Origin of the sequence: Olleya aquimaris (assembly GCF_003259525.1) — a bacterium.
Classification (GTDB): Bacteria; Bacteroidota; Bacteroidia; order Flavobacteriales; family Flavobacteriaceae; genus Olleya; species Olleya aquimaris.
Genome location: NZ_QLLO01000006.1, coordinates 57,672 through 114,532, shown reverse-complemented (window position 1 = coordinate 114,532; position 56,861 = coordinate 57,672). Strand labels below are relative to the sequence as shown.

Genomic DNA, 56,861 nt, shown 5'->3' with positions numbered 1-56,861 from the left:
TTGCACCTGTAGCAACACCTGCAATAACATCTGGTTTTCCGTAATGTTCTTCAATAAACTTGCTAATTTCCTCTCTAATGTAATTTCTTACAGTAGGGTAGGATAGTACAATGCGATTATCACAATAAATTGGAGATTTCCAACCAGAAGCCCAAGTAAACGGATCATTAGGTTGAAGTTTAATAGCATTAATCTGTAATAAAACTTTGGCGGTTTGCCTTGCGGTTTGGTCGTTAATAATCATGTGGCAAAAATACAGATAAATTTAATTTGTCTTAAATTAAATTTCAAAATAAAAAAAGAGATTACAACTATCTGATTAATTTTAATATTTTTACCTAAAATAAAAAAGCACAGAAAAATTTGATGCAGCCCATTTTTGTTAATGACAAACCTATATACTTAACTACAAAAGTAGAAAAGGAAACCGACTTTAAAAACTTCTTACTTAAGGATGCTGATATTGAGTTAATTATTAAAACATTATCAAAAAAATCAATCAATTCTATAAGATTAATAGGTCCCAAAGAAGATAAATTACTTAAATCCTTTAAAAAGAAATTACCCAATGTAATTGCTGGTGGTGGAAAAGTCTTTAATGATAAAGATGAAATTTTATTTATCTATAGAAATGATAAATGGGACTTACCTAAAGGAAAAACAGAAGGTAAAGAGTCTATTGAAGAAACAGCAATTAGAGAAGTTAAAGAAGAAACCGGAATTGGTAAGCTAAAGATTATTAAACCATTACCTAATACCTATCATATTTTTAAGCGAAACGGAAAGGCAAAACTAAAAATCACCTATTGGTATGAGATGTATTCGTCGTTTTCTGGTAAGTTTTACCCTCAATTAAACGAAGGAATCACTGAAGTAAAATGGTTAAATGCTAAAGAAGTAAACCAAGCATTAGAAAATTCTTATTCTAATATTAAACTTCTGTTTTAGTTTTATTAAATCCTTAAAAAAGGTCTTTTAACTATAAAAAAACAACTGTTTTTTACCTTTAATCCGCTAAAAGTGTATGTTTTATCCATTTAAAGACAAATATTGCATTTAGGCTATTTTTTTTCTGTAAGGTATTTCTGTTAGGTAAATTTGTTAGGTAAATGTTAATAATATTAAAACCAAATTTATGTATAAATTATTACTCAACCTAACTATAAAAGTTAGAGTACTACTAACTGTAGTGACTTTAATTTTTTCATTTCAAGCTAATGCTTTTGATGATACCAATTGCGGAAATATTTCTGGATTCCAGTTTTCTAATGGTTCTGAAATAGTCACTATTAGCAACGATCAGGCTTACTATTTTGGAGATTTACCAACTAACTTCTATGTAGATTTATTAGTAGTTGGATTTTCTGAAAGTGCTAAATTTGAAGTAAAAAATAAAACTACAGGGCAGACTTATAATATTACAGAAAATCATTTGCCTTATACTTTTCCTGGTGGAAATGCAGCTTGGAATTTTGGATATGGAGAATTTGAAGTCAAAGCCAAAATTTATAAATATAATAGTTGTCAAGGATCTTACTGTGATAGTGAGACCATTAAATTTGAGATTTTGTCAACTCCACCTTGTGGTAGTATAGCAGGATTTCAATTTTCTAATGGTACTAGTACTGTTGCAATTGTTGATAATGCAGAATATAGTTTAGATCAGTTACCAACAGGTTTTTATGTTGATTTATTAGTTAACGGATTTTCTGAAAGCGCTAGTTTTAGACTTAAAAATTTAGATTCTGGTCAAGAATATACAATCGGAGAAAATCATCTTCCTTACACAACACCTGGTGGAAATGCTGCTTGGAGTTATGGTACAGGAGAATTTGAATTAAAAGCCAAAATTTTTGAGTTTAATAATTGTCAAGGAAGTTATTGTGATAGCGAAACAATTAAATTTAAAATTATAGATGTTATTGTGCCTGATTGTGATTGTCAAGGTGGAATGGTAGAGCTTACTTTTGCTTATTCTGGTGGTGGTTCTATAACTACTAACTCTGGAACTATAACAGATAATGGAGATGGTACATATACAGTCTCTAATAATGGTTTAAAACTAGAGAAAAATTTACAAATAGTGACTAGCGGTTGTTACACAGCAGCAATACATACTTCATGTTCTCAAGATGTTTTAGGAGTTACTTTTACAGGAGGAGTTCAAGTTGTTGGTTATGTAGATTCAGAAGGTAATAGTGCTAGTTTAACAGATGGTTGTACTCAAGCACCAGTTTGTGGTGATGTATTAGGATTTGTTTTAACAGACGGTGTTACAAGTATCCCAATTGTAGATGGTGATAGTTATGATATTAATGCTTTACCAGCTAATTTTTATGTTGGCGTATTGTTATCTGGATTTCCAGAAAGTGTAAGATTTGAAGTAAAAAATGAAGACACAGGTGACGAATTTGTTTCTATAGACAATGATGAAGCTTTTACTTACCCAAGTGATGGTACACCATGGAGTTTAGGGATTTCTGAATTTAAAGTTAAAGCAGAAATTTATGATATGGATAATGCAATGGGTGATAAGTGTGATTATGATTATCTTAAATTTACTTTATATGATGGATCTATACCAGATTGCCCATGCGAAGGAGGATTAGTAGAATTAACTTTTGCTTATTCTGGTACAGGAACAGTTACTACTAATTCAGGAACTGTAGTTAATAATGGAGATGGAACTTACACAGCTACTGCAACAGATGATAAATTAGAAAAAGATTTTGAAGTGTATATTAATGGTGCAACTGCACAAATACATACATCATGTTCTCAAGATTTATTAGGTATTACATTTGATGGACTAGTTCAAGTTATTGGATATGTAGATACAAACGGTAATACTGCTAGTATTAATGATGGATGTGGTCAAATCTCAGATTGTGGATCTATAACAGGATTTGAATTCTCAAATTTCTCTGATCCAACAGTAGCATTAGTTGATGGAGGAACTTACAATATTAATGACTTACCAACTAATTTTAATATCAATGTTTTAACCACTGGAAATATTGAAAGTGCATTTAATACATTAACAAACCTTGATACTGGTGAAGTATATACTAAGTTAGAAAATGTATTACCTTATACATTCCCTGGAGCAACAAACCAAGTTTGGAACTTAGGTTGTGGTACATTTAGTTTCTGCTCTACTGTTTACAAACAAAATCAAGCAAGTGGTGAAGAATGTGATACACAATGTTTAACCTTTACAATAACTAATTGTTGTGGTAGTATAGATGATTTTGTGTTAACAGATGGAACCGAAAGTGTTTCTTTAGTTGATGGTGGTGTGTATAATCTAATGGATTTACCAACCAATCCATACTTTGAAAGTGTGGTTAGCGGAAATACAAATACAATTATCTATACAGTGCTTAATACAGATACAAATACAACAACAATTATTACTGAAAATGATTTTCCTTATACTTACCCTGCAAATGGAGCAGCATGGGATTTAGGGTTAGGTAATTTTCAAGTAACAGCAAGATTGTATACTATTTCTTCTGGTGATGATTGTGATAATTCTACAGATAAAATAGCAAACGTTACTAATACTAAGAGTATTGGTGGTGTTGAATCTTCAGTATCTTTTTCTTCAACAGGTGGTTCTACATGTTTAAGTCTATGTGAAGTTAAAACAATTAGTTTTACTTTAGAAGATGGTTTACAATGTGACGATACAGTATTTGCAGGTACAGGAACTTTAAGTGCTAATGTAGTTTTAGTCAATCCAGCTGTAAATTCCTTTGTTACAATAACTCCAAATGGAAACGCAGTTTTACCTCAAGGGTATCAATTGGGTACAGTTTTAACAAGTGGAAATTCGTTAACAATTCAAAGAGTTAGTAATTCTACAACAATTCAATTGCCTGCTGTAGGAGGTAATTATAAAGTACATATGTTAGCTTATGATCCATTAACTTTAGATCTAGATAATGATATTATCATAGGTGTTACTACTGCTTCTGATGTGTTAAATTTAATTAACGATAGCTTAATTTGTGCAAATTTAGATGTAAATGGAAGCCCGATATTAGTAATTCTTGCTGGATCTACAGATCGAGTTGCATCTTCAAAAACTAATAACTCAACAAATGATATGGAAGAACCTACAGAATTTAAATCTGAAGAAACTTCTTTAGTATCGGATCTTAAACTGTATCCAAACCCAGTTATTAATGAGTTAAATGTAAATATTACTTTATTAGAAGGAGAAGTATTTAATTACTCTATGATAGATTTAAATGGTAAGCAAGTACTTTCCGGAACACTATCTAATAATTCAAATGTTATTAGAACTAAAGCATTAGCTGCAGGTCTTTACATTTTAAAATTAGAGTCTGAAAGAAGAACTTTCACCAAAAAGATTTTAGTAAATAAATAATCTTACTATCAATCAAATACAAAAAAAACCGCTACAAATTGTAGCGGTTTTTTTTATGGGTTATCTCAAATAAAGCTTGTTTAATTACTTTTTTTAAACTGTTATTTACTGCGTTGTTTTCAGAAAATCTTTGGTTAACTTCTATTTCTATACCTATGTAATTTTTTGAGAATTGTTGCCTTAAATAGGTTGTAAAACCATCTGATTTTCCTAAATAAGGATAATTAAATCTAATATTTAACTCAGGATTAATAGCTTTAATTTCTTTTTTTAATAGAATAGCAAACTCTTTTTCTTCAAGTTTTCTAGAATCATAAAGTATGCCTATATCACATTGACGTTTAATACCATTTAATATTGGTGTAAACGAATGTATTGATAAATGAAGGACGGTTTCTTTTTTTAAAATGAAAGTATTAATCTTAGCTTCAACTTCATCTCTATACACAGAGTAATAATCTGTAATAATTTTTGCTTTGTCTAACTGCGGTAAATTAGTAGTAAACTCTGAAAATAATTGATTGTGATGTAAAGAACGATTCAACTCTATTAATAGTCTGCTTGTTGTACTATATTTAGAAAAGTCCGCAATTGGTTTTAGATGGTTAAAAATTGCTAATGCGCCTATATCAAACCCTCTATGAGAATTTAAAACCTCTTGGTTTGTAAATAAGTGTTTATATAATCTTGGGATGTCATTTCCACCATGTTCACACGTTAAAACTAGTTTCATTTTAAGTGTTGGGTATAAAAAGCGAATTGTTTTCTAAGCAATTTGCCAGTTGAAAATAGATTTTTTCAATGTTATTTATAGAAGGGTCTGTTTCAATAGCGCCTGTAATTCTGGTTGACAAGGTGCCATGCTTAAAAATGACTTCTAAAGTATTTTGATAGTCTTCCGGAATATTATGTTTTACTTTTTCATACAAATTATACCACAGTTTTTTTACAGTAATAGTGTCTTCTATATTAAAAAGATACAAGTAGTCTGTATTGTGTATGGTGTAATTTTCGCCATCTTTTATTGTGGCATTTAAAATAGCAAATAGGTCTTGTTTTAGCCAAGAAGTTTGAGTTTTTAGCTTGGATAATTTTCCTTCAACTAAAAGCTTTAAAACCTCAATAATTAAAGTGCAAATAGCAATATCTGCTTTAGGACATTCTTGTATATCTACCAATCGTATTTCAATAGCATTTCTGTCAAAACGAGCAATTGCACCACGACTATTTAAAAAATGATGGTCTAAAATGTTATTGACATCATACTTTTTAATGGCTTTTTTTATGGGTTCAAAAATAGTAGAGTAGTAGTCGGTTTTACTAAATACGCGTTCTGGAATTACGGAGCCTGTCATTTCCGGAATTTCCTTTTGATTGGTTTTGTAATACTCTAACCTAGTGTCTTTAAATCCAGTTACCTTACCTTCTAATATTGGAGAACTTGCACACAAACCAGGAATAAGCGGTAGAATTATACGGATTGCTGCATGTAGTTTTTCAAATTCTTTATCGTCGTAAAAAGGCAGATTAATGTGTGTACTTTGCACATTACTCCAACCATGACCTTTACAATTAAAGATACGATTGTACAACTCGTAAACCTCACTATAACTATGTTTCCAAAGTTGAGTGTCCTTTAAAGGGTTCATTGTTGGGTGACAAGCTGTAGGTAGTAATTGAGTGTTTAATGGTTTTAATAAGCTATTAATTTCGACTACATTTTTGTGAAACGCATCAGCTAATCCTTCTAAATTAGTTGTTGGTCCATTGGTTTTAAGTTCTATAACATGTGCCACTAGCTCGTTACTCCATGCAATCTCACCATTATCAACATCAGAGGTCAAAACACCATTTTTTTTAGTTAATAAGGTGTCAACTATTGGTGCTACTTTAAAACTATTACTGTTTATTAGCATGTATTCTAACTCTATGCCATACACTTCAAATAAGTGATATTTTGTTGCCATAATTATTCTAAGCGTTGTTTTAAAGCATTCAAAATTTTAGTGTAAACCAAATCGCCATAATAAGCATCTTCAACACCAAAATCTATATTAGGGTTGTCATTAATTTCTATAACCATAGGTCTGTTATTCACAACTTTTATGTCAATTCCGTACAATCCTTTACCCATTAATTTTGCAGATTTTAATGCCATTTGTAGTACATCTTTAGGTACGTCATCAATGGGTAAACAATCTGCATCTCCATCCTGCTCGGTTTTTTTGGAAGCTTCCCAATTATAGATTTGCCAATGCCCTTTTGCCATATAATATTTACAAGCAAAAAGGGGTTCGTCATCCAAAATTCCTATGCGCCAATCATAGTCAGAAGGACAAAACTCTTGCGCAATAATTAAATCAGACTCTTTAAGCATATCTGTAACTAAGGTATTGTATTGCTCTGCGTTTTTTGCTTTTTTAACTCCAAATGAAAATGTACTATCCGGAGCTTTTAAAACACAGGGTAAGCCTACTTTTTCTAAAACTTCGTCTCTATTATTACTATGTACAATAATGGTTTTTGGTGTAGCTATATTGGCATTTTCTAATGCTTCAGCCATATACACTTTATTGCAACATTTTAAAATAGCATCTGGATAATCTACAATTGCAATACCTTCTTGTTGGGCTGTTCTAGCAAACATGTAAGCTTCGTTGTTAACTTCTGTACTTTGTCTAATAAACAAGGCATCAAAAGAGGATAACCTACTTAAATCCTTAGGCTCAATTATTTCGACATATATATTTTGTTTTTCTGCTAGCTCAACAAATTTTTTCAATGCTTTTACATTACTTGGTGGCGCAGGATCTTTCGGATTTACTAAAATGGCTAAGTCAAAATCAGAAGGTGTTAGTTTTGCAGTGTCATAACGTTTTTTTGCAAAGTATTGATTGGCAAAATCGTGTACACAATCCATATGGTCTTTTGGTATTTCAGACTCAGATATGGCTTTAATACTTTGCACATTCCATTTGGTGTTAAAATTAAATTTAACTCTCAAAAACGGAATCTGAAAATGCTTATAAAACAAACTACTAAGTTCTTTATATTTTTGAGCTACATTTTGCCCAAAATAAATGCTTAAAGTAAATTCTTGAGATTTAATGTTTTTTAAACTTTGTTGGATAACATCATCAAACTCGTCAGAAACTATTCTAACTAATTTTAATGTTTTAAGATCTACTAAATTTTTAACTGTTGGAGTAACCAAATGTCCACGTGCTTCTGCTAAAAGCGATACATAATACCCTTTAGATTGGTAACTGTAGTCTTTACAAAGATTAAAAATTCTTACTTTTTTAAGAAGTGAATATTGTGGGTTTGTTAAATACTCTTGCGAGGAAATTACTGTAATATTATCTACCGAAAAATTCCATTTTTCAGGCTGATTTACAACAATGTATTTATTCATTTTTGGCGATAAACGCGAAATATATTTTTAACAAAATTATATTATTTTTCGATAGGTTTTACATTACATAAAATCTATTTAGTTAAATTTTTAATAAATAATGTAATGGCTATATTTTAGTTTTTTTAATGAAAATAACAACTCTAGGTTTTGCAAATTTGAGTTACTTAATTCTATAAATTGGATATTGTAAATGTGCTTTTTCGTAATTATTACTTTGTTTGTGTATCCAATCTAATTGAGCAAACCAGTTGTTTTTAAAATGGTTGTCAGTTTCTTTTTTCTTATTGAATGTGTTTCTGATTTCTGGATTTTCCTTAAGGATTATTTTGGCTTTATCTTCCCACACATATGGAGAAAACCCTTCTTTTTGCTGGAGAATAGTATCAAAAAAATTCCAATTAAAAAACGAATCTGGTGCTTCTGGTTCTAAAGTCTCAAGTAAATATCTAAAGGCTTGTTGATTGGTGTCGATTATATAATCGCCTTTTTTAAAAGTAATTAACTCCTCAGTAACTGCCACTTTGGTATTGTAATGTTGGTAATGCCCTTCGTAAGCACGAGGTCTAGTTTCAAATGTATCAATTTTATAGGATTGAACTCTAATTGTCGAATCTTTTTCAAGTGAAGTCATCTCAACTTGATTTAGCTGTAATAACTCGATAACAGACCACCAACCTTGAGGGATAATATAAGCTTTAGGTATAGTTACTTCTGTTTTTGGCTTAAAGTAATTTTGATACACTACAGGTTTTGTAAATGGTTTTGTAGTATCAAATTGTAAACGTTTTGCTCCTGTAATATCACTATCAATCATTTGTCCTTCAAACCCTTTAAATTGCAAAGTCGTTGTCTGTGTAGTGTCTATTTGCCAAGCTAGAGGATAGGTGTTTTTGTTTTTTAACTCTGCATTGGCAGTTTGACGAAGTGTTTTTATGGTTTCATGGTCTTCCTCAATAATATCAATCATGGATATCATTAGCTCATAGGTGCCCTCAACGCGTTGTTTGTAAGGTTTTAGCATATGCGTTTCTACCATCATGCCCAATGTATTAAACAATGTAGTATAGCCTGTAGAATACCTTGGACCATCCATAAATTGAGAAAACCCAGCTTCAGGTACTTGATTAAATACATTAACATAAGGTGTAATGTCCCAGCTTTTATTAGCAAGTTTTTGCTCTAAATGGGGCTGCATTTTGGTGTGTAAGTAATTACCTAATGGTCCACCTAATTTATTATGTTGAGTGAATAAATGGGTTAACGTATATTGGTAGTCTGCACCATTACTAACATGATTATCAATAAACACGTCTGGTTGCACTAAATGAAATAGTTTAGCAAAAGTTCTGGCATTTTTGGTGTCTGATTTAATGAAGTCTCGGTTTAAATCATAATTTCTAGCATTACCCCTAAACCCATAGGCTTTAGGACCATTCTGATTGGTTCTTGTTCCAGAATTTCTGTTTAAACTTCCTCCAACATTATAAATAGGAATAGTTACTAATACAGTATGCTTAGGCATTATTATAGTACCATTTACTATATCTCTAAATAACATCATGGTTGCATCTATACCATCAGACTCTCCGGGATGTATTCCGTTATTAATTAATAAAATGCGTTTGTCTTCTTTAAATGAATCAAAATTAAAGTTCTTATCAGGATTTAAAGTCACAAGATGTAAAGGTTTACCAGAATCGGTTTCACCAATACTATCTATTGAAATTTCTAAATAGGCTTCAGCTAGATTTTTATAAAATTGAATGGTTTCGGTATAAGTAGCAGTTTCTAAGCCTTTTGAGGATTCAAAAATTGTGGTGAAATTCACTTCTTTTTTTGTTGAAGAAACACAAGAAGTAATCAAAATAAAAAGTACTAAAATTTTTTTCATTGCCTATATAATCATTAGAATGCGAAACAAATATAGCAATATTGACTTGTGTTTATTGTAATTAAATGTACTTTTGCAGCTTGAAAATTAGACTATGACAGCATTTTTTAGAAGACAAACCGCAAACGCAAAAAACGATATTTTATCAGGTTTAACAGTAGCTTTAGCTTTAGTACCTGAAGCTGTAGCATTTGCTTTTGTAGCAGGAGTTGACCCATTGGTTGGACTTTATGCTGCGTTTATGATTGGCTTAATTACCTCAATTTTTGGTGGTCGTCCAGGAATGATTAGTGGTGCTACAGGTGCTTTAGCAGTAGTAATGGTAAGCTTGGTAGCAGAAGGTAATGCTATGGGAGAAGCTAGCGAAAACCTAGGATTATACTACCTTTTTGCAACAGTAATTTTAATGGGAATCATCCAAATGCTGGCTGGTGTTTTTAAATTAGGAAAGTTTGTTAGGCTAATCCCACACCCAGTAATGATGGGATTTGTTAATGGTTTGGCAATAGTTATTTTCTTATCTCAATTAGGGATGTTTAAAGAAACCGTAGGAACTGAAAAAGTATGGATGCAAGGTCCGCAATTATGGATAATGATTGGACTAGTAGTGTTAACTATGGCTATTATGTTTGGACTTCCTAAATTAACTAAAAAATTACCAGAAGCTTTAATAGCCATTTTAGTGGTATCTGCAATTGTAATATTAGGTAATTTGGATGTTGCAACTGTTGGGAGTTTTATAAGAGATGGTGGTGGTACAGGTCTAAAAGGTGGACTACCAGAGTTTCAATGGGATATTTTTAATAAAGTACCTTTTAATTTTGAAACTCTAAAATTCATTTTTCCATATGCATTAATATTAGCAGCTATTGGATTAATCGAGTCATTAATGACTCTAAATTTAGTGGATGAAATCACTGAAACCAGAGGAAATTCTAATAGAGAATGTTTAGCACAAGGTGGTGCAAATATTGTAACTGGACTGTTTGGCGGAATGGGTGGATGTGCTATGATTGGTCAATCTTTAATTAATATTAAAGGTGGTGGACGTGGACGTTTGTCTGGTTTAGTTGCAGCATTGGCTTTATTAGCATTTATATTATTTGCATCTGGATTAATAGAGCAAGTACCTATTGCAGCTTTAGTAGGAGTAATGTTTATGGTTGTTATTGGTACCTTTGCATGGTCTAGTTTTAGAATCATGAACAAAATACCAAGAGCTGATTTATTTGTCTTAATTCTAGTATCTGGTTTAACCGTTGTTTTTGACTTAGCAATAGCAGTTATAGCTGGTGTAATAGTTAGTGCATTGGTGTTTTCTTGGGAAAACGCAAAGCGAATTAGAGCAAGAAAACGAGTTAAAGAGGATGGTACAAAAGTGTACGAAATTTGGGGACCTTTATTTTTTGGAAGTATTCAAGCGTTTAACGATAAGTTTGATGCTAAAAACGATCCTGATAAAGTAGAAATTGATTTTGTAGAATCTAGAGTGAGTGATCATTCTGCTTTAGAAGCTATTTTTAATCTAGTCGAAAAATATGAAGCTGAAGGCAAGCAAATTAGACTAAAACATCTAAGTGAAGATTGTAAAATCTTATTATATAAAGCCAGTCCTAAATTTAGAGAAGTGGTTATTGAAGCTATTGACGACCCAAGGTATCACTTAGCTGAAGACCCTGAAAAATTTCCAAAACCTATCTCTGAGTATAAGTTTTAAGTTAGTAGTATTTAAAGTTAGGAGTATTTAAAGTTATAAGTATTTAAAGTTTAGTTTTAACTACTAACTACTAACTACTAACTACTAACTACTAACTACTAACTACTAACTACTAACTACTAACTACTACTTCACTCTAACACTATCTGGTACTAAAACAGTATAGTCTCCATTATTTCTAATAACATCTCTAACAATGGATGAAGAAATAAAACTGGTTTTTGCAGCTGTTAATAAAAACACAGTTTCAATTTTGGATAGTTTTCTATTGGTATGTGCTATAGCTTTTTCAAATTCAAAATCTGCTGGATTACGTAAACCACGTAAAATAAATTCAGCATTTACTTCCTTGCAAAAGTCAATAGTTAATCCTTGATATGTTACAACTTTTACTTTAGGTTCGTCTTTAAAAGCGTCCTCTAAAAAACGTTGTCTTTCTTCAAGAGAAAACATATACTTTTTTTCAGAATTAATACCAATAGCTACAATAACTTCGTCAAAAAGTTTAACTCCTCGTTGAATAATATCATAATGTCCTAAAGTAATAGGGTCAAAAGATCCAGGAAAAAGTGCACGTCTCATAGTTTAAAAGTAGTTATTTTATTTTAAAGCTTCTTCAATAGCATTACTAAATAATTCAGCCATACTAATTCCAGCAATTTGCGCTTGTTGTGGTAATATGCTTGCATCTGTTAAACCAGGTACAGTATTGACTTCTAATAAATGAGGTTCGCCATTTTTAAAAATATATTCACTTCGCGAAAACCCTTTCATTTTCAAGACTTCATATACTTTTTTGGCTATGGTATTCACCTTTTGTTCTTGCTCAACTGTTAAACGTGCAGGTGTTATCTCTTGAGATTTCCCTAAGTATTTAGCTTCATAATCAAAAAAGTCATTCTCACTTACTATTTCTGTAATAGGTAATACTTTAGTAATTCCTTTATAGGTAATAACACCAACAGATACTTCTGTACCGTCTAAAAAAGACTCGATAATTATCTCGTCATCTTCTTTAAAAGCATGGGTAATAGCTTGTTGTAAATCTTCTTTTTTATGGACTTTACTTATCCCAAAACTACTTCCAGCTTTATTAGCTTTTACAAAGCATGGTAACCCAACTTTTTCTATTATATCATCTTCTTTAACTGTATCACCTAGGTTAAGGTAATAGCTTTCTGCAGTTAAAATGCCATAAGGTTTTAAAATGCTTAAGCAGTCACGTTTGTTAAAGGTAATACTTGCTTGATACATATCACAACTAGTATGAGGCAAGTTTAATAGTTTAAAATACCCTTGCATAAATCCATCCTCTCCTGGACTACCATGTATGGCATTAAATATACAGTCAAAAGTAATTTTATTACTAGCAATGGTTACAGAAAAATCGTTTTTATCAATAGCAAATTCTGTATCATTATCATCAACATACACCCATTTGTTTTTAAATATATGTATGCGGTAAGCATTATATTTATTAGCATCTAGATGTTGATAAACAACGTTTCCGCTTTTTAAAGAGATTTCATATTCGCTAGAATAACCTCCCATGATTATGGCAATGTTTTTTTTCATGCTTACAGTTCCGCAACAGCGGTAATCTTTATATTTTTTAAGTTTATGCTAAAGCAAAAACCTTAATAATTCAATAAATGTAAATATTAATCGTTTTGTAAAAATATCATTTATTTTAATCCGAAGATAAAACCTTTTTGTTTTTATATATTTGTCTACTTAAAATTTATTAAATGAGCATAATTAGTTTTCTTAAAAGTAAAGTGTTTTTTAAGCAATTAGCAATAGCTATAGTAGCTTCTGTTGTTTTAGTGTTTTTAATGCTAAAATGGTTAGATGTCACTACCAATAATGGCGATTTTGAAACCGTTCCTGATCTAAAAGGAAAGTCTATTGAGGTGGCTAAAATGGAGTTAGAACAAAATAATTTAGAGTTAAAGATTCAGGATTCTGCTAACTTTAATCCTAATTATCCTAAATATTCTGTAATAGATCAAGATCCAAAAGCCAATGCTCAGGTTAAAGAAAATAGAAAAATTTATATTACACTAAACCCTTCAGGTTATCGTAAAATAGCTGTTCCGGATTTACGTCAACGTAGTTTTAGACAAGCAAAACCAACCCTAGAAGCATTAGGATTTAAAGTAGGTAAAACCACATATATAGATAATATAGGAAAAGACATGGTGTTAGGACTACGTTATAAAGGGAAGGTCTTAGAACCAGACACTAAACTCCCAAAAACTGCAGTAATTGATGTGGTTTTAGGTAACGGAAACCGTCCAACAGCCAACTAATTATGGACGATTATACACCAGAATTACCCGAAGATGATGCAGACCAGTTATTCGAGCATCATAGTTTTGTAGCCGATAAAGGTCAAAAACCATTGCGCATTGACAAATGGTTAATGAACAAAATTGAAAACGCTACGCGCAACAAAATACAAGAAGCAGCAAAAAACGGAAGTATTTTTGTAAACGAAGTCCCTGTAAAATCTAATTATAAGGTTAAACCAGACGATCAGATTGCAGTACGTTTTGAGCATCCACCACACGAAAACTTACTAATAGGCGAAGATTTACCTTTAGACATCGTGTATGAAGACGACCAATTATTAGTGGTCAATAAACCAGCAGGAATGGTGGTGCATCCAGGACATGGTAATTATTCTGGGACGTTAATAAATGCGTTAATATTCCATTTTGATAATTTACCTAACAATTCAAGCGATCGCCCAGGTTTAGTCCACAGGATAGATAAAGACACCTCAGGTTTACTTGTTGTTGCTAAAACAGAAATGGCTATGGCACATCTATCTGCACAGTTTAAAGCCAAAACAAGCGAGCGAGAGTACCTAGCAATTGTTTGGGGAAATATGGACGAAGAAGAAGGTACAATAGAAGGTAACATAGGAAGACATCCTAAAAACAGGTTGCAAAACACGGTCTATCTAGATGACGATGCAGACAAAGGTAAACCAGCCATCACGCACTATAAAGTATTAGAACGTTTAGGCTATGTCACCTTAGTTAGTTGTAAGCTAGAAACAGGACGCACACACCAAATCCGTGTCCACATGAAACATATTGGACATACCTTATTTAATGACGAACGATATGGCGGAAACCTGATCCTAAAAGGTACCACCTTTACCAAATACAAACAATTTGTAGATAATTGCTTTAAAGTATTACCACGTCAAGCACTGCATGCTAAAACCTTAGGATTTATGCATCCAACAAAAAAGGAGTTTATGAGTTTTGAAGCACCAATACCACAAGACATGCAGGATTGTATAGAGAAGTGGAGAGGTTACTCAAAACACATGGAATAATTCTGTTAAAATAACTTGGGCGTTACCACAAGGGTCGGGCTTTCAGCAGTCGCTCTCTGCGAGGAGCTCCAACAAATGCTTCAATCCCTAACGCGCATTAAACTGTTATAGTCAATCCAAATTTTAATATTTAAAATTACTATTGTATCAGCTTTTTTTAGCGTATTACAATTTGTAAATTCGTAATCGGTATTAAAAGTATTAAAACATAACAGTAAGCGCTAAAAGCAAATAGCTAAAAGCTAAAAATTTAAACAATGAAGTTAGTTATATCTCCAGCAAAATCTTTAGATTTTGAAACCAAATTACCAACTACTAAAGCAACAGAAGCTCAGTTTTTAGATCAGTCTAAACGATTAAATACGCTATTAAAAAAGAAGTCACCAAAGTTACTATCTAAATTAATGAGTATTAGCGATAATTTAGCACAACTTAATTACGATCGTAATCAAGAGTGGTCGCTTCCGTTTACAAAAGACAATGCAAGACCAGCAATGTATGCATTTAATGGTGATGTTTACAGAGGTCTAGACGCGTATACTATTCCAAAAGATAAGTTAGAAGTAACCCAAAATACAGTTAGAATTTTATCAGGATTATATGGTGTATTAAGACCCTTAGATTTAATACAACCTTATAGATTAGAAATGGGAACCCAACTAAAAATTGGAACTAAAAAAAACTTGTATGAATTCTGGAAAAAAGACATCGTTAAAGCGTTGAATGAAGAGCTTGAAGACGACGAGTTGTTTTTAAATTTAGCCAGTAACGAGTATTTTAAAGCAATAGATAAAAAAGCATTAAAAGTACCAGTAATAGATGTGACTTTTAAAGAATTAAAAAACGGAAAGCTTAAAATAATCTCCTTTTTTGCTAAAGAAGCACGAGGCTTAATGGCTAGGTATATTGTAGATACTAATGCCAAAACATTAGACGATGTAAAGCAATTTAACTACGATAATTACCAATTTGATGCCAACCTCTCAACAGAAAAAAACTTGGTCTTTACAAGATAACAAACGCACAGAAGCAGAGCGTAATTTATTTAAAGCTACCGGAAAACCTAAAAAAAGCAAGAACGTAGTGTACTTGCTTTCTGTTATTAGTGGCTTGCTTGTGTTAAGTTTTTTACTGCCAAAATTTTATGATAAAGCAGTAACTGTATGTATTACAGATGCCTTTTGTCTAAATTCAACAGATGATGTTTGCTTATTTACGCTTTATGTGTTTTTTACCATCGTTATTTTAATTTTGGCTGTCTACGGAGCCTATGTTGTTGGTAAAAAACTAGGTAGCTTAATTAAGCTTTAGTTTTTGCTTTTTTATCTACACTAATTTTAGCTTCAGGACGCACGCGTTTTTTAATACGTGGACGTCTTACTCCAAAAGTTCCGCTATTAATTTTTCCTCGTCTAGATTTTTTATCGCCTTTTCCCATAATTTTATTTGTAATTTGTCGTCTTAAAATACAAAAAAATAAAACCATAACAAAGCTAATTCGTGTTTAAACACCAGCATCCATATCCACCATTCATAAATAAAAACACCAAAAAACTAATTGTTGGGACTTTACCACCTCCTCGTTTTAGCACAGGAGATTTATTAGATAAAGATGTGGACTTTTGTTACGGAAGTTATTACAACAGTTTGTGGTTGTATATTGATAAAATTCATAATTTAAAGCTGCGCTATGATAACTCTAAAGAAGCCATCCAGCAACGTAAAACCTTTTTAATACAACATAATATTGGTGTGTGTGATATTGTAGAAAGCTGCCAAAGAACAAAAATTGATGCTTCAGATTTAGGGATGACCAATATAAAACTGCGAGACGTTATTGGTTATTTAAAGCAATATCCAACTATAGATACGTTATTATTTACAGGTGGAAATAGCAAAAACGGACCAGAATATTTTTTTAGAAAACACATCAAAGAGTACAATATAAAAATGGAGTTAGTGTCAAAAGAAACACCAAAAATTCATCAATTTAAATTACCTGTCATTACGCATAACACGAAGGAGTCTGTACATAGAATAATCAAAACCGTTTCCTTAACCTCTTCCTCTGGTGCTGCAAATATTTCTATAGGTAGTAATCCGCTATACAAACAACTAAAAGCAAAAAATCCAGATTTTAATACTTTTGATTTTAGAGTGATGCAGTATAGCGAGTTTTTTTAACGATTATATAAATGCAGAAGAAAAACAAAACCCCTTGGCCAACTAAACAAGCCATGCAACAAGTGTATGCAAAACAACTTTGGGGAAGTAGTGGTGCTGAGTTTTTTTCTGGAGAAGGATCACATCATCCAGAATTAGTAATTCCTTATATCGAGGTTTTAAAAACATTTTTAACCTCGTTTAAGCAACCCTTAGTTGTTGCCGATTTAGGTTGCGGTGACTTTAATATTGGTAAACAATTAGTACAACACACTAAACAATATATTGGTGTAGATATAGTCCCAGAATTGATTGCTCATAATATAAAAACGTTTAAAGCAGACAACTTGCAATTCCAGTGTTTAGATATTGCTCAAGACCAATTACCAAAAGCAGATTGTGTGATAGTAAGACAAGTATTACAGCATCTATCCAATGCTGAGGTACAAAGTGTATTAAACAAATTATCTAATTATAAATACATTGTCCTAACTGAGCATGTACCTCAAGGCGACTTTGTGCCTAATAAAGACATAATTTCTGGACAAGGTATAAGATTAAAAAAACAAAGCGGATTAGATATTATACAACCACCTTTTAATTTTAAGGTTAAGACTACAACCGAATTATTGACTATAGAATTAAATCAGAATAAAGGAATAATAAAAACCACACTATATCAAAGTATAGCTACTACTTAATTTACAATTATCCTTTTTTATTTACACAAAACTAATTCCGTGCTTTGTGCATATTTCTGTTACTTTTTCAAAATCTGGAGGACCCGCTGGAAGCTTTGCAAGTTATTGAAACATAATTTCAATTCCTGCTGGAAATGCAGATGTAATCATTTTAGCTTTTTCGGTACCAATTACTTTCCAAGAGTGAGGAATATTTTTTGGAGCAAAAGCGACATCTCCTTCATTTAAAACAGTTACTTTTCCATCCACCATAATTTCAATTTGTCCTTTAATAACTCTAAATATTTCATCTTCTTTAGTATGTATATGAGGTGGAATACCAACACCTGGCTCAACATTATCGACCCACTCAACAATTTGGTTTCCGGTGTCACTTCCAATTAATTTGTGCGTCTGTATATCACCTATTACATTCAAAATTTCGCCTTCAGAATCCTTAATAATTTTTGGTTTAACACTATTAGTGTTGTACGTTTCAGGTTTAAGATTTTGACCTGAAAGTAGTCCTGGAGTTAAAACAATTCCTAAACCAATTCCCGATGTTTTTATAAATTTTTTTCTGTCCATGATTATGTTTTATTGCAAATTACTTTGGAAATAGCAATGATACAATGCGAAAATCACAGTAAAGTCTTAGAATTTAGGATGTTCTAATTTATTCTAAGTGCAGAAGGAGTAATCCCTGTATGGTTTTTAAAAAAATAACTGAAATAATCAGGAGATGAAAAGCCTAATTCATAACTAATTTCCTTAATTGATTTAGTAGAAAATTTTAATTGATGTCTAGACCTCATAAGAAGTTGTTCAGTAATAATGTGTTTTGAGCTAACGTTTAATACCTCTTGTACACATTCGTTAAGATATTTTGAGGACACATTAAGTTGCTTAGCATAGTAAGTCACTTCATGGTTATTTAAAACATGTTGATCTACCAATTTTTTAAATTTATAGACAATATTGGTTTTAGCGTTATTATTAGCTATTGCAGATTTAATATTACATTGTCCATCGCAATAAACAAAAAAGGTGTTTAAAAGAGAAAGTATGGCTTGATCCTTATGATTAAGATTAGATCCCAATAACTCATCTATCATTTCTAAAATTGCTTGTGTTCTTTTTTCTATTCCAGGACTTAATTTTAGTAAAGGAATCTCATTAGAACTAAATAACCTTACTTCATTAATATGAAGATTACTTAACATTGGGTTGTTTAATACTTCATCTGCTATGTATAATATGTATCCTGATGATTTAGTACTGTTATTTTTAAAAATTTTCCATTGGTATTTTGGGTCAAGAAAAAAAATGGAATTTGATATGTTTTTATGTAAAACATCATTAATTTCAATACCATCCACTTCATTTTTTATCCAACAAACTGCAAAATTTTTATTGTTTTGCTTTAATGTTGTTTCATTAATTATTGGCGATATGCTAACAGAATTTTCTTTCATTAATAATAATTACAAATCATATAAATAGTATAATTTCTAATACATTTATTAGTACTAAGTTAGCTAAAAATCTGATAAAGTCAAATCTTCAAAACTTAAACAAAACCCAATTAAAATTTTAAACCCATTAATTAGCTGTACCTTTGCACTAAATTAAAAGAGGTAGCCTAACTAAATAGTGTTTATCTCAATAAACATTATTTATGTCATTTCAATCTTTAGGCTTATCCGAAGCCTTGCTAAAAGCTATTAGCAAAAAAGGATACACTACCCCAAGTCCAATTCAAGCAAAAGCCATTCCGCCAGTATTACAAGGTCACGATGTGTTAGCATCTGCACAAACAGGAACTGGTAAAACTGCAGGTTTTACATTACCATTATTACATTTACTATCCGAAAATCCAAAAGAAAAATATAGACCAATTCGTGCATTAATCTTAACTCCAACGCGTGAGTTGGCAGCACAAGTCTATGCAAACGTCAAAGAGTATAGCGAGTTTTTAAACTTGCGTAGTGCTGTTATTTTTGGTGGAGTTAATCAAAAACCACAAGCTGCAACCATACGTCAAGGTATTGATATATTGGTAGCTACTCCTGGACGATTACTAGATTTAGAAAGTCAAGGTTTACTATCTTTAAAACGTGTCGAGATTTTTGTGCTAGATGAAGCCGACCGTATGTTAGATATGGGTTTTTTACGTGATATAGAACGTGTCATGAAATTAATGCCAGACAAACGTCAAAACTTAATGTTTTCGGCAACTTTTTCTAAAGACATTAGAAAATTAGCTAACGGAATTTTAAAGCGTCCAATACAAGTAGAAGCAACACCAGAAAACACTACGGTTGATGCTATTACACAAAAAATATATCGTGTTGCTAAAGCTAAAAAAACCGATTTAGTTATTAAATTAATTACAGAGGGTAACTGGAAACAGGTTTTAGTATTTACACGTACAAAACATGGTGCTAATAAGTTGGTTCAAAAAATGATGAAAGCCAATATTAAAGCTGCTGCCATCCATGGTAATAAAAGTCAAGGTGCACGTACCAAAGCTTTAGCTGGATTTAAAAGTGGTAGTGTAAGTGTTTTAGTGGCTACAGATATTGCTGCACGTGGTTTGGATATTCCGTTATTACCGCATGTTATTAATTTTGAAATCCCAAATATTTCTGAAGATTACGTTCATAGAATTGGTCGTACAGGTCGTGCAGGAGCCAATGGTGAAGCTATTAGTTTAGTAAGTGCAGACGAAACCTCTTTTTTAAGAGATATCGAAAAGTTAATTGGTATGAAGCTACCAGTAACTATAATGGAAGGGTTTGAACCTGATCCAAATGCGTCAACCGTTCCTATTAAACCAGGACAGAATAGAAGACAACAACCCAGAAATAGTAAGCCTAAAGGTGGTGGAAACAAATCTAAAGGGAATACATCTTCTAATGCTGGAGGACGAAACAGAAACCGAAATAAAAGTAGAAACCGAAGTAACGATAGACGATCTAATAGTTAATTGTTACTTTTAAGAAGTTTTTTTAGTCACGCATGGAAACTCAAAAAAATAATCCGTTACACGGAATAAAACTAGAACAGATTATTACCGATTTACAAGCCCATTATGGATGGGAGTATATGGGTTACACTATTAATATTAGATGCTTTACAGATAACCCGTCGATAAAATCTAGTTTAACATTTTTACGACGTACACCTTGGGCTAGAACCAAAGTAGAGCAGATGTATTTGGAGTATTTGAAGAAAAATAAATTATAATTATTTTACTCTTTCAAAATATATAGAGTTTTCTTCATCAAAATCTAAAGGTCTGTCACCACCATCAAAACCTACACCCAAGCGGAGTTTGTCTTTGTTTTCAAATTGTATAATACCCAACAAGCTTTGTGTTTCACCAGATTCTAGTAAAGTAATTACAAAATCAATTTCCATGGGTTGCGTCTCTTTATTTAAAATGAAAGTCATTTGTGCTTTTTCATCATTCATCATAAATTCTTTTCCACCCATGCTTTCTCCATTAGACTCAAAGGTTGCATAACCTTCTTTATCAAAAATGGCATAACCAATGTCTCCATTATCGTAACCTTTCCATGTTCCAACAATATTAAAGTCAGTGTTTAATAGGTTAAAAGACATTAAAGGGAGTATAAAAACCAGTAGCAGTAATTTTTTCATTTTAAATAGATTTTATAAAGTCTCTAAATATAGAAAATTTTTTAAAGACCATTGGTTAATTTAAAGTTTAACCTGTTGGTTTTCAGCTAAAAAATTAGCTAGCTTTTTACCTTTTTTTCTATCTAAATAACGACGTAATACACCGCCTTTAACGTTGTTAACATCAAATTCTACTATAAAAGCTTCGTCATCAATATTAGAAACAATACGATACATTTTTTTAATATCTATACGATTGATGATGGTGTGAATAATATCAAAATCTTCAACTTCTCCTTTACTACCAAACCCTTTTCGACCTTTATAAATAGTCATGCCAGCTCCAAGCTCTTTAATAATATCGACTTTAATTTTATCGTAGTGTCTAGAAACAATGGTTATACCTATAAAATCTTCAAACCCTTCAATGGTTAAATCGGTAACTTTTGCAGTAACAATGTAGGTAAGGATAGAATACATGGCTACTTCTTTAGAAACTACAAATGCTGTAATAGTAAATAAAATGATGTTAAATATTAAAATAACTCTGCCAATACTGATGCCAAATCTATCATTAATAAACACGCCTAAAATCTCTGAGCCATCTAAAACAGATCCATTTTTTATAGCAATACCAATTCCTGCGCCAAGAAATAATCCTCCAAAAATGGAGATTAAAAATTTATCTTCGGTTATAACTCCGAAATTTTCAAAATGAATAAACAACGCTAAACCTAAAATGCTAACTATAGATTTTAAAATTATGCGTCTTGACACTGTAAAATAGCCCATTATTAAAAACGGAATACTAAATAACACAAGAAGTAAAGAGATATTAATATTTACCAATCTATTAACTAATAAAGCAATACCTGTAACACCTCCATCTAAAAATCCGTTAGGTAACAAAAACGCTTTTAAACCAATACTTGCTAATATTATACCAATAGCAATTTGTACATATTCTGATATTGTTTTTATTGTTTTTGTTTTTTTTGATTCCATAGTGTAGTTATTTTAATTGTCTTAATCCTTCATAAACCACTATACTTACAGCATTGGCTAAATTTAAGCTTCTAATATGTTTGCTGTATAGCGGAATTTTATAAAGTGAATTGGTATGCGTTTCAATTAAAGTGTTATCTAGTCCAACAGACTCTTTACCGAAAATCAAAAATAGATTGTCAGTAAACGGAATGTCCCAATGGTATTTGGAACCATGACTGGAAAAGAACGCAAAATTTTCATTTTCATTTTTATTAAAAAAATCTATTACCGAATCATACATGACAACATCAAGATGCTGCCAATAATCTAGTCCAGCTCGTTTTAAGCGTTTATCGCTTAGCTCAAATCCAAACGGTTTAACCAAATGTAGTTTGCTGCCAGTAGCTAATACTAGTCTGCCAATATTACCTGTGTTATTAGGTATTTCGGGTTCTATTAAAACAATGTTAAGCATTTTGTTTAGGTAAAAGTTTTAGTATGATTAATCTAATTAATAGCACCCAAGAAAACCCATGTAATACCACATCAAACCAATCCATAAATTGCATACCATGAGCACCTCCTGCAATCCATTTTAATTTTCCCCAAAGATGAGGTTCTGGATAAAAAGGAGCCAAGCCCAAGGTTAAACACATTAATAATATCAGTCTAAAGTCGTTAAGTAGTTTCATAATAAAAAATGCCTATTCAAATATACTGAATAGGCATTTAAAAACGATGCTAAATTGGGTTAGCTAATCGTTTTATTTTGTTGTTTTTTGATAGTCTTTTTATCGATATCAAAATCGTTAGTTTTAATGTTGACATTTCCAGTTGGATTTGTCGGATTAGTTTGTTCTACTGATGTTTTAAATTTCTTTTTATCTTTTATAATTCCCATTTTTTATTGTTTTATTGATTCATCATCAATATAAAAATAAAATACAGAAAAGACTCACAAGACTTCGTTAAAACCCTTGATATAAGTGTTAAACTTAGTTAATTAAAGGATGTTAATTAATGGTTTTTGCTTTTTCAATCTCATCCCAAGTACTCCAAATTTTATTTAAATACTTTTTAAATTCTGTAGAGTCTTTTGAAGTTTCAAGATCATCAAATAAGTCATGCATTTCGCCTCTAAGAGTTGGGTGTTTAGTGGTGACAAGCATGATGTTATTCCATGCTCTAATATGTTTTTTAAAGGCAGATGAAAATGGTTGTGGACAGTTAGAAAAATCTAATGCGTTTAACGCATCGGTATAACTTAAAATTGAGTTGCTTAACGAGTTGATTTTTGAGGCATTATTCCGAATTTGACCTAAAGAATCATCTTGTATTAAAATAGTATTAATACAATCTTTTTGTTTTGATGCATCATTAGTTTTACAAGACATTAAAATAAAACCAATGCACAGTAGATAAATGTATTTTAGCATATGTTTTAAGTTTTTAATTAATGAAAGCAAACAAAATTAATTAAATTTTAAGCTTATTTCAAGTTAAGTTTCATCTCAATCATATGTTTTTTAAACCCATGATTTTCATAAGCTTTTAACGCGGAAGCATTTTTGTTGTAGACTTCCAAACGGATTTCGAACAGGTTTTTTGTAACAGACCAATCTTTAAGTTTTGATATTATATCCTGTACTATACCTTGACCTCTATATTCTGGTTTAACATACATAAAACCCATATATACATATTGAGTGTTTTTATGATAGGGTTTAGCATTTACTATTTTACCATAACCACATCCTAAAATTTCTTTATCATTAAAAGCAACAATTAATTCTGCATTGTCAGAGGTTATTAAATAATTCAAATCATAGTAAGTACAATCATCTTTTAAATTAGAATCAAAAGGACGCTCGTAACTTATTAATTCTTGTTCAAAGTTTAATAAAGTAGGTAGGTCTTTTAATGTTGCTGTTCTGTATTGAATATTAGACATTTTACGTATTTAAACTTCTAATTTAAGATATTATCAACAAACCCAGTAATACTATCACTACCGTTTGAAGTTAGATGTTTTATAAATGCACTACCAATAATAGCGCCTTTTGCATATTGGGTAGCTTGTGTAAACGATTTATTATCTGAAATACCAAAACCTACAATCTGCGGATTGTCAAGATTCATGTCTGCAATACGCTTAAAATAGTTGGTTTGCTCATCTCCAAAACCAGAACTGCTACCTGTAACACTTGCACTACTTACCATGTAAATAAATCCGTTAGAGATAGAGTCGATAAATTGTATACGCTCTTCTGAAGTTTGAGGTGTTATTAAAAACACGTTGATTAACCCATATTTTTCAAAGGTAGCTTTGTATTGGTCATTGTAGACATCCACAGGTAAATCTGGAATAATAAGTCCATCAATACCAATAGCTTGACATTTTTTACAAAACGCATCCACACCATATTGCAACATAGGATTAAAATAACCCATAATAATTAACGGAATAGATACCGTTTGTCTAATATCTTTTAGCTGATTAAATAGCACTTCTGTGGTCATTCCATTCTTTAATGCTTGTGTTGAGCTGGCTTGAATGGTTGGTCCATCTGCTAGTGGATCACTAAAGGGTAAACCAATCTCTATCATGTCAACTCCGCTTTTTTCAAGGTTTTGAATGATTGAAACGGTATCGTTTAAATTAGGGTATCCTGCTGTAAAGTAGATGGATAGAAGTTTTTTGTCTTCTTGTAGTTTTGATTGTATGCGATTCATTTTTTTTATGGGTATGTCATTGCGAGGAACAAAGTGACGTGGCAATCTTTTTAAGAGATTCCTTCACTACGTTCGGAATGACTTTATAATTTAAAATAATCAATATAATTCTGTAAATCTTTATCACCACGACCCGACAAATTAATCACAACAACATCTTCTTTTTTAAAGGTTTTTTTGTCAAAAATCGCTAACGAATGTGATGTTTCAATTGCAGGAATTATACCTTCAAGTTTGCTTAATTCTAAACCTGCAATCATGGCATCGTCATCTGTAATAGAAATAAATTCTGCACGACCAGATGTGTACAAATGCGCATGCATAGGTCCAACACCTGGATAATCTAATCCTGCAGAGATCGAATATGGCTCTGTAATTTGACCATCTTTAGTTTGCATTAACAAAGTTTTACTACCATGAATAATCCCTTCACGACCTAAAACAGAGGTTGCAGCACTCTCTCCGGAATGTATCCCTTTTCCTGCAGCTTCTACTGCAATTAACTTAACATCTGTGTCTTCTAAATAATGATAAAAAGCACCTGCTGCATTACTACCTCCACCAACACAGGCAACCACATAATCTGGTTTTTCTGTGCCTTCTTTTTCTAGTAGTTGCCATTTAATTTCTTCGCTAACTATAGCCTGAAAACGTGCCACCATATCTGGATAAGGGTGTGGTCCTACAACACTACCAATAATATAATGTGTGTCAATAGGATTGTTAATCCAATCTCTTATGGCTTCGTTTGTGGCATCTTTTAACGTACGACTTCCAGATAAAGCAGGTCTTACTTCTGCGCCTAACATTTTCATTCTAGCAACGTTTGGTGCTTGACGTGCAATGTCAATTTCGCCCATGTAAACAATACATTCCATACCCATTAAAGCACAAACAGTAGCTGTAGCAACACCATGTTGTCCAGCGCCAGTTTCGGCAATAATACGTGTTTTACCTAATCGCTGAGCCATTAAAATCTGGCCAATAGTATTATTTACTTTATGTGCGCCAGTGTGATTTAAATCCTCTCTCTTTAAATACACTTTAGTATTGTATTTTTCGCTTAATCGTTTTGCGAAATAGAGTGGAGAAGGACGACCTACATAATCTTTTAATAATTGATCAAACTCTTTTTTAAAGGAAGGTTCTGCCATTATTTTTAAATAGTTTTGACGTAACTCTTCTACATTTGGATAGAGCATTTCTGGGATGTAAGCCCCTCCAAATTTTCCGTAATATCCTTTACTATCTATATTATGCTTCATAATTATTTGCTAACAATTGTTGTTTGAATGCTTTTAGTTTGGATACATCTTTTAGTCCTGCAGCAGTTTCGAATTTGCTATTTAAATCTAATCCAAAACACAAATGAGATTCTGGTCTTTTTAAAAATAATAGAATCGCGTCAATCTCTTTTGGACCTAAACCACCACTTAAAAAGTAGGGTTTTGCAGATGGATATTTTTTTAGGACATTCCAATTAAAAACATAGCCATTTCCTCCTGGTTCTTTTCCTTTGGTGTCAAATAAATACAAATCGCAAACCTCTTCATAAGGTTCTAAAACTTTAAAATCGAATTGATTTTTTATAGAAAACACCTTAATAACAATAATGTCAAGATCTTTTAGTCGTTGACATAATTCGGGAGATTCATTACCATGAAGCTGAACTCCTTGCAAGTCATGTTTTTCGACTTTACCACGAATAAAGTCAAATGTTGCATTAACAAAAACGCCGATTTTTTTAATATTTTCTGAGATTTCAGGAATATTTCCATTAAAATATCGTGATGACTTTTCGTAAAAAATAAAACCCATATAGCTTGGTTGTAATACAGCCACATCTTGGATATTATGTTCTAATTTCATTCCGCAAACTTTTAGTTTCATTGTGTTGTCGCGACAGTGGGAGTCTCACCACACGTCCTATTTTTTTATTATAAATTCTCTATAAATTGCTTGGCACTTTCACCAGCATTGTTAGTTTTCATGAAGTTTTCACCAATTAAAAACCCTTTGTAACCAAAAGGTTGTAATTGTTTAATTGCTTCAACACTACTTATTCCACTTTCAGAGACTTTTACAAAATCTTCAGGAATTAAGTTACTGAGTTTTTTGCTAGTTTCTAAACTAACTTCAAAGGTTTTTAGATTTCTGTTGTTAACACCTAGCATGTCTAAACTTGGCATAATAGATTTATGTAATTCTTCCACGTTATGCACTTCTAAAAGTACCTCAAGATTTAGTTGTTTTGCTAATTCTGAAAATTGTTTGATTTCTGCATTAGTTAGTATGGCTGCAATCAATAAAATTATATCTGCTCCGTAGGCTTTGGCTTCAATTATTTGATAAGGGTCAATTATAAATTCTTTGCGCAATAATGGTAAATGACAACTTGCTCTAGCGGTTAGTAAATCGTCTAAACTACCTCCAAAATACTTTCCGTCTGTTAATACAGACATTCCGCAAACTCCAGCGCTTTCATAACCTTTAGCGACATCAAACACATTTAGATTATGATTAATCACTTGTTTTGAGGGCGAACGACGTTTGTGCTCTGCAATAATCCCTGTGTTACTTGCTTTTAATTTTTTTGAAAGTGAAATGGTATTGCGTTCAAACAATATAGATTGCTCTAGTTGTTTAATGGGTATAAGTTGTTTGCGAAGGTTTACTTCTGTGCGTTTATCGTTTGTTATTTTTTCTAGTATGTTCATTTTTTTAATTCAACTTTATAGATTTTCTTTCTCTTATTCATTTTTTGCTTGTCCAAAAAACGAATCAAAAAAAGACAACCAAGCCAAGGAATTTTTCAGTTTTAAAAACTGAAAACCAATTTGAAAACTCCGCGTCGAACTACGTTCTCCTGTTCTCGGAGCTTTTCTTCATTTATTCTTCGCCTTGATACTCAATTCTGCGAATTGATTTGGGACTTTTAATTTCTCTATATTTTCTTTAATTCCTAGTTTATTTCAATTTATGCCAACAGCCAACAGCCAACTATTTACTTAACTCAATTAATCGTTTTAAACTGGCTTTTGCTTTTCCGCTTTCTAAACTCTCTTTTGCTAATTCAAATCCGTCTTGATGCGAGATTTGATTAACTGTTGCAATTGCTAATCCAGCATTGGCACAAACCACATTGTTTTGCGCTTCGGTTCCTTTTCCATTAATTATATTTTTGAAAATTTTTGCAGCATCTTTTACCGAGTTTCCTCCAAAAATATCAGACTGTTCTATTTGTTCTACACCCAAATCTGCTGGACTTAGCATCGTTTCAGTAGTATTAGATATAATTTTAGTATTCCCTGTCAATGAAATTTCGTCATAACCATCAAGTGCGTGAACAATACTATAATTTTTATCGGTATTTTGATAAAGATACCCATAGATACGTTGTAATTCTAAATTAAAAACACCAACCATTTGGTTTTGTGGGAACGCAGGATTTACCATTGGTCCAAGCATATTAAAAAAGGTTTTTACGCCTAATTCTTTTCGTATTGGAGCCACATTTTTCATCGCTGGATGAAATAAAGGAGCGTGTAACACACAAATGCCAGCTTGATCAATAGCATATTTTAAATAATCTGATTTGTTAGAAAAATGAATCCCTAACGCTTCCATTACATTAGAAGATCCTGATGCAGAAGAGACTCCGTAATTACCATGTTTTGCTACTTTTACTCCTGCACCAGCAGTTACAAAAGAAGCTAATGTAGAAATATTAAAAGTGTCTTTTCCGTCTCCACCAGTTCCGCATAAATCAATAGCATTAAAATCTGATAAATTTATAGGAATACACAATTCTAAAAGTGCATCTCTAAATCCTTGAAGTTCCTCCAAAGTGATGCTTCGCATCATGTAAACAGTTAAGAATGAGGCGATTTGTGATTGGTTATAATGTCCTGCGGAAATATTAACTAACACGTTTTTAGCCTCTTCACTCGTGATGCTTTCTTGGTTTATTAATCGGTTTAGTATGTGTTTCATATTAATTTCTAATAATTTTCATTTTTGCTAGCTGTTAGCAGCTAACAGCTAACTGTTCACCCAATTCTCTAATATTTGTTTACCATGAGGAGTTAACACACTTTCTGGGTGGTATTGTACTCCTTTAACGTCATATAATTTGTGTCTTAACGACATGACTTGACCATTTTCATCAAACGATGTGGCTTCTAAAACGTCTGGTAAGTTTGAATGGACAACCCACGAATGGTAACGACCAACTTCAAAAGTTTTATCTAATCCTTTAAATAAAATTTCATCATCAACACAAGTGGTTACTTTGGTGGCAACACCATGATAGACCTCGTCTAAATTGATTAATGAGCCTCCAAAAACTTCGCCAATGGCTTGCTGACCTAAACACACTCCCAAAATACTTTTAGTGGATGCGTATTCTTTTATAATTGCTTTTAGTAATCCTGCTTCATCAGGTATTCCTGGTCCTGGTGATAACACTATTTTATCAAAAGCCTCAACATCGTCTAAAGTGAGTTTGTCGTTTCGTTTTACTGTTACTTCGCAATCTAAGTCTTCTAAATAATGGACTAGGTTGTAGGTAAAACTGTCGTAATTGTCTATTACTAATACTTTCATATGTATTTCCCATGAAAATGGGAATCTTTTTGATTAAACTTCTATTTATCTTATTGTTCATTTTGCCTTGATGCAAAACGAACCAAAAAATCACATTGAAATGAGGAAATTGCTAAAGCACCATTCGCTTTCGGAATCTCGTGCTAGAAGCTACGCTTCGTATCTACATTCCTTCACTCATTATTTCTGTATTTCAATGTTCAATTCTACGAATTGATTTGGGACTTTTCTTTTTCTTTATATTATTTTTAATTCTAAGTTTTTCATATTTGTTTACTGCTTACTGCTTACTGCTTACTATTCACTTAAATATCCTTTGCTAATTCAATAGCTTTTGTTAGTGCTCCTAGTTTGTTATATACTTCTTGTAATTCGTTTTCTGGGTCAGATTTTGATACCAATCCAGCTCCTGCTTGCCAATGTAGTTTGTGGTTTTTACTCATAAAAGTCCTAATCATAATGGCATGGTTATAATTACCGTTAAAATCCATAAAACCAATTGCGCCACCATAAAAAGCACGACTTGTTTTTTCGTACTTTTCTATAAGTTGCATGGCTTTGTGCTTTGGTGCACCACTTAATGTTCCAGCTGGAAAGGTGTCTGCTACTACTTGCATGGTTGGTACATCTTTATGCACTTTACCTGTTACTTTACTTACTAAATGGATAACGTGAGAAAAAAACTGTGCTTCTCTATACGTTTCTACTTTAACTTCGCTACCGTGTCTACTTAAGTCGTTTCTAGCTAAATCAACTAACATCACATGTTCTGCATTTTCTTTTTCGTCTGCAGCTAATTGTTTTGCTAATTCTGTATCCTTTTCATCGTTACCTGTACGTTTAAAAGTTCCTGCAATTGGATGGATTTCTGCACGACCTTTATTAACTACTAATTGTGCTTCGGGAGAGCTTCCAAATATTTTAAAATTTCCATAATCAAAATAAAACAGGTAAGGCGACGGATTGATGCTTCGTAATGCACGATAGACGTTAAACTCGTCTCCTTTAAACGCTTGCGAGAATTTTTTTGACAATACTAACTGAAACACATCACCTCTGGCACAATGTTGTTTTGCTAAAGCAACTTGTTGTTTATATTCATCATCTGTTAGATTAGACTCTAAGTCAGAATTTGTTGTAAACTCGTAAGACGCAAAGTTTTTAGATTGAATGAGTTGTAAGACTTCCTCAATATTATTTTCAGTTTCAAAGCAATGCGCAAAAATATAAGCTTCATTTTTAAAATGGTTAATAGCAATTATATTTTGATACACTGCATAGTAAATATCTGGTATATCTAAAGAATTTGGTTTTTTTGAAATGTCAATATCTTCAAAATGTTTGACTGCATCATAAGCAGTATAACCAAAAATTCCGTTATTAATAAACTTAAAGTCTTTAGAATTTACTTTAAATCGTTTAGTGAATTTATGTATCATTTTAGTGACATTACGTACTTTATTCTTCATTATACTTCCGTCGGGAAAAGTCTGTGTAATGGCTTTATCATCAACTTTTATAGAAGCAATAGGATTAAAACAGATGTATGAGAAGCTATTATCGTTAGCATGATAATCACTACTTTCTAATAAAATACTGTTAGGATATTTATCTCTTATTTTAAGATAAATGCTAACAGGTGTTATAGTATCTGCTAATATTTTTTTGTAATGTGTGTATAAACTAAATGTTTTCATGTCTTGGTTTAAAATGAAAAAAGGCTTGTCGTGAATGACAAGCCTTTTTGATATTTTTATTATTAAATATACTTATAGCGTTAGTTCACGAATGTTGATTTTCGAGAGTTCCACCACCAAGTATGATTTAATATTGCGTTCATTTGTTTTGTAAAGTTCAAATATATAAATCAAATTTTAGTTTTCAAATGTTTTAGCTATTTAATTATTTGTTAAAAGAATAAAACACATTGTATTTAATGTTATTTTTACTGTATGAAGTCTGTTTTATTATTATCATTATTCGTTTTCTTACCTTGTAGTAATCCTCTGATTAATCTAGGGTTTACTTCAGAAAATTCATTTTTGTCAGATTCTGAAACATTGAAAATTTTCAATTTTGAAGAGTTAGAAAACTATTTGGCAACTAAAGATAAAACAAAAACATATGTAGTTAATTTTTGGGCAACTTGGTGTGCACCTTGTGTCAAAGAATTACCCTATTTTGAAAAACTAAACAAAGAATATTCTAATAAAAAAGTTGAAGTTATATTGGTAAGTTTAGATTTTCCTAAGCATTTAGAAACTAAGCTTAAACCATTTTTAAATAAGCATAAACTTAAAAGTGAAGTTATTTTACTTAACGATGTAGATTCTAATACATGGATCCCAAAAGTAAATAAAGACTGGTCTGGAGCTATACCTGCTACAATTATTTACAATCAAAAGAAAACAATATTTTACGAACGCTCTTTTGAGTACAAAGAGTTAGAAACCGAATTAAAACAATTTTTAAATTAAATAATCATGAAAAAAACACTAAAAATTACAGCGGTATTCTTATTGTTAATTACAGTAAGTGCATTTACTACTCAATCTAATATTGAATCTCAAGGGTATAAAATTGGTGATGATGCTACCGATTTTGAATTAGAAAACATCGATGGAAGCATGGTGTCTTTATCAGATTTTAAGGAAGCTAAAGGCTTTATAGTTGTTTTTACTTGTAACACGTGTCCGTATGCAGTAGCATATGAGGATAGGGTTGAAGCATTAAATAAAAAATACGCAGATTTAGGTTATCCAGTAATTGCAATAATGCCAAATAACACAGAAGTTAAACCTGGTGATAGTATGGAAGCAATGCAAAAAAGAGCCAAAGAAAAAGGGTTTACATTTCCCTATTTAATGGACGAAGGACAAAAAATATATCCACAATATGGTGCCACTAAAACACCTCATGTTTACATTTTAGAAAAGTATGACGAAAAAAATATTGTGAAATATATTGGTGCAATAGACGATAATTATCAAGATGAAACTGAAGTTAAAACAAAGTATGTTGAAAATGCTGTAGATGCTCTACTAAGCGGAAAAGATATAGAAGTTAAAGAAACTAGAGCTATTGGTTGTTCAATAAAAGTTTAATTTTTTATAGATATCAAATAATAAAATCCGAGATTGTAACATTTCGGATTTTTTTATGTCTATATTCTAAAGAAATGTTAATTTTGAACCTAAATTAAAAGGATTTTAAAATGGCAGATTTAACACAAGAGGATTGGGTAAATCAATTAAAAAATGATGACAATGCAATCATCCTTGATGTAAGAACAGAAGATGAAGTAGCAGAAGGTAAAATACCTAATGCATTACACATAGACATTTATAAAGGTCAAGGGTTTATTTATGAGGTAGAAGAATTAGATAAATCTAAAAACGTGTATGTCTACTGTAAAGCTGGAGGACGTAGTGCTCAAGCTTGTGCAATTATGAATCAATTAGGCTTTGAAAACACTTATAATCTTATAGGAGGATTTAGTGAGTGGACCGGAGAAGTCGAATAACATTATTAATATGAAAACATCATCAATCTTATTTAGTCTTTTTCTGGTATTAGTACTTAGTTGTAAGCCACAAATTGAAAGCGAAACAAAAGTAGTCTCTCCAGAAGAGATGCAGACCCTTTTACAATTAGATAATGTACAATTAGTTGATGTAAGAACTCCAGAAGAGTTTCAAGCTGGTTATATAGCTGAAGCCCAAAATATAGATTTTATGTCTCCAACTTTTGAAGAAGATATTAAAACGTTAGACAAAGAAAAACCTGTCTTATTATACTGTCAAAAAGGAGGTAGAAGTGCTAAGTGTGCAGAAAAAATGAAAGATTTAGGGTTTAAAAAAATATACGATTTACAAGGAGGTTTTTCTAAATGGAAGCATGAAGGCTTTAAATACGTAAAGTAATTTTAAACTTCTTTATATACTTCCTCAAAAGGTATTCTAAATCTAGGACCATAAATACCAGACTCCTCTCTAATTCCGCAACCAATAACCATATTTATTTCAGAACCAGACGGTAAATTAAGTGCTTTTTTTACGCGTAACGTATCGCTTCCTTCCATAGGACAGGTGTCATAACCAATTGCAGCCATACTTGTCATAAAATTTTGAGCAGCTAATCCAGCACTTTTATGTGCAACAATGCGCATATCACTTAATCTTGTTTGTCTGTAAATTGGTTTAAAAATACCAACAATTTGAAAAATAATATATTTTATAAAACCTAAAATTCCTAAAAAATCCATGTAAATGGTAGGTATTAATTTTTTGTAATAATTAGTCGCCATTTTTTTTCTTTTCAAGTCTTTGTCAGATAAATTAGGCGTATTGTAGACTTTATTTAAAAACTCAATATTGGCTTTAGCTCGTTTTTTCCAAAGATCTTTTCTAGTAACTATTACAACTAATTGATTAGCTGTTTTTGCTGCACTTTGATTAAAGCAGGCTTCTGCAATTTGCTTTAATGTTTCTTTATTAGTAACATGATAAAACTCCCACAATTGTAAATTACTACTTGTAGGTGCTAACGATGCATTAAGTAAACACTGTTTTACTTTTTGAGTATCTATATCTGTTTTTTTATAGACTCTAGTAGATCGTCTGTAATTAATGGCTTCGGTAACTGTTTTTTCCATGCTATTATAATCAATTAGAATAAATAAAAACTCTCCAAAAGTACTAGACTTTGGAGAGTATAAGTGGAGTCGGAGAGAATCGAACTCTCGTCCAAACAAGTAACCAAAGGGCTTTCTACACGTTTATTTTGTTCTTAGGTTTTCGATTAAAAGCTGGTAACAAACAACCTACTTTTAACTTATCTTCTTAAGTTTCGAAAAAGCATCGAAGCGCTACTTAATCTATATTGACATTTTCGATGCCTCAAAATGGAACGCCGTCAATCAAGGCTTTCCGGAGACATAAAGCTTGCTCACCTTGTGAGCCGAGGCTTAATCCTACTATAATTCGGATTAGGCAGCTAAAGCGTAGTTATTCTCGCCGATTAAAAAGTTGACTTAGCGTTTTACGAGTTCAAAATCATTACTCGACGTGCTTACCGTTTAATTAATCTCGCTGTCAAAACCAGTCGACCCCATTTTAATTAAAGGTATTTGTAATTAAGGATGACGAAATTACTAAAAATTATAAAGCAAAGTTTATACCAATCCAGTTTTATAAAAATCTTAAGATAAATTGTCATGCTTTTAAAGTAATTTAAACAGAAAATTAAAAAAATGATTCAAAAAGGAACAAAAGTACAATGGAAATGGGGTAAAGGAACAGCAAAAGGAAAAGTTGAAGAAACCTATACTGAAAAAATAACTAAAACCATTAAAGGCACCAAAATTACAAGAGAAGGAGAGTCTGGTAACAAAGCATTATATATTAAACAAGATGATGGTGATTATGTTTTAAAAAGTGAAAATGAAGTCCAACGAGTTGACTAAATTATATTTGCTAAACCTTAATTTTAAAGGTATTTTAGCAACTACAAATTTAAATTTATGAAATTCGCCATTATAAAAGAACGCAAAAATCCACCAGATAGACGTGTTGTATTTTCACCTAACGATTTAAAAAAACTACAAACAGATTTTTCACAAGCAAAAATCATTGTAGAGGCTTCGGATATTCGTGTGTTTAAGGATTCCGATTACGAAAAATTAGGATTTGAGGTATCAGAAGATGTTTCTGATGCAGATGTTATGTTTGGAGTAAAAGAAGTGCCTATTGAGGCACTGATTCCTAATAAAAAATATTTTTTCTTTAGTCACACCATAAAAAAACAACCCTACAACCGTAAGTTGTTACAAGCTATTTTAAACAAAAATATAGAATTATACGACCACGAAACCATTGTAAAACAAAATGGCGCAAGACTTATTGGTTTTGGTCGTTATGCTGGATTAGTTGGTGCTTATAATGGTTTTAGGGCTTTGGGTTTACGTGACAAGCTTTTTAATTTACCAAAAGTAGAGACTTTAAAAGATTTAGATCATGTTAAACAAGAGTTAGACAAAATCACTATCCCTAATATAAAGATATTGCTTTCAGGTACAGGAAAAGTGGCAAAAGGTGCTAAAGAAATTCTAGATCATTTAAAAATAAAAGAAGTTAGTGATGCTTTGTATTTAACAACAGAGTTTTCAGAACCTGTATATTGCATGGTTGATGTTATGGAATACAGCAAGCGCAAAGATGGTAAAGTTGGTAATAAGTTTGCGTTTTATAAAGACCCAAGTGGTTATAAAAGCAATTTTATGCCTTATGCTAAACAAACCGATTTTTTTATTGCAGGACATTTTTATGGTGATGGTGCACCTTATTTATTTACCAGAGAGGATGCTAAACATCCAGAATTTAGAATTAACCTAGTAGCTGACATCTCATGCGATATTGATGGACCAGTAGCTAGCACCATTAGACCGTCAACTATAGCAGACCCATTTTATGGTTATAATCCTAAAACAGAACAAGAAGTTGCTTTTAATCATAAAGATGCCATTACCGTTATGGCAGTAGATAACTTACCATGTGAGTTACCTAAAGATGCAAGCGAAGGTTTTGGAGATATGTTTTTAAAACATGTGATTCCTGCTTTTTTTAATAATGATGTGGATGGAGTTTTAAAACGTGCTAAAATGACAGAAAATGGTCAATTAACAAATCGTTACAGCTATTTGCAAGATTATGTAGACGGAAAAGAATAATTAATAACTAGGTGTTTTGCTATTTGACCTGTTATATTTATAAAATAATACCATTCGAAAAATGAAAAACATTAAATACCTAATTCCATTCATTACCTTTTTATTTATTTTTTCTTGCGAAAAAGACAATAACATCCCATTAAATCAACAACAAATTGATGGAGAATCTGGTAATCCGTTTTTAGACAATTTTGGAAATACTTCAACAGCACGTTTTATAGGAACTGTTGTTAATGAAGATGGTAACCCAATCTCTGGTGTAACAATAACCATAGGTACATCTGTGGCTATAACAGATTTTAATGGTGTGTTTTCTATAGAAAACGCTCAAGTTTATGAAAAGTTTGCTTACATCAAAGCCAGCAAAACGGGTTTTATAGATGGCTCTAGAGCTTTAGTACCAACAGATGGTGTTAATCAGGTTAAAATCATGTTACTAGATTTAGACGTGCTGACTACTATTACTTCTGGACAAGCTATTTCTGTGGGATTACCAAACGGAACATCAGTAAATTTTGCTGGAGAGTATCAGACCGAAAATGGTTTTCCGTATCAAGGTAATGTAGATGTGGTTTTAAAACATCTTAATCCAGATAATGAGACTATGGATTTACAAATGCCAGGAGCACTTATTGCAGAAAATAGTGATGGTGATTTACGTGTATTGGAAACCTATGGTATGATTGCAGTGGAGCTTATCGGTCAAAATGGTGAGAATTTAAATATAGCTGAAGGTACCGTTGCAGAAATTTCTATTCCAGTACCAACCAACGCAACTAATCCACCAGCAACCATTCCTTTATGGTATTTTGATGAGCAATATGGTTATTGGGTAGAAGAAGGTTTTGCTACTTTAGATGGTAATAAATATGTTGGAGAAGTTACTCACTTTAGTTTTTGGAATTGTGATGCGCCTTTTGCAACCGTTCAGTTTTGTGTGACTTTGGTTGATGAAAACGGTAACCCATTACCCAATACATACATTCAATTACAACGAGATGCTATTGGATGGAGCTCTTCGTCTGGAGGCTACACAAATCAAAATGGTCAAGATTGTGGTTTAGTCCCTTTAAATGAAACGTTAACGTTAACAGTTCCTGATTATGGATGTGTAAATAACGATTTTATTGAAACCATCGGACCATTTTCTACAGATGCTAATATTACAATTACAGTTTCAAACTCTAATGCAGAAACTACAAACCTCACAGGAGTATTTAATGATTGTTCTGGTAATCCTGCTACAAATGGCTATATACAGTTGTTTTATAATAATGCAACTAGTATTGTACCCATAACAGATGGGCAATTAGATATAGTAATTGATTATTGTGATACAGATACCAATTTTTCTGCACAGTTTTTTGATTTAGCTAATGGTCAAAGTACAGATGCAGTTTCTGGAAACTTTACCATGCCTACCACAGATTTAGGTACGCAAATGTCTTGTGTAGATTTAGTAGATAGCGATGCAGATGGTGTTTTAGATTTTAACGAAGATTTAAACGGAAACAACAATTTAGACGACGACGATACAGACCAAGATGGTACACCAGATTATTTAGATACAGATGATGATGGTGATGGTGTTAACACCATTGACGAAGATTATGATAATGATGGTAACCCAATGAATGAGGATAGCGATGGTGACCAAATACCAGATTATTTAGATCCGTTGGACGTGTTAATTTATGGTAGTGAGGTCTCAGGGACTGGATGTTCACCTAACATTGAGTATGATTTTGATGTAATAATAGCTAATGCATATTCTCAATTAATCAATAACACTTATTCATTTTATCTTACAGAAGCAGATGCTTGGGCAGACGTAAACCCGCTTAGTAATCCATTTATTGATGATGGTACTACACAAACAATTTTTGTAAAAGCAACTAATACAATATCTAATCAATCTGATGTTGCAGATGTATATTTATATGAAGCCTATATTGACTCAGATAACGATGGTTTAACAGATTGTGAAGAGTTAACAGGTGTTTATAGCGGAATTAGTAATTGTAATCCTAACGGAAACATTACAGATCCTAATAATCCAGATAGCGATGGTGATGGTGTAGACGATTGTACAGAATCCTTAAATGGTACAGATCCTAATGATCCACTAGATTTTTAAATTTATCTTTAAACCAAAAAGGAAAGCTAAATAGCTTTCCTTTTTTTTATGTGTTATACTTTTAATTTAATTATTGTTCCAATCTATTTTTCTAGACACATACATAACTAGTGCTAGAATGATAAATAAACCAATACTTCCCACGATTAAAGCATAGTTTTCTAACTGAATAATCACATAGATAAAAGTGTATAAAGCTGTTAAAGACAAACCAATAAATAATGGAAATTTCCAGGTGCTTAATATAGATTTGGAGTAAAGTGTAATTAAGCTAATTACAGAAACACCAGCAATTAAATAAGCCTTTAAAAAATTGCTATGCTCACTAATAGACACTAATAAAGTGTAAAACATGGTTAGTGCTAAACCTATCATTAAATATTGAAAAGGATGAATATTAATCTTACTTAGTGTTTGTATTAAAAAGAACAACAAAAAGGTTAATCCAATAACTAGAAAACCATATTTTGCAGAACGTTCACTTTTTGTGTATTCATCAACAGGAATCATAAAATTAACACCAAAAGCAAACTCGTCTAACTTTGGTAAAGCACCAAAATGTTGCTGAGAAAACGGACGATTTAAATCTAGAATATTCCATTTAGCATCAAAACCTGTTTCAGTAAATTTATCCTCGTTATAAGGTAGAAACTCCCCAAAAAAGCTTGCGTCTTTCCAATTAGAGGTCATAGAAGCGGTAGTTTGTTTGCCTATTGGAATAAATCTAATTTGTTGACTTCCTTTTATTTTAAAATCTAAAGTAAAGGGGATGTTTTTGTTAAAAGAATGTTCTGTCAAATCCTTTAAAACCTTAGTTTCTAAGGTATGCATAACTATTTGATTATAGTAGTTGTTTGATTTTCCGTTATAGGTTGAAGTAAACTCATAATCGGTTTTATTTAACTGAAGTTTTGCAGTAGTAACCCCTTTTAAGTTTGACGTGCTAACCATAAGTTTAGCTTTATTCCAAAGGATGTGTTCTGGGTTAATTTCTCCTATTGAAAAATCCGGAGTGCTAAATTGACCATTTAATTTTATCTGACTATCATAAACCGCAGTTTTAAAGATGCCACGTACTTTTTCTTCGGGATTGACTGTAGAGGCTATGTCTAAGTTAGAAGGAAAGAAGTAAGCGTAATTTATAGTCTCCTTAGTTTCTGTGTAGCTTTTTTTGGTCTCTTGATTAGTGACTATTTTTTCTGAAAAAGTTTTGTACGGAATTTTTAAAACAGGACCATACAATAGGACTTCATTTCCCCATTTTTCATTAATTTCTTGTACAACATCTTCTTGTCGTCTAGAACGTTCATCAATTAAAGTCTGAATAAAAAATAACGGAATTAATAAGATTAAGGTTAATAATCCAACCATCATTAACCTTGCGGTTATTGATGTTTTTAGCCAATGTCCAAATTTGTTGTTGTTTTGCTGAGGTTGATTAATGTGGTGCTGAGAAGATGTGTTTTCCATTGTAGTTAAATATTAAAGTACTTTGAAATACAAAGTAAATGATTAAAAAAAAGGTGTTATTGTTTGTTAATTAATTTTTCAAGTGCGTTGATGTGTTTTTTAAATTCGGCTTGACCTAATTTGGTTGTACTATAACGTGTATTGGGTTTGCGCTCTATAAATTGCTTTTCAATTTTAATGTATTCTGCTTTTTCTAATGCTTTGGTGTGACTGGCTAAATTACCATCTGTAGCACCTAGCAGTTCTTTTAAAGTTTTAAAATCGGCATATTCATTGACCATTAAAACAGACATGATGCCTAATCTAATCCTGTGATCAAATACTTTATTTATGTTATTTATAATGCTCATTTAAAGTTAACTTCCAGCAAAAGGCGAATTAAAAATTCCTACTGCTAATTCTGCCCAAATTAATAGGAATAAAATTATTAATACTACAATTATTCCAATTTTAATTTTAGGATTTTTTATTGTTTTAACTAAGTAAGTGGTGATTAAACCTAAGCTAAATAATAAAATTCCAGCTATTACAAAATCAAAGACAGACCAATTAACGTCATTGGTAAATTGCATAGCTATTAAAGGTATGCTTAAAACAGCAATGACTGTAATGATAAGGTATAGTATTGTTTTTTTAGACATCTTTATTTGATTTTATCATACTTAAAGTGCATAATCGTTCCGTATATAATATGCATCACACCAAATCCCAATACCCAAAGCCAGAATCCGTATCCCGGAAACAAAGCAGCTATCAAGCCTAAAATAATTTCGGTGTAACCCAAGTACTTAATGTCTCCAATACTATATTTAGAAGCATTTACTAAAGCTAATCCATAAAATATTAACATTAATCCTCCGGTTTGTCCATATTTTCCTTGACTTAAAATTATAATGGTATATAAACCACCAGCAACTAAAGGAATTAAGAAATTAATAAGTAAACGTTTAGAGGAGTTATCCCAAATTTTTTCACCATTTTTTTTAGCTTTTTTAGTGGTTAAAAATACTCCAGTAACTATACTTAAAAATGCTACCATAAATAAAATAAATACAACCGTTCTAAATATCCAACCATCCAAAAGTAATGTGCCAGAGCTATAGGTTGTGACTAAATAATAGGTGATAGCTGCACCAATTAAGGCATAAACACCTGCTAAAATACCAGATAAACCACTAAGTGAAATAAAACGAGACGACTTATTCATTAAGTTTTTAATCTCGCTAATGTCTTTTAAATAATCCTCATTGCTCATAATAAAGTACTTTGAAAAACAAAGTAAATTAATTTATTTTAACTACACAAGTTAAAAGTTACTTAATATTCATTTCAGTATCAATGTATAATTGGTAATGTTTTTTTTACTAATTTTAAAATCAACTAATTAACTAAAAATATAATTTTATGGATGTAACAGAATTACTTTTAGACATTGCCAATATTTCTGGAGGTGTTTTACTTGGATTAGCAACATTGGACAAATGGGATGGAGAAAGCAATTTTTTTAATAAAATAGCAGGTGTTTTGGCGCCTTTTCAAACAGTAATAGGATGTGCCTTAATTGTACTAGCTATTTTAGAGTTTTGGGATGGACTATTATTTAATATAGTTAGTATTATTGGTGGTTTGTTATTACTAACTCATGTCTTTGGAAAAGTACCAGCTTTAGAAGAAACACTTAGAAAAATATCAGACAAGTTGATGCCATTTAAAGCCATTATAGGTATAGCATTACTTGCAATAGGTGTTTTAAGTTTATTCAATATATTTTAAAGCAATAAAATAAAATAGCTAACAACCAAACATGGTAAGCTCCTTTTTATAATTTAAAGGGGTTTTACCATGTTTTTTTTATTAAAAAAAGAGTTGATTCCCCTTAAATTTTTGTAGATTTAGTTAAATTAACTATATGTATATCAAGAATTTAGCCCTTAAAGGTGGAGGTGTTAAGGGTATCGCTTACGTCGGAGCTTTAAAAGAATTAGATAAAGCTGGCATCTACAAAGGTTTAGAGCGTGTCTCTGGTACCTCAGCAGGTGCTATTGTAGCATTAATGATAGCCTTGCAATTATCTCCCACAACTATAGAAGATTTAATGCGTAAGCTTAATTTTAAAGCTTTTAAAAGCGGTTGGAATCCTCTGCGGATTTTTACTAAATATGGACTATATAGTGGTGACGAAATTTTAAAATTTATTTATAAATGCTACGAAGCTTCATCTAAAGGACTCACTAAAGAGGCGACGTTTGAAGATTTTCATAATGCAGGTTGTAAAGATATTATTGTTTTTGCATCAGACCTTAATACACATAATATTTGCGAGTTTTCCTATTACAAAACTCCTAAATGTATAGTTGCAGAAGCTATTCGTGCTTCTATGTCCATTCCGTTATTTTTTAAAGGGTGGCAATTTTCTAATGGCATACCTAACAATCATATTTATGTTGATGGAGGAGTTATGTTTAATTACCCATTGTCCTTTTTTGATAAACCACGATTTCATAATAATCAAATAGAATACCATCAAGAATCTTTAGGATTGTTTTTAGAGCCTAAGAAGATTTATGAACGTAATGAAAATCTAGAAGATGCCAATTTAGCTACCGAAAAAAAACACGGAATTAAAAAATTAATTTACAGAGTAGAATTTAAATATGGCATGTGGATATTCTTGTATATCAAGCATTTGTTTGAAACGCTTTTAAACTCTCAAGATGTTGATTTATTTGAAGAAAGTCATTTAGTGGATCGTACCATTTTTATTGACGATTTAGGAATTTCTGCTACAAATTTCAACCTTTCAGATCAAGAAAAAACCAATCTTGTTAATTCCGGAAGAGCAGGAGCTATTAGATATTTTGAATTTAAAAAAGCACAACAAGCCAACCAACAACCAACGTAAAAATGAGTCAGCAAAATCCATTAACGCTCATCACACCAATTATTCCTGAAAAAATAGGGCAGCTATACAAGCTTCTTTCTGACATGAAATATAAGCTTGAAAAGGGTCAACATGAATTATTTGAAAAATCTAATAACATCCATTACCTAAGATGGTTGATTATTGATGACAAAAACAGTGTGTTTTTTGAAGGTACAACTTTACCACCAAAGCTAGTATTTTCCTCTAATTTTGATGGTAGTATAGAACACCATTTAAAAGATTTATGTGGCGATATGGAACATCTTTTAATAGATGAAATTTATTCTTGTTGTATAGATTATCCTAAAGAAGGCAATAGAAACCTAAAAACTAGAACAGACTATTTAAAACAATGGATGATTAAAGCATCTGCCTTTTACAGAGGAAGTCCTGGTAGAAGTCTTATGCAAATTAGACAAGAACAAGATTTAAGGATGTTTTTAAGACAACAATTAGACACAAAAAATTGGGATGGGTTAACTGCCAATCAAATACATAAACAATTAAAAAAAGAAGTCAAACAAACTGGACCAAGGTTTGAATGGTTAAAAGACACTTATAAAATGCCTAAAATGAATTGGTTTAAGTTTGTTTTATTGGTGCTAGTATTACTGCTATTATTACCTGTAATTATTATTTGGATATTGATTGTCGAGTTTGGCTATGAGCGTAAAGACGAATATTTCACAAAAACCAGAAGCCAACTGGATCCTAGAAAAATAAAGGTGCTTGAAGAGTATGAAGATTTAACTAGTGGAGAAGATTTAAATCAAATTAATTCTAATGGAAACATAGTCAAGGACAAGCAGATTAATTATCAAAACCAGTTTTCGCAATTAGTAGAAATGAAACCTGGTAAAGTCCGATTAATAACTTTTAAGGCTATGATGTTGTTTGCAAAAACTTTAATTCCTATAAAATTTGTAGATGGCGAGTTAATGGGAATCCCAACCATACATTTTGCACGTTGGGTATTATTTGATGATAATAAACGCGTCCTGTTTTTTAGCAATTTTGATGGTAGTTGGCAACAGTATTTAGGCGACTTTATAGATCAAAGTGGTTGGGGACTTACAGGGATTTTTTCTAATACAAAAGTGTTTCCTAAAACTAGATTTTTGTTAACTGGTGGAGCTTATGACGAAGAACATTTTTTGGCTTGGAGTAGATCTACAGAATTATCAACTCAAATTTGGTATTCTGCTTACCCAAGTTTGTCCATAAAAAATGTAAATAACAATTCTCAAATTAGAGTGATGTTTTCTAAATACCTTAACAATAAAAAAGCACAAAAACTTTTTGAACTAATATAATAACAATGGATACAATAGAACTAGAAGACGTACAAGGTTATATTATTAGAGCCTATGGAAATATGCAATTCTCTAGGTTTTCACTATTAAAAGTTAATGACCCAGTTGCAGCTAAAACATGGATTAATTCAATTAGTAACCAATTGACTAATGCCTCCATTGTACCTAAAGATCAACTACCAGATACCTGTTTAAATATAGCTTTTGCACCAGCAGGACTTAATACATTAGGACTATCACAAACCAATATCAATACGTTTTCTCCTCCTTTTAAGGAAGGCATGACGACAGAACACAGAAGAAGCTTGTTAGGCGATATTGATAGTAGTTCGCCTGAAAAATGGATTTGGGGAGGATTAAATAACGAGCCAGTACACCTTGTTTTGTTAACCTTTGGTAAAGACGAAAACACCTGTTTAGAGTATTATAATACGTTAAAAACAGGGTTTGAATCTCATGGATTAGAAGTGCAAAAAAATTTGGATGGATTGTCATTAAAGGACAATAAAGAGCATTTTGGTTTTAGAGATGGAATTGCACAACCCAATATAAAAGGTAGTGGAAGGATAGGACCAGAGCATAATACAGTTAATCCAGGCGAATTTATTTTAGGTTATAAAAATAATTATAAAGTATATCCAGATTCTCCAACCATTTTAGAACCTCAAGGTAATTTAAACTTGTTAGCTCCTAATCCAGCAAGACCTGGACAAAAAGATTTAGGAAAAAATGGAAGTTATCTGATAATTCGACAAATGCAACAAGATGTTGAAGGCTTTTGGAATTTTATGAATGATTGTACTGCAGATAAAAATGGAACGTTAAATCAAGCCGAAAGTGTCAAGCTAGCCTCAAAAATGGTTGGAAGATGGCCTAGTGGTGCGCCACTTTCTAAATTTCCTGATAAAGATCCAGGAGGCGTTAGTAATGAAAATGATTTTTTATACGCAAAAGACGACCCTAAAGGACTAAAATGTCCATTTGGATCGCATTTAAGACGTATGAATCCTAGAGATAATTTTGAAATGGATACACCAAAAAAATCCTTGCTTCTAAGTAATAGACATAGATTAATACGTCGTGCAAGATTATATGGCGACCCTATAATTGGGTCACCAACTAATAACAAACCCAAAGGAGAAGTAGGGTTGTATTTTAATTGCTTTAGTGCAGATATTAGTAGACAGTTTGAATTCTTACAATACACTTGGTCCAATTATCCTAAAATTAAACAATTGTATAGCGATCCAGATCCTATTATTGGAGTGGTGGAAAACCCAGAAAAAGGTCAAGAACAACAGTTTACATTACAAGGTGACCCTATTAATAAAACGGTAAAAAACTTAAAGCGTTTTGTAACCATTAGAGGAGGTGCTTATTTTTTCTTTCCTTCAATTACTACTATTCGTTATATCTGTAGTTTATAAGTGACTTGCTATTAAGTAGTCTAAGTTTTTTTGTTTTCTATGTTCTTTATAACGTTTACAATAGGTAGTATGATACTGATGGTTTTTTAAAAACGAAATTTGAGTTGCATTCCATTCTTGCCTAGTTAGTTTTGGATTAAGATGCTTTAATTCTTCAAACAATAAATCTCCAAAAACTTTAAAATTGTTGGTAGAAAGATATTCTAAATCGGCATCTGCTAGTATCATATCTAATTTAGTTTTTGGGTGTTGAGGAATTTTGGTCGCTCTTATCATATTACATATAACTTCAATATCATCATTAGAAATACTAAAGTTTTGTAATTCTTTTTTAGCAATTTTTATGCTTTCCTCTTCATGATTATCATAAGCTTTTATATATCCAATATCATGAAACAAAGCAGCGATTTTTAATAAGCAGAGGTCATTTTTAGTGATACCTTCTTTGTTAGCAATATAGATTGCTTTGTCTAAAACATACAAGGTATGTTTAGTATCATGGTATGATAAATAACTAGGTAGATTTGTGTCTAACAGCGTTACAACATGGGTGTGTAAATTTTTAAACTCTTTAAACATGTTTAATGATGGCTTTTTTTGCTAGTTATACCACCACCAACTTCTTTAATATTTTGCACATACATAAAGGCTTTTGGGTCTAAAGCTTTAATAGTCTTTTTTATTTTATGAGCTTCTAATCTAGTTACAACAGTAACTATAATATCACAATCGTGTTTTATACCATAAGATCCTGGTAAATTTCCTCGTTCTCCTTTATATACTGTTATGGCTTTATTAAAATCGTTAACAATTAAACTTTTTATTTGTTCTGGGTTTGGAGAAATAATACTAAGGGATATCATTTTTTCAAAACCATCAACTACATAATCAGACACCTTTACAGCAGTAAAAAATGTTAGGATAGAATACATTGCTTTTTCTAAACCAAGAAAAAAGGCGATGATTAAAAATACAATAGTGTTGATAGCTATAATAATTTCTGAAGTACTAAAACCAAACTCTTTGTAGGTGTAATCTGCAAGCACTTCTAGTCCATCAATAACGCCTCCACCTCTAATAACAAAACCAATACCAAGTCCTACAAAAACACCACCAAAGACCGCAGTCAAAAAATGATCGTTTGTAACTGTGGGTACAGGTAAAAAACTAATTATTATTCCAAGAAACAACAACGATAATAAAGAATGTACAGCAAAATTTTTACCTATTTTTTTATATCCAAGAATAACAAACGGAATATTTAAAATAATCAAAGGGTAACCCACATTAATATGATAAAATTCATGGATTAATATAGAAATCCCTAACAAACCACCATCAAGAAAATGATTAGGTATCATAAAACCTTTGATAGCAATAACTGCAAAAGTAACTCCGAAGAGTTTCCACAATAAAGATTTAAACGAAAAAATGGCTTTCAGATTTATGGATTCTGAAATTGATAAAGTCATAGGTTTAATGGTTTAATTTAAAGTAAGTTAGGTAAAAAATTACGATCATAAAAATTGAAAATAAGTAGTAGTAGGCTAATCGCCATTTTCTATATATGCTTTGGCATGATTTAGACTTTCTTGCATAAATTTTTTAAACACAAAGGTTAATACGAAGCTGAGCATTATTTTAGAAAATAAATTTTTATACTTAAACGTATAGTCCCAAGTAATTCTAGTTTTGTCATCAATGGTATCTATCCAAACCTGTCCATAAGCTACATTAGAAAAATGTCTTAATTTATTGGTAAACTCGGTAACACGATAAGAATAATTTGCATTAGGATTATAGCTTAACAACTCTTCAATAGTCGTTTCATTATTATCAAATCGTACTCTTCGTTTTGCTCCTATATAATCATAAGTTTCAGATATTTTTTCAGCATTAATTGCAGCAGGAATAGAACCGTGTTTTTTTAACCAATTAGGCAATTCTGTACCACTTGAAATAAAATCAAATGCAATTTTTTTAGAGCATTTTACTAATACATGCGCAGATTGACTAACCACCTTTTGTTTTGGAATGTCAACATTTATAATGTTCATGTTTTCATGAAAGGTGTCCAATAAAAAATTAGGGTCATCTTCTGGTTCAATTTCTGGAATTCCATTTTGTTTATGGCGATAGCTTGACATGTAATCGTAAACCCGTTTTCTAGCTCGATTAAAACTGCCTAAAGGTCTGTGTTCTGGTAAGGCATGCCAGCTGTTAAACGATAAGTTTTCTCCAAATTCTATTTGTTTTTTAGAATCAAAATGTTGTGGTGGGATTTCTAAAGTTGCTAGCTTAATATACTGAGAATCCCAAGGGACAGTTGGGTCTTCAATTGGCATGGTAGTAGCATTTGTTTGAAACTGAACAAAAAAATCAAACTTTATACAGTTATCATTTAATGTTTGCGCCATATTAATTCTAAGATAGTTTGGTTCTTTTGTGTTTTCGTTAACTATTTTGTTTTCAGGTGAAGGTTTTAAAAAATATTTTACTGCTTTATCATTTGCTCCAAACCGATAGGGTTGCGTACTCCAATATGGAATGTTTAAAGGGTTGTCACACTTAACAAAAGTTCCCATCAATCTTTTTAAGATGCTCCAATGTTTTGGGTTTAAAAAATATAAGGCTAGTTTTAATTTACTTTTAGCAGTAGAGGCTTTAAGTGTACCTCTAAACTCTTTGATGTTTTTAGAAAAAAAAGTCTCGCTACTCATCAATAAAAAATCATGAGATGTTTCCTGTTTTTTGTGATTTAAAATCTTTTCACCAGTAACACCCATTAGCTTAATGGCAATCCCTCTAATATCTTTCTTTTTATCGTTTTGTGGTTTGGTTTGCGAGTTTGAAAAACGTACCCAACAGTTATAGGTTTTAGGGTCTTTAAATACTCCAACTTTTAGAGTGTTCTCTAAATGTGGTTCAACTATAAATTTAGCCTTAACACAACCATGCATTTTGGTATGAATTTGACGAGGCATCTTTTGGTCAGCATACAAACGGTCCATTTGTGCTTCCATCTCATCAATCATTTCTTTAATGATTTCATCTTCATCTGCAGACACATACTCTTGTCCTAATGTTAATGGGCTGGTTGGTCGTTTTGTCATAGTTATAAAGTTTAACAATTGTAGGTTTTACAATTGATTGTGGTATACTTCTGGATAGCCTATTTGCTCTAGTAGCAAGTCAAATCTTGGGTCGCTTCTTAATGGGTCAAATTCTGGTCCATATTTTAAGGAAACCATCCAAATATCTTTATAAACTATAGCTTTGTTTAAGTATAAAAAGGCATTGTCAAAATCGTTTAAATAAGTATATATAAGTCCTATGCCTAAAGGCGAAATATTTACTTGGTCTTGATTAGACTGTAAATTATTTAATATGGTAAAGGCTTCCTCTTTATCGCCATGTTGTGCTAAAGCAATACTTAATGTTATTTGAGACCATCCTAAACCATGTGCCAACTCTACAGCTTTTCTAGCTTCGGTAATTGCTCTTTCGCTATCATTTTCCAGTAAACTATTATAGGCTAATAAACGTTGTGCGTCCGAGTGATTTGGGATTGCTAATAATAGGTTATTTAAAACTTCTCTAGCTTTGTGTGGTTGTCTTCCCCAAGTGTAATAACAGCTTAGTAAAAACTGGTAAAAATAGGATAATGGATTGGTTTCCATTATTGTTAGGGTTGTATTTACAGCTTTTTCATAATCGCCTTCAACAAATGCATAGTACCAAGGGTCCATAGTTACACCAGTAAAGTAAAACGGAACACTAGCTTGTGTTGCTTTTATATATTGCTCTTTTGCAGCATGAAAGTCCCAATGATGCCAGAAATTAATCTGACCAATTAAAAAATGTGCTTCAGCTATTTCGTTATTAATAGACAACGCTTTGTTTGCGTAATGTTGCGCTCTTTTAAATCCATCTCTGGGTGGATGAATTAAATACATGGTATATAAAAAATGAATATTAGCCAATGCAGAATAAGCTTCTGCGTAATCTGGCTCAAGTTCTATAGCTCTGGTATAACAGGTCAAAGCCTTATCAAAACCTTGAATAAATTTGTCTTCGTAATATCGTCCTTTTAGAAGCATTTCATAAGCTTCCATATTTACTGGGTTTACCTTTTTAGTATTATCTAATAAAGTAACTTTAAGTTTTTTTGAAATTTTAGAGGCAATATCATCTTGTATTTCAAAAATATCTGTTAATTCTCGGTCATAACGTTCTGCCCAAATCTGTCTGTTTTCTGTAATATTAATTAAATGGGCATTAATTCTAAGTCTATTACCACTTCTTCTCACGCTACCTTCTAAAATATGGTTTACATTAAGTATGGCACCAATTTCTTTTTGTGAAAGCTCACTATTTTTAAACTGAAACGAAGAGCTTCTACCTACAATTTTTAAATCTTTTACATTAGAAAGTATGATTAAAATATCCTCAGCAATCCCTTCACAGAAGTAATCTTGATCAGGATCTGCAGTCATATTTAAAAAAGGCATCACAGCTATGCTTTTTTTAAGGGCGTCGTTATTATTAAAATTAAAAGCATCTGCTTGAATATTGACTATGCTTTCAAAATCGTCGGTAACTAAGACTTGGTATATTTTCATGTCTTGAGCAACGTTTTTAAAACTCAGTTCACCAACATATTCTGTATTAATTCCTTTTTTATTGTAAAGATTGCTTTGTACAGCTTGCGTAATATAAGTGCCACCAGAAGGCGCTTTAGGTTCTACTCTAGAGGCAATGTTAACACCATCTCCAAAAATATCACCATTCTCATAAATTATTTCGCTTAGATGAAGCCCGATTCTAATATTAAGATGTGCATTAAGTTTAGTTGCAAGATGTATTTCTGCAGCAGCAGATACAGCATCTGTAGCAGTAGAAAAAATAGCTAAAACACCATCACCAAGTTCTTTTATAAATTCGCCATCATATTTTTTGATGATTGTACGATGAATCAATCTGTTTTCGTCTAGAGTTTTAAGCGCCAGACCTTCATCCTTAGCCATTAAAGAAGTATAGCCAACTATGTCTGTAAACATGATACAGGCAAGTTGTCTTTTTTTTACTAGAGTATTGATCGACATAAAAAAACTAGATTAAATCAAATGAATTATTAATTTATTCTAACATAAATGCGATCATGCGTAGAAAGGGAGAATATTTGCTACAAATCAATCTCTAGGTAAATATAAGTAAAAACTTAATAAAAAAGGCTTATTTTGTTCTAAATCAGGGTTGTAGATTAAAAATTGGTTTGAATATTATTAAAAAAAATTATAATTTTAATTTAAACATTTTAATATAAAAAATGAATCCAGCAGAAGCTTCAATTTTAAAACAGCCAGAACCTTATCGTTCTATTTTAATGCACTTACAAGCAGTTATTGAGCATACATTACCTGAAGCAGAATTAAAATATAAATGGGGCTTACCTTGTTATTATTTTGGAAAACGTCCTATTTGCTATTTAAATCAAGCTAAAGATTATGTGGATGTTGGATTTTGGCATTCTGCTTATATCACTAAGCATTTAGAACATTTAATTACCGAAAACCGTAAAGTGGTTAAATCTCTTCGATATAAAACTTTAGAAGAAATAAATGATGTTGTGTTAATGGATATACTTAAAGAAGTATACGACCATAAAGATGAAAGTTTTTATAAAAAATGATTAGTCAGGATCTAATCCTTTTATAACAGCATTCCATAGTCTTTTATTAAGATTGAAACTTAATGAAAGTCTGTGATTGGATATTCCATGAATGGTTTGACCAAATCCAATTCCATAGCCATAAGTTAAATTGATTAAACCTCCAATACTAATTCCAGCTTCAGGAAGGAGTCTAAATTCTGATTGTTTATTCTGAAAATAATTAAGTGCTGAAAGGCGTATTGAAAAGTAAGTTACAGAAATCTCATAGCCCAATTTTGGGGCAATTATAAAATTTTCGTTAGACTTTAAATTAGTTTCAATACCAACTCTAAAACCAGTTGCTCCAACCATAGGAATGTAACCTGATTGATTATTATAAACTGTTCCAAGTAAGATATTGGCTTCTGTAAATATTTCTTTTTGGATAAAAATTCCTGGAGAAAAAACAACATCAAGTGATCTAGGTTCTTTTAAATAAGCAGTTTCACCACTTTGTGAGTAGCCAAACCCACTTATCAAAAAACCTAAGATGATAATTAGTTGTTTCAACTTAAAACGATTGGACTAACTTTCTAATGGCAGTTAAATTTGTTAATAAACCTTCTAGATTGTCTAAATGAAGCATGTTAGCGCCATCACTTTTAGCATTAGCTGGATCAAAATGGGTTTCGATAAATAAACCATCAACGTTATTTACAATTCCAGCACGAGCAATAGTTTCAATCATATCTGGACGTCCACCAGTAACACCTGCACTCTGGTTAGGTTGTTGTAACGAGTGTGTCACGTCTAAAACTGTTGGCGCATATTGACGCATGGTTGGAATGCCTCTAAAATCTACAATCATATCCTGGTAACCAAACATGGTTCCACGATCGGTAATCCACGCTTTGTCGCTTCCTGCATCTTTTACTTTTTGTACCGCATGCTTCATCGCTTCAGGACTCATAAATTGTCCTTTTTTAAGGTTGACCACTTTACCAGTTTTTGCAGCAGCAACAACCAAGTCTGTTTGTCTTACTAAAAAAGCAGGGATTTGTAATACATCCACATATTGTGCAGCTTTTGTTGCATCACTTACTTCATGGATATCTGTAACAGTTGGAATATCAAATTTTTCTGAAACTTTTGCTAAAATCTCTAACGCTTTTTCATCTCCTATTCCTGTAAAACTATCAATTCTACTTCTGTTAGCTTTTTTAAAACTCCCTTTAAAAATATAAGGTATTTCAAGCTTATTAGTGATTGAAACAACCTTTTCTGCAATTCTGTAAGCCATGTCTTCGCCTTCAATAGCACAAGGACCACAAAGCAAAAAAAAGTTATTACTATTAGTATGTTTTATTTTAGGAATGTCTTGAAGCGTCATAATTAAAATGATTTATGGTGCAAAGATAGTTTAAATTTCAGTAGTTAAAAGACTGGTGTTAGGTTGTATCATTAGACCAATTTTTGTATTGGTGTGTTTACGATAATAAAGTGCTAAAGCAATAAAAATAATAACACTGATAATAACCAAATACACAATGGATAGAAAAGAATGTTCTACTTGAAGTATACTTAGATAAGGTGCAAAAACAAACTTTAATATTATACTTATAACTAAAGCTACTATTATGGAAATAGCTAACACTTTTAAGGCTATAGTATGATAAACTTTTGCAATATCAGATTTTGAAAACCCTAAAAAATGAAGTTGTGTAATAGTCTGTTTATTTTTTAAAATGAGTAAGTTAATGTTAGTAATGACTAAATACATCGAAAGAATTGTAATAAGTAATCCTATAAAAAGTACAATACTTAATATCAATTTTAATACATAACTCAGTTTTGAGTTTTTAACATCGTTTGACAAATATTTATAGTTTTTAGAGTTTAAAAACTCCAATAATTTGGGGTCTGAAGGATTAATAACATCTAAAATTAATCTCGAGATTTTTGCAGTTTTATTTGGACTTAAACTCTTATTGGTAAATTTTAAAAAAGATTCTGGAACTAAAATCGAATTAATTTTTTCTGAAGCATCTAATATGTAGGCTCTAAAGTTTTCGGTTTTGTGTGTTCCGCTAAGGGTTAAGTCTATTGGGACTTGTCTAATTATTTTCTCGTTAATCTGTGGTAACCCAGAACTTGTGGCATAACCAAAATTGTATAAATTAATATAGTTTTTTGGAATAATAATAGGTACTTCTCTGTCACCTGGTTGCCATTTCCAGTCTTTATTGGTAATATCTATAAACTGGTCAGAGACTGCTTCCAAAAACATTTCGGTAGTAATGCCTGCATGATTAGGGAAAGTAACACTTGCTAATACGCGATACGTACCATGGGTAAAACCACCAGTTTTTGTGATAAAGGGTTGTTGTTCTAGTTCTGCAATTTCTGCATCTGTAAAGGCATTGTTTCTGCCTAAATCTTTATAAATGATTAAGTTTTGATTACCTAACAAGTCATTTTTAGAATTAAAAATAGATTGTGTATCAATAAATAATTGAATAACAACCAATAAAATTCCTAAGCCTAAGCTAGAGCTTAATGCAAAAAATAATAATTGAGATTTATGGACTTGTTTTTTTAACAGTGTATCAATCATAGCAAGAATGTTTTTGTATAATTGATATTGTAAGTGTCACCTAAACTGGCAATAACTAAAGTGGCATTATTCTGTGTGACCTCTTGATTTATTAATGCTATGGCGTTGTTAATTTGATTGTTGTCAATGTGACTAAAAGGTTCGTCTAATAATAGTAACTCAAAAGGTTGGCATAATGCTCTGATAATTGCAACACGCTGTTGTTGTCCATAAGACAAGGTTTCTGCTTTTTTATCTGCTAATTGAGCAATATCTAAACGTGACATCATCTCTAAAATGTCTGGTTTGGATTTATGATTGGTTAATCCATTTTTAAGCTGAATGTTTTCAAAAGCAGTCAACTCTGGAAACAAGCGTAAACCTTGAAAGACTATTGATATTTGTTGTTTTCTAATGTTAGTCCAATCGCTTTCTGAGAAAGTAGATATGGACTTGTTCTCAAATAAAATGGTTCCAGAATACCGATTATTTAAACCGTATAAAAAATTAAAAAAGGAACTTTTACCACTACCTGAAACCGCTTGAATTAAATAACTAGAGTTAGCATGTAATTCAAAGTTTTTACTCCAGACTTCTGACGAAGCTGGAGTAAAAAAATCTGGATTTATAGATTGTATGTGTATTTGCACTTAGCTTATTTTGTTTCAGTAGATTCTATAATGGTTTTTACTACTTCCTCGATTGTATCAAATTAATTATCTAAGTCACTCATAGCTTTTGCCAATTCATCACCATATAAAATTGTTTGTACTAAAGAGTTTTTATCACCTTTAGTATAGGTAAAAGATTCAGCTCCATCTGCATCAATATAATAATGGTTTTCTCCAAAATATTTATCATATAACTTGCCACTTATTTCTGTAAACTCATCCATGTCATCTACTCTGTAAAAATTATTTCTTCCATACGGATTAAACATATTAGAATAATCTTGAACAACGTTAGAGATGTTTTCTTTAGTGTAAAGATAGATGGAGTGTGATAATTTATCTTTGTGTTTAAAGTCTGAAAGGTTAGTGGCTAGTTTTCCGTTATTTTTAACTTCGTCTGCACTATTAGCATGATTTGTAAAAAACACAAAACTATCTGTTATAACCATAAACGTGTTACGATCTACCTCATAATAGTTGGTGCTAATCTCTTTTATTGGCGCACCTTGGTCCTTAATTTTGCTAAATAGTCTATCAAATTTTGCTTTGTCTTTTATGCCAATTGCACCAAACATATTTGGCGTTTTTGTTTCAACTATTTTGTATTCTTCCTCGTCTGTATAATAATTGTAATTGTAAACCGAATCTTTAACTGTTTGACCTTCGGTTAAAGCAAAAAGTGCAGATCCATCAAAGATTTTGGCAAATGCTTTTGTATCCATTCCAATCTCTTTGTTAAAGTCTCTATCCATTTTTTTTAAGCCATTTCTTAACTCTTCTCTAGCTTCTATTGGTAGGGTTTTATTATCTCTTAGACTATAAAAATGTTCGTGTAAATTCTCTATATTAATAGATAGTTTTCCAACTAATAATGCGTCTTTTGGTAATGCCTCTAGCATATCTCTGTTATAATCTGTACTCATCCAGTCTTTATAACCGCTTAAAGACATAATGTCTTTATTTAATTTTAATTTAGTTTCTGTATGGATGTGGTCATCTTCAAAACTACCATAATAGGCTATATTATTATCCTCTAAATTTATGTCTAAACCAGCAAACATACTTAGCAAACCATCAAAAGCATCGCCTAAAGGTGTTGATGTAATATGCACACCCATATCTTGACCTTTATCAAAAAAGTCGTTAAAGTATTTTGTGGTTAACACAGTTTCAGAAGCGTCTAATGTTGTTAAGTCTTTTAATTCTGCTCCAGCATAATTGTTAGCTCCTATTAGTAATGCAGTATTATTATTCCATCCAATTGCTAGCTCTCTGTTAGAATACACAGTAAAAGCATCATCTTTTCCAACATTAGTTTCTTTTTCTAAACTTGGCATTTTATCTATCATAGGTTGTATTAAAGCTTCAAAGGACTCAGCATCATTAATTGGTAGTATTAATCCACCAACTCCAGTAAGCCTTTTGTAGGTCATAAATCCTAAAATATACTCTTTTCTAAAGGTTTTGTTTATGTTTTCAGAAGTCATAAATTCATCCATAAAGTCTTTTAGTTCTTTAGGAGCTTTGTCTTCCATTAAGCTGTTTACTTTTAAGTCTTTAAAGTTTAAACCTTCGCTTTTTTCAGAAAGCGATTTAACATTAACATACATCACACCAATAGCATGTTTTGGGATATATTTTGCTTCTTCGCTTTTGGTGCCACAACTGACAAATAAAAAGGTAATGGTTAGTAGGTAGATACATTTTTTCATGAATAATTGGTGTTTTTAAATTATTAATTAAGTCGCAGTTACAAATCTAAACATATATTGTTTTTATTGAAATTAATTGGTCAATTAATCGTTAATTTTTCTTTTGTAAGGGTAACTATCTGTGTATGATAAGTTAAAAACGTTACAAGATTAAAAAATGAAATCATCAAATAAATAATAAAACCCTTTAAATCGATAAAAATTGAGTACCTTTGCACGCTTAAAATAAGGCACTATTATGGCTAATATTAAAAACATTGCAATTATTGCACACGTTGACCACGGTAAAACAACTTTGGTTGATAAAATTATGTACCACTGTCAACTGTTTCGTGAAAACGAAAATACAGGAGATCTAATCTTAGATAACAACGATTTAGAGCGTGAAAGAGGAATTACAATTACCTCTAAAAACGTATCTGTTATCTATAAAGACACAAAAATTAATATCATTGATACACCTGGTCACGCCGATTTTGGAGGAGAAGTAGAGCGTGTATTAAACATGGCAGATGGCGTATTACTATTAGTAGATGCTTTTGAAGGACCAATGCCACAAACGCGTTTTGTATTACAAAAAGCGATTGATTTAGGTTTAAAACCATGTGTGGTTGTAAATAAAGTAGATAAAGAAAACTGTACTCCAGA

62 protein-coding genes and 1 other RNA gene (2 of these 63 cut by a window edge) are annotated in these 56,861 nt (G+C 31.6%); 24 read left to right on the top strand and 39 right to left on the bottom strand.

Features of this window, described 5'->3' with window-relative positions:
* Nucleotides 1-244, bottom strand: partial view of an orotate phosphoribosyltransferase gene (gene pyrE, locus LY08_RS09850; RefSeq protein WP_111660283.1) — the 5' end (the start) only. It extends 401 nt beyond the left edge of the window; the window shows 244 of its 645 coding nt (coding positions 1-244); its start codon is at nt 242-244; the stop codon falls past the left edge of the window.
* A gap of 122 nt (nt 245-366) precedes the next feature.
* On the opposite strand from pyrE, the gene LY08_RS09845 reads away from it, so the two are divergent.
* On the top strand, nt 367-948 hold the full coding sequence (locus LY08_RS09845; RefSeq protein WP_111660282.1) for an NUDIX hydrolase: 582 nt from the start codon (nt 367-369) through the stop codon (nt 946-948).
* Nucleotides 949-1,135: 187 nt separating this feature from the next.
* On the top strand, nt 1,136-4,396 hold the full coding sequence (locus tag LY08_RS09840; RefSeq protein ID WP_111660281.1) for a T9SS type A sorting domain-containing protein: 3,261 nt from the start codon (nt 1,136-1,138) through the stop codon (nt 4,394-4,396).
* A 31-nt stretch (nt 4,397-4,427) separates the two neighbouring features.
* On the opposite strand, the gene LY08_RS09835 is transcribed toward LY08_RS09840, so the two are convergent.
* From LY08_RS09835 to LY08_RS09820, 4 genes are all read right to left on the bottom strand, one after another.
* Nucleotides 4,428-5,129 carry an N-formylglutamate amidohydrolase gene (locus LY08_RS09835; protein ID WP_111660280.1) on the bottom strand — a complete coding sequence of 234 codons (702 nt, stop codon included), beginning with the start codon at nt 5,127-5,129 and terminating at the stop codon, nt 4,428-4,430.
* Between the two features lies 1 nt (nt 5,130).
* Nucleotides 5,131-6,363, bottom strand: coding sequence for a glutamate-cysteine ligase family protein (locus LY08_RS09830; RefSeq protein WP_111660279.1), 1,233 nt, complete (start codon nt 6,361-6,363; stop codon nt 5,131-5,133).
* A 2-nt stretch (nt 6,364-6,365) separates the two neighbouring features.
* On the bottom strand, nt 6,366-7,811 hold the full coding sequence (locus tag LY08_RS09825; protein WP_111660278.1) for a RimK family protein: 1,446 nt from the start codon (nt 7,809-7,811) through the stop codon (nt 6,366-6,368).
* 163 nt (nt 7,812-7,974) lie between these two features.
* Entirely contained in the window at nt 7,975-9,705 is a 1,731-nt protein-coding gene (locus LY08_RS09820) for a M14 family metallopeptidase (RefSeq protein WP_111660277.1), read from the bottom strand.
* A 94-nt stretch (nt 9,706-9,799) separates the two neighbouring features.
* Here LY08_RS09820 and LY08_RS09815 point away from each other — a divergent pair, with 94 nt between their 5' ends.
* Nucleotides 9,800-11,422: a SulP family inorganic anion transporter gene (locus tag LY08_RS09815; RefSeq protein ID WP_111660276.1), complete on the top strand. Its 1,623-nt coding sequence runs from the start codon at nt 9,800-9,802 to the stop codon at nt 11,420-11,422.
* 126 nt (nt 11,423-11,548) lie between these two features.
* Here LY08_RS09815 and coaD read toward each other — a convergent pair whose 3' ends face one another.
* On the bottom strand, nt 11,549-12,004 hold the full coding sequence (gene coaD / locus LY08_RS09810; RefSeq protein ID WP_111660275.1) for a pantetheine-phosphate adenylyltransferase: 456 nt from the start codon (nt 12,002-12,004) through the stop codon (nt 11,549-11,551).
* 18 nt (nt 12,005-12,022) lie between these two features.
* Nucleotides 12,023-12,997 carry a D-alanine--D-alanine ligase gene (locus LY08_RS09805; protein WP_111660274.1) on the bottom strand — a complete coding sequence of 325 codons (975 nt, stop codon included), beginning with the start codon at nt 12,995-12,997 and terminating at the stop codon, nt 12,023-12,025.
* 173 nt (nt 12,998-13,170) lie between these two features.
* On the opposite strand from LY08_RS09805, the gene LY08_RS09800 reads away from it, so the two are divergent.
* From LY08_RS09800 to LY08_RS09785, 4 genes are all read left to right on the top strand, one after another.
* Nucleotides 13,171-13,734 carry a PASTA domain-containing protein gene (locus LY08_RS09800; RefSeq protein WP_111660273.1) on the top strand — a complete coding sequence of 188 codons (564 nt, stop codon included), beginning with the start codon at nt 13,171-13,173 and terminating at the stop codon, nt 13,732-13,734.
* A gap of 2 nt (nt 13,735-13,736) precedes the next feature.
* A complete protein-coding gene (locus LY08_RS09795; protein ID WP_111660272.1) occupies nt 13,737-14,774 on the top strand; it encodes an RluA family pseudouridine synthase in 1,038 nt (345 codons plus the stop codon).
* 257 nt (nt 14,775-15,031) lie between these two features.
* Nucleotides 15,032-15,790 (top strand): peroxide stress protein YaaA, encoded by a 759-nt coding sequence (gene yaaA / locus LY08_RS09790; protein WP_111660271.1) that lies wholly within the window; start codon nt 15,032-15,034, stop codon nt 15,788-15,790.
* Nucleotides 15,747-16,085: a hypothetical protein gene (locus LY08_RS09785; RefSeq protein WP_111660270.1), complete on the top strand. Its 339-nt coding sequence runs from the start codon at nt 15,747-15,749 to the stop codon at nt 16,083-16,085. Before yaaA ends, LY08_RS09785 begins: the two co-directional genes overlap by 44 nt.
* Here LY08_RS09785 and LY08_RS09780 read toward each other — a convergent pair.
* Nucleotides 16,075-16,212 (bottom strand): 30S ribosomal protein THX, encoded by a 138-nt coding sequence (locus LY08_RS09780; protein WP_111660269.1) that lies wholly within the window; start codon nt 16,210-16,212, stop codon nt 16,075-16,077. The genes LY08_RS09785 and LY08_RS09780 overlap by 11 nt on opposite strands.
* Before the next feature lie 62 nt (nt 16,213-16,274).
* Between LY08_RS09780 and LY08_RS09775 the strand changes: the two genes are divergently transcribed.
* The gene (locus LY08_RS09775; RefSeq protein ID WP_111660268.1) at nt 16,275-16,958 is read left to right on the top strand and encodes a uracil-DNA glycosylase family protein; all 684 of its coding nucleotides are present in this window, start codon (nt 16,275-16,277) and stop codon (nt 16,956-16,958) included.
* A gap of 11 nt (nt 16,959-16,969) precedes the next feature.
* Entirely contained in the window at nt 16,970-17,638 is a 669-nt protein-coding gene (locus LY08_RS09770; RefSeq protein ID WP_111660267.1) for a class I SAM-dependent methyltransferase, read from the top strand.
* A 102-nt stretch (nt 17,639-17,740) separates the two neighbouring features.
* On the opposite strand, the gene LY08_RS09765 is transcribed toward LY08_RS09770, so the two are convergent.
* The gene (locus LY08_RS09765; RefSeq protein ID WP_245907577.1) at nt 17,741-18,205 is read right to left on the bottom strand and encodes a cupin domain-containing protein; all 465 of its coding nucleotides are present in this window, start codon (nt 18,203-18,205) and stop codon (nt 17,741-17,743) included.
* Between the two features lie 83 nt (nt 18,206-18,288).
* A complete protein-coding gene (locus LY08_RS09760) occupies nt 18,289-19,092 on the bottom strand; it encodes a helix-turn-helix domain-containing protein (RefSeq protein WP_111660266.1) in 804 nt (267 codons plus the stop codon).
* A gap of 203 nt (nt 19,093-19,295) precedes the next feature.
* On the opposite strand from LY08_RS09760, the gene LY08_RS09755 reads away from it, so the two are divergent.
* Together LY08_RS09755 and LY08_RS09750 are read left to right on the top strand one after the other, a co-directional pair.
* Nucleotides 19,296-20,606, top strand: coding sequence for a DEAD/DEAH box helicase (locus LY08_RS09755; protein WP_111660265.1), 1,311 nt, complete (start codon nt 19,296-19,298; stop codon nt 20,604-20,606).
* 32 nt (nt 20,607-20,638) lie between these two features.
* Nucleotides 20,639-20,866 (top strand): VF530 family protein, encoded by a 228-nt coding sequence (locus LY08_RS09750; protein ID WP_111660264.1) that lies wholly within the window; start codon nt 20,639-20,641, stop codon nt 20,864-20,866.
* On the opposite strand, the gene LY08_RS09745 is transcribed toward LY08_RS09750, so the two are convergent.
* From LY08_RS09745 to LY08_RS09685, 14 genes are all read right to left on the bottom strand, one after another.
* Nucleotides 20,867-21,283, bottom strand: coding sequence for a hypothetical protein (locus tag LY08_RS09745; protein WP_146603212.1), 417 nt, complete (start codon nt 21,281-21,283; stop codon nt 20,867-20,869).
* Between the two features lie 60 nt (nt 21,284-21,343).
* On the bottom strand, nt 21,344-22,267 hold the full coding sequence (locus LY08_RS09740; protein ID WP_111660262.1) for a YitT family protein: 924 nt from the start codon (nt 22,265-22,267) through the stop codon (nt 21,344-21,346).
* A 7-nt stretch (nt 22,268-22,274) separates the two neighbouring features.
* Complete coding sequence (locus LY08_RS09735; protein ID WP_111660261.1) at nt 22,275-22,724, bottom strand: tRNA (cytidine(34)-2'-O)-methyltransferase; 450 nt, start codon at nt 22,722-22,724, stop codon at nt 22,275-22,277.
* The gene (locus LY08_RS09730) at nt 22,717-22,941 is read right to left on the bottom strand and encodes a hypothetical protein (protein ID WP_111660260.1); all 225 of its coding nucleotides are present in this window, start codon (nt 22,939-22,941) and stop codon (nt 22,717-22,719) included. Before LY08_RS09730 ends, LY08_RS09735 begins: the two co-directional genes overlap by 8 nt.
* 59 nt (nt 22,942-23,000) lie before the next feature.
* The gene (locus LY08_RS13575; protein ID WP_170120610.1) at nt 23,001-23,150 is read right to left on the bottom strand and encodes a hypothetical protein; all 150 of its coding nucleotides are present in this window, start codon (nt 23,148-23,150) and stop codon (nt 23,001-23,003) included.
* A gap of 112 nt (nt 23,151-23,262) precedes the next feature.
* The gene (locus LY08_RS09725; RefSeq protein ID WP_146603211.1) at nt 23,263-23,685 is read right to left on the bottom strand and encodes a hypothetical protein; all 423 of its coding nucleotides are present in this window, start codon (nt 23,683-23,685) and stop codon (nt 23,263-23,265) included.
* A gap of 53 nt (nt 23,686-23,738) precedes the next feature.
* Nucleotides 23,739-24,200, bottom strand: coding sequence for a GNAT family N-acetyltransferase (locus tag LY08_RS09720; protein ID WP_111660258.1), 462 nt, complete (start codon nt 24,198-24,200; stop codon nt 23,739-23,741).
* Nucleotides 24,201-24,217: 17 nt separating this feature from the next.
* Nucleotides 24,218-24,982: a tryptophan synthase subunit alpha gene (gene trpA, locus LY08_RS09715; RefSeq protein ID WP_111660257.1), complete on the bottom strand. Its 765-nt coding sequence runs from the start codon at nt 24,980-24,982 to the stop codon at nt 24,218-24,220.
* 83 nt (nt 24,983-25,065) lie between these two features.
* Nucleotides 25,066-26,247: a tryptophan synthase subunit beta gene (gene trpB, locus LY08_RS09710; protein ID WP_111660256.1), complete on the bottom strand. Its 1,182-nt coding sequence runs from the start codon at nt 26,245-26,247 to the stop codon at nt 25,066-25,068.
* Nucleotides 26,237-26,872 (bottom strand): phosphoribosylanthranilate isomerase, encoded by a 636-nt coding sequence (locus LY08_RS09705; RefSeq protein WP_111660255.1) that lies wholly within the window; start codon nt 26,870-26,872, stop codon nt 26,237-26,239. Before LY08_RS09705 ends, trpB begins: the two co-directional genes overlap by 11 nt.
* 47 nt (nt 26,873-26,919) lie before the next feature.
* The gene (trpC, locus tag LY08_RS09700; RefSeq protein ID WP_111660254.1) at nt 26,920-27,699 is read right to left on the bottom strand and encodes an indole-3-glycerol phosphate synthase TrpC; all 780 of its coding nucleotides are present in this window, start codon (nt 27,697-27,699) and stop codon (nt 26,920-26,922) included.
* Nucleotides 27,700-27,982: 283 nt separating this feature from the next.
* The gene (trpD, locus tag LY08_RS09695) at nt 27,983-28,975 is read right to left on the bottom strand and encodes an anthranilate phosphoribosyltransferase (RefSeq protein WP_111660253.1); all 993 of its coding nucleotides are present in this window, start codon (nt 28,973-28,975) and stop codon (nt 27,983-27,985) included.
* Nucleotides 28,976-29,023: 48 nt separating this feature from the next.
* Nucleotides 29,024-29,587, bottom strand: a complete 564-nt coding sequence (locus tag LY08_RS09690) for an anthranilate synthase component II (RefSeq protein WP_111660252.1) — start codon at nt 29,585-29,587, stop codon at nt 29,024-29,026.
* 305 nt (nt 29,588-29,892) lie between these two features.
* Nucleotides 29,893-31,284 (bottom strand): anthranilate synthase component I family protein, encoded by a 1,392-nt coding sequence (locus LY08_RS09685; RefSeq protein WP_111660251.1) that lies wholly within the window; start codon nt 31,282-31,284, stop codon nt 29,893-29,895.
* A 363-nt stretch (nt 31,285-31,647) separates the two neighbouring features.
* On the opposite strand from LY08_RS09685, the gene LY08_RS09680 reads away from it, so the two are divergent.
* The 4 genes from LY08_RS09680 to LY08_RS09665 all read left to right on the top strand — a co-directional run bounded on the left by LY08_RS09680 (nt 31,648) and on the right by LY08_RS09665 (nt 33,510).
* The gene (locus LY08_RS09680; RefSeq protein ID WP_317046884.1) at nt 31,648-32,064 is read left to right on the top strand and encodes a TlpA disulfide reductase family protein; all 417 of its coding nucleotides are present in this window, start codon (nt 31,648-31,650) and stop codon (nt 32,062-32,064) included.
* Nucleotides 32,065-32,070: 6 nt separating this feature from the next.
* Nucleotides 32,071-32,691 (top strand): thioredoxin family protein, encoded by a 621-nt coding sequence (locus LY08_RS09675; protein ID WP_111660249.1) that lies wholly within the window; start codon nt 32,071-32,073, stop codon nt 32,689-32,691.
* Nucleotides 32,692-32,801: 110 nt separating this feature from the next.
* Complete coding sequence (locus LY08_RS09670; RefSeq protein WP_111660248.1) at nt 32,802-33,110, top strand: rhodanese-like domain-containing protein; 309 nt, start codon at nt 32,802-32,804, stop codon at nt 33,108-33,110.
* A gap of 10 nt (nt 33,111-33,120) precedes the next feature.
* Nucleotides 33,121-33,510, top strand: coding sequence for a rhodanese-like domain-containing protein (locus tag LY08_RS09665; RefSeq protein WP_111660247.1), 390 nt, complete (start codon nt 33,121-33,123; stop codon nt 33,508-33,510).
* A gap of 2 nt (nt 33,511-33,512) precedes the next feature.
* Here the strand turns inward: LY08_RS09665 and LY08_RS09660 are convergent, their stop codons facing one another.
* Both LY08_RS09660 and ssrA read right to left on the bottom strand, forming a co-directional pair.
* Nucleotides 33,513-34,241, bottom strand: coding sequence for a nitroreductase family protein (locus LY08_RS09660; protein ID WP_111660246.1), 729 nt, complete (start codon nt 34,239-34,241; stop codon nt 33,513-33,515).
* Nucleotides 34,242-34,302: 61 nt separating this feature from the next.
* Nucleotides 34,303-34,698, bottom strand: a transfer-messenger RNA (tmRNA) gene (gene ssrA / locus LY08_RS09655).
* A gap of 140 nt (nt 34,699-34,838) precedes the next feature.
* Between ssrA and LY08_RS09650 the strand changes: the two genes are divergently transcribed.
* The 3 genes from LY08_RS09650 to LY08_RS09640 all read left to right on the top strand — a co-directional run bounded on the left by LY08_RS09650 (nt 34,839) and on the right by LY08_RS09640 (nt 38,451).
* Entirely contained in the window at nt 34,839-35,051 is a 213-nt protein-coding gene (locus LY08_RS09650) for a hypervirulence associated TUDOR domain-containing protein (RefSeq protein WP_111660245.1), read from the top strand.
* Between the two features lie 57 nt (nt 35,052-35,108).
* Complete coding sequence (locus LY08_RS09645; protein WP_111660244.1) at nt 35,109-36,314, top strand: NAD(P)-dependent oxidoreductase; 1,206 nt, start codon at nt 35,109-35,111, stop codon at nt 36,312-36,314.
* Between the two features lie 61 nt (nt 36,315-36,375).
* Nucleotides 36,376-38,451, top strand: a complete 2,076-nt coding sequence (locus LY08_RS09640) for a carboxypeptidase-like regulatory domain-containing protein (RefSeq protein ID WP_111660243.1) — start codon at nt 36,376-36,378, stop codon at nt 38,449-38,451.
* A gap of 66 nt (nt 38,452-38,517) precedes the next feature.
* On the opposite strand, the gene creD is transcribed toward LY08_RS09640, so the two are convergent.
* From creD to LY08_RS09620, 4 genes are read right to left on the bottom strand one after another with little or no spacing between them, the layout of a single operon-like run.
* Complete coding sequence (gene creD, locus LY08_RS09635; RefSeq protein ID WP_111660242.1) at nt 38,518-39,921, bottom strand: cell envelope integrity protein CreD; 1,404 nt, start codon at nt 39,919-39,921, stop codon at nt 38,518-38,520.
* Between the two features lie 56 nt (nt 39,922-39,977).
* On the bottom strand, nt 39,978-40,271 hold the full coding sequence (locus tag LY08_RS09630; RefSeq protein ID WP_111660241.1) for a winged helix-turn-helix domain-containing protein: 294 nt from the start codon (nt 40,269-40,271) through the stop codon (nt 39,978-39,980).
* A gap of 6 nt (nt 40,272-40,277) precedes the next feature.
* Nucleotides 40,278-40,562 carry a hypothetical protein gene (locus tag LY08_RS09625; RefSeq protein WP_111660240.1) on the bottom strand — a complete coding sequence of 95 codons (285 nt, stop codon included), beginning with the start codon at nt 40,560-40,562 and terminating at the stop codon, nt 40,278-40,280.
* A gap of 2 nt (nt 40,563-40,564) precedes the next feature.
* Nucleotides 40,565-41,176, bottom strand: a complete 612-nt coding sequence (locus tag LY08_RS09620) for a hypothetical protein (protein WP_111660239.1) — start codon at nt 41,174-41,176, stop codon at nt 40,565-40,567.
* Nucleotides 41,177-41,325: 149 nt separating this feature from the next.
* Between LY08_RS09620 and LY08_RS09615 the strand changes: the two genes are divergently transcribed.
* From LY08_RS09615 to LY08_RS09600, 4 genes are all read left to right on the top strand, one after another.
* Nucleotides 41,326-41,694: a hypothetical protein gene (locus tag LY08_RS09615; protein ID WP_111660238.1), complete on the top strand. Its 369-nt coding sequence runs from the start codon at nt 41,326-41,328 to the stop codon at nt 41,692-41,694.
* A gap of 136 nt (nt 41,695-41,830) precedes the next feature.
* Entirely contained in the window at nt 41,831-42,823 is a 993-nt protein-coding gene (locus tag LY08_RS09610; RefSeq protein ID WP_111660237.1) for a patatin-like phospholipase family protein, read from the top strand.
* Nucleotides 42,824-42,825: 2 nt separating this feature from the next.
* Nucleotides 42,826-44,157: a hypothetical protein gene (locus LY08_RS09605; protein WP_111660236.1), complete on the top strand. Its 1,332-nt coding sequence runs from the start codon at nt 42,826-42,828 to the stop codon at nt 44,155-44,157.
* A gap of 5 nt (nt 44,158-44,162) precedes the next feature.
* Nucleotides 44,163-45,584 (top strand): Dyp-type peroxidase, encoded by a 1,422-nt coding sequence (locus LY08_RS09600; RefSeq protein ID WP_111660235.1) that lies wholly within the window; start codon nt 44,163-44,165, stop codon nt 45,582-45,584.
* On the opposite strand, the gene LY08_RS09595 is transcribed toward LY08_RS09600, so the two are convergent.
* From LY08_RS09595 to LY08_RS09580, 4 genes are all read right to left on the bottom strand, one after another.
* Nucleotides 45,579-46,163 carry an HD domain-containing protein gene (locus LY08_RS09595; RefSeq protein WP_111660234.1) on the bottom strand — a complete coding sequence of 195 codons (585 nt, stop codon included), beginning with the start codon at nt 46,161-46,163 and terminating at the stop codon, nt 45,579-45,581. The two genes, LY08_RS09600 and LY08_RS09595, sit on opposite strands and share 6 nt — an antisense overlap.
* Nucleotides 46,164-46,165: 2 nt before the next feature.
* Nucleotides 46,166-47,056: a YitT family protein gene (locus LY08_RS09590; RefSeq protein ID WP_111660233.1), complete on the bottom strand. Its 891-nt coding sequence runs from the start codon at nt 47,054-47,056 to the stop codon at nt 46,166-46,168.
* Between the two features lie 75 nt (nt 47,057-47,131).
* Entirely contained in the window at nt 47,132-48,697 is a 1,566-nt protein-coding gene (locus LY08_RS09585) for an SRPBCC family protein (protein ID WP_111660232.1), read from the bottom strand.
* Nucleotides 48,698-48,724: 27 nt separating this feature from the next.
* On the bottom strand, nt 48,725-50,689 hold the full coding sequence (locus LY08_RS09580) for an adenylate/guanylate cyclase domain-containing protein (protein ID WP_111660231.1): 1,965 nt from the start codon (nt 50,687-50,689) through the stop codon (nt 48,725-48,727).
* A gap of 224 nt (nt 50,690-50,913) precedes the next feature.
* Here LY08_RS09580 and LY08_RS09575 point away from each other — a divergent pair, with 224 nt between their 5' ends.
* Nucleotides 50,914-51,276, top strand: coding sequence for a DUF1801 domain-containing protein (locus LY08_RS09575; RefSeq protein WP_111660230.1), 363 nt, complete (start codon nt 50,914-50,916; stop codon nt 51,274-51,276).
* Here the strand turns inward: LY08_RS09575 and LY08_RS09570 are convergent, their stop codons facing one another.
* From LY08_RS09570 to LY08_RS09550, 5 genes are all read right to left on the bottom strand, one after another.
* The gene (locus LY08_RS09570; protein ID WP_111660229.1) at nt 51,277-51,807 is read right to left on the bottom strand and encodes a hypothetical protein; all 531 of its coding nucleotides are present in this window, start codon (nt 51,805-51,807) and stop codon (nt 51,277-51,279) included.
* A gap of 1 nt (nt 51,808) precedes the next feature.
* Nucleotides 51,809-52,627: a 3-deoxy-8-phosphooctulonate synthase gene (kdsA, locus tag LY08_RS09565; RefSeq protein ID WP_111660228.1), complete on the bottom strand. Its 819-nt coding sequence runs from the start codon at nt 52,625-52,627 to the stop codon at nt 51,809-51,811.
* Nucleotides 52,628-52,657: 30 nt separating this feature from the next.
* Nucleotides 52,658-53,851 (bottom strand): FtsX-like permease family protein, encoded by a 1,194-nt coding sequence (locus LY08_RS09560; RefSeq protein WP_111660227.1) that lies wholly within the window; start codon nt 53,849-53,851, stop codon nt 52,658-52,660.
* The gene (locus LY08_RS09555) at nt 53,848-54,480 is read right to left on the bottom strand and encodes an ATP-binding cassette domain-containing protein (RefSeq protein WP_111660226.1); all 633 of its coding nucleotides are present in this window, start codon (nt 54,478-54,480) and stop codon (nt 53,848-53,850) included. The genes LY08_RS09560 and LY08_RS09555 overlap by 4 nt, the downstream gene beginning before the upstream one ends.
* 62 nt (nt 54,481-54,542) lie before the next feature.
* On the bottom strand, nt 54,543-56,213 hold the full coding sequence (locus LY08_RS09550; protein WP_111660225.1) for a DUF4836 family protein: 1,671 nt from the start codon (nt 56,211-56,213) through the stop codon (nt 54,543-54,545).
* Nucleotides 56,214-56,451: 238 nt separating this feature from the next.
* Between LY08_RS09550 and typA the strand changes: the two genes are divergently transcribed.
* Nucleotides 56,452-56,861, top strand: partial view of a translational GTPase TypA gene (typA, locus tag LY08_RS09545; protein ID WP_111660224.1) — the beginning only. It continues 1,390 nt past the right edge of the window; only the first 410 of its 1,800 coding nucleotides appear in the window; its start codon is at nt 56,452-56,454; its stop codon lies beyond the right edge, outside the window.

What these genes read in the sequence shown, in the direction of transcription:
- LY08_RS09750 (WP_111660264.1), top strand. Translation starts at nt 20,639, where the DNA reads ATGGAAACTCAAAAAAATAATCCGTTACACGGAATAAAACTAGAACAG.
- LY08_RS09825 (WP_111660278.1), bottom strand. Translation starts at nt 7,811, where the DNA reads ATGAATAAATACATTGTTGTAAATCAGCCTGAAAAATGGAATTTTTCG.
- LY08_RS09740 (WP_111660262.1), bottom strand. Translation starts at nt 22,267, where the DNA reads ATGGAATCAAAAAAAACAAAAACAATAAAAACAATATCAGAATATGTA.
- LY08_RS09620 (WP_111660239.1), bottom strand. Translation starts at nt 41,176, where the DNA reads ATGAGCAATGAGGATTATTTAAAAGACATTAGCGAGATTAAAAACTTA.
- LY08_RS09745 (WP_146603212.1), bottom strand. Translation starts at nt 21,283, where the DNA reads ATGAAAAAATTACTGCTACTGGTTTTTATACTCCCTTTAATGTCTTTT.
- LY08_RS09835 (WP_111660280.1), bottom strand. Translation starts at nt 5,129, where the DNA reads ATGAAACTAGTTTTAACGTGTGAACATGGTGGAAATGACATCCCAAGA.
- LY08_RS09575 (WP_111660230.1), top strand. Translation starts at nt 50,914, where the DNA reads ATGAATCCAGCAGAAGCTTCAATTTTAAAACAGCCAGAACCTTATCGT.
- LY08_RS09760 (WP_111660266.1), bottom strand. Translation starts at nt 19,092, where the DNA reads ATGAAAGAAAATTCTGTTAGCATATCGCCAATAATTAATGAAACAACA.
- LY08_RS09725 (WP_146603211.1), bottom strand. Translation starts at nt 23,685, where the DNA reads ATGCTAAAATACATTTATCTACTGTGCATTGGTTTTATTTTAATGTCT.
- trpD (WP_111660253.1), bottom strand. Translation starts at nt 28,975, where the DNA reads ATGAAACACATACTAAACCGATTAATAAACCAAGAAAGCATCACGAGT.
- LY08_RS09780 (WP_111660269.1), bottom strand. Translation starts at nt 16,212, where the DNA reads ATGGGAAAAGGCGATAAAAAATCTAGACGAGGAAAAATTAATAGCGGA.
- LY08_RS09755 (WP_111660265.1), top strand. Translation starts at nt 19,296, where the DNA reads ATGTCATTTCAATCTTTAGGCTTATCCGAAGCCTTGCTAAAAGCTATT.
- LY08_RS09600 (WP_111660235.1), top strand. Translation starts at nt 44,163, where the DNA reads ATGGATACAATAGAACTAGAAGACGTACAAGGTTATATTATTAGAGCC.
- trpC (WP_111660254.1), bottom strand. Translation starts at nt 27,699, where the DNA reads ATGAACATACTAGAAAAAATAACAAACGATAAACGCACAGAAGTAAAC.
- LY08_RS09815 (WP_111660276.1), top strand. Translation starts at nt 9,800, where the DNA reads ATGACAGCATTTTTTAGAAGACAAACCGCAAACGCAAAAAACGATATT.
- LY08_RS09705 (WP_111660255.1), bottom strand. Translation starts at nt 26,872, where the DNA reads ATGAAACTAAAAGTTTGCGGAATGAAATTAGAACATAATATCCAAGAT.
- yaaA (WP_111660271.1), top strand. Translation starts at nt 15,032, where the DNA reads ATGAAGTTAGTTATATCTCCAGCAAAATCTTTAGATTTTGAAACCAAA.
- LY08_RS09580 (WP_111660231.1), bottom strand. Translation starts at nt 50,689, where the DNA reads ATGTCGATCAATACTCTAGTAAAAAAAAGACAACTTGCCTGTATCATG.
- LY08_RS09785 (WP_111660270.1), top strand. Translation starts at nt 15,747, where the DNA reads ATGCCAACCTCTCAACAGAAAAAAACTTGGTCTTTACAAGATAACAAA.
- LY08_RS09670 (WP_111660248.1), top strand. Translation starts at nt 32,802, where the DNA reads ATGGCAGATTTAACACAAGAGGATTGGGTAAATCAATTAAAAAATGAT.
- LY08_RS09690 (WP_111660252.1), bottom strand. Translation starts at nt 29,587, where the DNA reads ATGAAAGTATTAGTAATAGACAATTACGACAGTTTTACCTACAACCTA.
- LY08_RS09840 (WP_111660281.1), top strand. Translation starts at nt 1,136, where the DNA reads ATGTATAAATTATTACTCAACCTAACTATAAAAGTTAGAGTACTACTA.
- LY08_RS09560 (WP_111660227.1), bottom strand. Translation starts at nt 53,851, where the DNA reads ATGATTGATACACTGTTAAAAAAACAAGTCCATAAATCTCAATTATTA.
- LY08_RS09770 (WP_111660267.1), top strand. Translation starts at nt 16,970, where the DNA reads ATGCAGAAGAAAAACAAAACCCCTTGGCCAACTAAACAAGCCATGCAA.
- LY08_RS09605 (WP_111660236.1), top strand. Translation starts at nt 42,826, where the DNA reads ATGAGTCAGCAAAATCCATTAACGCTCATCACACCAATTATTCCTGAA.
- LY08_RS09735 (WP_111660261.1), bottom strand. Translation starts at nt 22,724, where the DNA reads ATGCTTAACATTGTTTTAATAGAACCCGAAATACCTAATAACACAGGT.
- LY08_RS09675 (WP_111660249.1), top strand. Translation starts at nt 32,071, where the DNA reads ATGAAAAAAACACTAAAAATTACAGCGGTATTCTTATTGTTAATTACA.
- LY08_RS13575 (WP_170120610.1), bottom strand. Translation starts at nt 23,150, where the DNA reads ATGGGAATTATAAAAGATAAAAAGAAATTTAAAACATCAGTAGAACAA.
- LY08_RS09595 (WP_111660234.1), bottom strand. Translation starts at nt 46,163, where the DNA reads ATGTTTAAAGAGTTTAAAAATTTACACACCCATGTTGTAACGCTGTTA.
- LY08_RS09660 (WP_111660246.1), bottom strand. Translation starts at nt 34,241, where the DNA reads ATGGAAAAAACAGTTACCGAAGCCATTAATTACAGACGATCTACTAGA.
- LY08_RS09800 (WP_111660273.1), top strand. Translation starts at nt 13,171, where the DNA reads ATGAGCATAATTAGTTTTCTTAAAAGTAAAGTGTTTTTTAAGCAATTA.
- LY08_RS09585 (WP_111660232.1), bottom strand. Translation starts at nt 48,697, where the DNA reads ATGACAAAACGACCAACCAGCCCATTAACATTAGGACAAGAGTATGTG.
- LY08_RS09615 (WP_111660238.1), top strand. Translation starts at nt 41,326, where the DNA reads ATGGATGTAACAGAATTACTTTTAGACATTGCCAATATTTCTGGAGGT.
- LY08_RS09640 (WP_111660243.1), top strand. Translation starts at nt 36,376, where the DNA reads ATGAAAAACATTAAATACCTAATTCCATTCATTACCTTTTTATTTATT.
- LY08_RS09845 (WP_111660282.1), top strand. Translation starts at nt 367, where the DNA reads ATGCAGCCCATTTTTGTTAATGACAAACCTATATACTTAACTACAAAA.
- LY08_RS09650 (WP_111660245.1), top strand. Translation starts at nt 34,839, where the DNA reads ATGATTCAAAAAGGAACAAAAGTACAATGGAAATGGGGTAAAGGAACA.
- coaD (WP_111660275.1), bottom strand. Translation starts at nt 12,004, where the DNA reads ATGAGACGTGCACTTTTTCCTGGATCTTTTGACCCTATTACTTTAGGA.
- LY08_RS09730 (WP_111660260.1), bottom strand. Translation starts at nt 22,941, where the DNA reads ATGAAACTACTTAACGACTTTAGACTGATATTATTAATGTGTTTAACC.
- LY08_RS09765 (WP_245907577.1), bottom strand. Translation starts at nt 18,205, where the DNA reads ATGGACAGAAAAAAATTTATAAAAACATCGGGAATTGGTTTAGGAATT.
- LY08_RS09820 (WP_111660277.1), bottom strand. Translation starts at nt 9,705, where the DNA reads ATGAAAAAAATTTTAGTACTTTTTATTTTGATTACTTCTTGTGTTTCT.
- trpB (WP_111660256.1), bottom strand. Translation starts at nt 26,247, where the DNA reads ATGAAGCATAATATAGATAGTAAAGGATATTACGGAAAATTTGGAGGG.
- LY08_RS09685 (WP_111660251.1), bottom strand. Translation starts at nt 31,284, where the DNA reads ATGAAAACATTTAGTTTATACACACATTACAAAAAAATATTAGCAGAT.
- LY08_RS09720 (WP_111660258.1), bottom strand. Translation starts at nt 24,200, where the DNA reads ATGTCTAATATTCAATACAGAACAGCAACATTAAAAGACCTACCTACT.
- LY08_RS09665 (WP_111660247.1), top strand. Translation starts at nt 33,121, where the DNA reads ATGAAAACATCATCAATCTTATTTAGTCTTTTTCTGGTATTAGTACTT.
- LY08_RS09610 (WP_111660237.1), top strand. Translation starts at nt 41,831, where the DNA reads ATGTATATCAAGAATTTAGCCCTTAAAGGTGGAGGTGTTAAGGGTATC.
- trpA (WP_111660257.1), bottom strand. Translation starts at nt 24,982, where the DNA reads ATGAATCGCATACAATCAAAACTACAAGAAGACAAAAAACTTCTATCC.
- kdsA (WP_111660228.1), bottom strand. Translation starts at nt 52,627, where the DNA reads ATGACGCTTCAAGACATTCCTAAAATAAAACATACTAATAGTAATAAC.
- LY08_RS09590 (WP_111660233.1), bottom strand. Translation starts at nt 47,056, where the DNA reads ATGACTTTATCAATTTCAGAATCCATAAATCTGAAAGCCATTTTTTCG.
- LY08_RS09795 (WP_111660272.1), top strand. Translation starts at nt 13,737, where the DNA reads ATGGACGATTATACACCAGAATTACCCGAAGATGATGCAGACCAGTTA.
- LY08_RS09645 (WP_111660244.1), top strand. Translation starts at nt 35,109, where the DNA reads ATGAAATTCGCCATTATAAAAGAACGCAAAAATCCACCAGATAGACGT.
- creD (WP_111660242.1), bottom strand. Translation starts at nt 39,921, where the DNA reads ATGGAAAACACATCTTCTCAGCACCACATTAATCAACCTCAGCAAAAC.
- LY08_RS09630 (WP_111660241.1), bottom strand. Translation starts at nt 40,271, where the DNA reads ATGAGCATTATAAATAACATAAATAAAGTATTTGATCACAGGATTAGA.
- LY08_RS09625 (WP_111660240.1), bottom strand. Translation starts at nt 40,562, where the DNA reads ATGTCTAAAAAAACAATACTATACCTTATCATTACAGTCATTGCTGTT.
- LY08_RS09550 (WP_111660225.1), bottom strand. Translation starts at nt 56,213, where the DNA reads ATGAAAAAATGTATCTACCTACTAACCATTACCTTTTTATTTGTCAGT.
- LY08_RS09830 (WP_111660279.1), bottom strand. Translation starts at nt 6,363, where the DNA reads ATGGCAACAAAATATCACTTATTTGAAGTGTATGGCATAGAGTTAGAA.
- LY08_RS09805 (WP_111660274.1), bottom strand. Translation starts at nt 12,997, where the DNA reads ATGAAAAAAAACATTGCCATAATCATGGGAGGTTATTCTAGCGAATAT.